The sequence below is a fragment of the Rhodoferax sp. P2_H8_2 genome (assembly GCF_056403235.1).
Window position 1 is genome coordinate 229648 of record NZ_JBFUFW010000005.1, and the last position, 56108, is coordinate 285755.

General features: G+C 58.4%; 55 protein-coding genes and 4 tRNA genes (1 of these 59 running past the window's edge). 44 read left to right on the plus strand and 15 right to left on the minus strand.

Translation table 11 applies throughout. The features are described from left to right. Positions 1-224: 224 nt before the first annotated feature. Positions 225-1106 (minus strand): squalene synthase HpnC, encoded by an 882-nt coding sequence (gene hpnC, locus AC1DV6_RS11480; protein ID WP_477977601.1) that lies wholly within the window; start codon positions 1104-1106, stop codon positions 225-227. A gap of 177 nt (positions 1107-1283) precedes the next feature. Between hpnC and AC1DV6_RS11485 the strand changes: the two genes are divergently transcribed. The 17 genes from AC1DV6_RS11485 to AC1DV6_RS11565 all read left to right on the plus strand — a co-directional run bounded on the left by AC1DV6_RS11485 (position 1284) and on the right by AC1DV6_RS11565 (position 19345). Then, positions 1284-2447 (plus strand): efflux RND transporter periplasmic adaptor subunit, encoded by a 1164-nt coding sequence (locus tag AC1DV6_RS11485; protein WP_477977602.1) that lies wholly within the window; start codon positions 1284-1286, stop codon positions 2445-2447. Between the two features lie 7 nt (positions 2448-2454). After that, positions 2455-5586 (plus strand): efflux RND transporter permease subunit, encoded by a 3132-nt coding sequence (locus AC1DV6_RS11490; RefSeq protein WP_477977603.1) that lies wholly within the window; start codon positions 2455-2457, stop codon positions 5584-5586. A 115-nt stretch (positions 5587-5701) separates the two neighbouring features. Continuing rightward, a tRNA-Leu gene (locus AC1DV6_RS11495) sits at positions 5702-5788 on the plus strand. A gap of 18 nt (positions 5789-5806) precedes the next feature. Then, a complete protein-coding gene (gene tig / locus AC1DV6_RS11500; protein ID WP_477977604.1) occupies positions 5807-7117 on the plus strand; it encodes a trigger factor in 1311 nt (436 codons plus the stop codon). A 124-nt stretch (positions 7118-7241) separates the two neighbouring features. After that, complete coding sequence (gene clpP / locus AC1DV6_RS11505) at positions 7242-7871, plus strand: ATP-dependent Clp endopeptidase proteolytic subunit ClpP (protein WP_477977605.1); 630 nt, start codon at positions 7242-7244, stop codon at positions 7869-7871. Between the two features lie 112 nt (positions 7872-7983). Continuing rightward, positions 7984-9249, plus strand: a complete 1266-nt coding sequence (gene clpX / locus AC1DV6_RS11510) for an ATP-dependent Clp protease ATP-binding subunit ClpX (protein WP_477977606.1) — start codon at positions 7984-7986, stop codon at positions 9247-9249. 143 nt (positions 9250-9392) lie between these two features. Next, positions 9393-11834 carry an endopeptidase La gene (gene lon, locus AC1DV6_RS11515; RefSeq protein WP_477977607.1) on the plus strand — a complete coding sequence of 814 codons (2442 nt, stop codon included), beginning with the start codon at positions 9393-9395 and terminating at the stop codon, positions 11832-11834. Positions 11835-11906: 72 nt separating this feature from the next. Next, positions 11907-11982: transfer RNA gene (locus AC1DV6_RS11520), tRNA-Gly, on the plus strand. A 68-nt stretch (positions 11983-12050) separates the two neighbouring features. Next, positions 12051-12124: transfer RNA gene (locus AC1DV6_RS11525), tRNA-Cys, on the plus strand. 167 nt (positions 12125-12291) lie between these two features. Beyond that, entirely contained in the window at positions 12292-13329 is a 1038-nt protein-coding gene (locus AC1DV6_RS11530; protein ID WP_477977608.1) for a sulfate ABC transporter substrate-binding protein, read from the plus strand. Positions 13330-13395: 66 nt separating this feature from the next. Further along, positions 13396-13986 carry an NADPH-dependent FMN reductase gene (gene ssuE, locus AC1DV6_RS11535; RefSeq protein ID WP_477977609.1) on the plus strand — a complete coding sequence of 197 codons (591 nt, stop codon included), beginning with the start codon at positions 13396-13398 and terminating at the stop codon, positions 13984-13986. Between the two features lie 112 nt (positions 13987-14098). Beyond that, positions 14099-15070, plus strand: coding sequence for a sulfonate ABC transporter substrate-binding protein (locus AC1DV6_RS11540; RefSeq protein WP_477977610.1), 972 nt, complete (start codon positions 14099-14101; stop codon positions 15068-15070). Positions 15071-15085: 15 nt separating this feature from the next. Further along, complete coding sequence (locus AC1DV6_RS11545) at positions 15086-16117, plus strand: sulfonate ABC transporter substrate-binding protein (RefSeq protein WP_477977611.1); 1032 nt, start codon at positions 15086-15088, stop codon at positions 16115-16117. Positions 16118-16143: 26 nt separating this feature from the next. Then, entirely contained in the window at positions 16144-17307 is a 1164-nt protein-coding gene (ssuD, locus tag AC1DV6_RS11550) for an FMNH2-dependent alkanesulfonate monooxygenase (protein ID WP_477977612.1), read from the plus strand. 31 nt (positions 17308-17338) lie between these two features. Continuing rightward, positions 17339-18232, plus strand: a complete 894-nt coding sequence (gene ssuC, locus AC1DV6_RS11555) for an aliphatic sulfonate ABC transporter permease SsuC (protein WP_477977613.1) — start codon at positions 17339-17341, stop codon at positions 18230-18232. Positions 18233-18287: 55 nt separating this feature from the next. After that, a complete protein-coding gene (locus AC1DV6_RS11560; RefSeq protein ID WP_477977688.1) occupies positions 18288-19100 on the plus strand; it encodes an ATP-binding cassette domain-containing protein in 813 nt (270 codons plus the stop codon). Between the two features lie 29 nt (positions 19101-19129). Continuing rightward, positions 19130-19345 carry a TOBE domain-containing protein gene (locus AC1DV6_RS11565; RefSeq protein ID WP_209393323.1) on the plus strand — a complete coding sequence of 72 codons (216 nt, stop codon included), beginning with the start codon at positions 19130-19132 and terminating at the stop codon, positions 19343-19345. Between the two features lie 167 nt (positions 19346-19512). On the opposite strand, the gene AC1DV6_RS11570 is transcribed toward AC1DV6_RS11565, so the two are convergent. The 4 genes from AC1DV6_RS11570 to AC1DV6_RS11585 form a co-directional block, all read right to left on the minus strand. Then, positions 19513-20097: an outer membrane protein gene (locus tag AC1DV6_RS11570; RefSeq protein ID WP_477977614.1), complete on the minus strand. Its 585-nt coding sequence runs from the start codon at positions 20095-20097 to the stop codon at positions 19513-19515. Positions 20098-20223: 126 nt separating this feature from the next. Then, positions 20224-20442, minus strand: a complete 219-nt coding sequence (locus AC1DV6_RS11575; RefSeq protein ID WP_477977615.1) for a DUF2835 family protein — start codon at positions 20440-20442, stop codon at positions 20224-20226. Between the two features lie 8 nt (positions 20443-20450). After that, a complete protein-coding gene (locus AC1DV6_RS11580; RefSeq protein WP_477977616.1) occupies positions 20451-21260 on the minus strand; it encodes an NYN domain-containing protein in 810 nt (269 codons plus the stop codon). Positions 21261-21424: 164 nt separating this feature from the next. Next, positions 21425-22309 (minus strand): MBL fold metallo-hydrolase, encoded by an 885-nt coding sequence (locus AC1DV6_RS11585; protein ID WP_477977617.1) that lies wholly within the window; start codon positions 22307-22309, stop codon positions 21425-21427. A 112-nt stretch (positions 22310-22421) separates the two neighbouring features. Between AC1DV6_RS11585 and AC1DV6_RS11590 the strand changes: the two genes are divergently transcribed. The 13 genes from AC1DV6_RS11590 to AC1DV6_RS11650 all read left to right on the plus strand — a co-directional run bounded on the left by AC1DV6_RS11590 (position 22422) and on the right by AC1DV6_RS11650 (position 33865). After that, positions 22422-22757 carry an ArsR/SmtB family transcription factor gene (locus AC1DV6_RS11590; RefSeq protein WP_477977618.1) on the plus strand — a complete coding sequence of 112 codons (336 nt, stop codon included), beginning with the start codon at positions 22422-22424 and terminating at the stop codon, positions 22755-22757. A gap of 15 nt (positions 22758-22772) precedes the next feature. After that, a complete protein-coding gene (locus AC1DV6_RS11595) occupies positions 22773-23204 on the plus strand; it encodes a YeeE/YedE family protein (RefSeq protein WP_477977619.1) in 432 nt (143 codons plus the stop codon). 38 nt (positions 23205-23242) lie between these two features. Beyond that, on the plus strand, positions 23243-23680 hold the full coding sequence (locus AC1DV6_RS11600; protein WP_477977620.1) for a DUF6691 family protein: 438 nt from the start codon (positions 23243-23245) through the stop codon (positions 23678-23680). 3 nt (positions 23681-23683) lie between these two features. Beyond that, positions 23684-25381 carry a SulP family inorganic anion transporter gene (locus AC1DV6_RS11605; protein ID WP_477977621.1) on the plus strand — a complete coding sequence of 566 codons (1698 nt, stop codon included), beginning with the start codon at positions 23684-23686 and terminating at the stop codon, positions 25379-25381. A 133-nt stretch (positions 25382-25514) separates the two neighbouring features. Beyond that, positions 25515-26084: a YceI family protein gene (locus AC1DV6_RS11610; RefSeq protein WP_477977622.1), complete on the plus strand. Its 570-nt coding sequence runs from the start codon at positions 25515-25517 to the stop codon at positions 26082-26084. Positions 26085-26307: 223 nt separating this feature from the next. Continuing rightward, positions 26308-26739, plus strand: coding sequence for a DUF6152 family protein (locus AC1DV6_RS11615; protein ID WP_477977623.1), 432 nt, complete (start codon positions 26308-26310; stop codon positions 26737-26739). A gap of 44 nt (positions 26740-26783) precedes the next feature. Then, complete coding sequence (locus tag AC1DV6_RS11620) at positions 26784-27593, plus strand: hypothetical protein (RefSeq protein ID WP_477977624.1); 810 nt, start codon at positions 26784-26786, stop codon at positions 27591-27593. A 46-nt stretch (positions 27594-27639) separates the two neighbouring features. Continuing rightward, positions 27640-28653, plus strand: a complete 1014-nt coding sequence (locus AC1DV6_RS11625) for a hypothetical protein (RefSeq protein WP_477977625.1) — start codon at positions 27640-27642, stop codon at positions 28651-28653. Positions 28654-28970: 317 nt separating this feature from the next. Beyond that, complete coding sequence (locus tag AC1DV6_RS11630; RefSeq protein WP_477977626.1) at positions 28971-31760, plus strand: TonB-dependent receptor; 2790 nt, start codon at positions 28971-28973, stop codon at positions 31758-31760. Positions 31761-31794: 34 nt separating this feature from the next. Next, positions 31795-32259 carry a rhodanese-like domain-containing protein gene (locus tag AC1DV6_RS11635; protein ID WP_477977627.1) on the plus strand — a complete coding sequence of 155 codons (465 nt, stop codon included), beginning with the start codon at positions 31795-31797 and terminating at the stop codon, positions 32257-32259. Between the two features lie 15 nt (positions 32260-32274). Continuing rightward, positions 32275-32769, plus strand: coding sequence for a DUF6644 family protein (locus tag AC1DV6_RS11640; protein WP_477977628.1), 495 nt, complete (start codon positions 32275-32277; stop codon positions 32767-32769). A gap of 9 nt (positions 32770-32778) precedes the next feature. After that, the gene (locus AC1DV6_RS11645; RefSeq protein ID WP_477977629.1) at positions 32779-33240 is read left to right on the plus strand and encodes a DUF6644 family protein; all 462 of its coding nucleotides are present in this window, start codon (positions 32779-32781) and stop codon (positions 33238-33240) included. A 19-nt stretch (positions 33241-33259) separates the two neighbouring features. Further along, complete coding sequence (locus tag AC1DV6_RS11650) at positions 33260-33865, plus strand: hypothetical protein (protein WP_477977630.1); 606 nt, start codon at positions 33260-33262, stop codon at positions 33863-33865. A gap of 37 nt (positions 33866-33902) precedes the next feature. Here the strand turns inward: AC1DV6_RS11650 and AC1DV6_RS11655 are convergent, their stop codons facing one another. Then, positions 33903-34793 carry a dienelactone hydrolase family protein gene (locus tag AC1DV6_RS11655; RefSeq protein WP_477977631.1) on the minus strand — a complete coding sequence of 297 codons (891 nt, stop codon included), beginning with the start codon at positions 34791-34793 and terminating at the stop codon, positions 33903-33905. A gap of 288 nt (positions 34794-35081) precedes the next feature. On the opposite strand from AC1DV6_RS11655, the gene AC1DV6_RS11660 reads away from it, so the two are divergent. Genes AC1DV6_RS11660 through AC1DV6_RS11670 form a run of 3 tightly spaced genes read left to right on the plus strand, consistent with a single transcriptional unit; the run spans position 35082 to position 37088 of the window. Further along, on the plus strand, positions 35082-35855 hold the full coding sequence (locus tag AC1DV6_RS11660; RefSeq protein WP_477977632.1) for an energy transducer TonB: 774 nt from the start codon (positions 35082-35084) through the stop codon (positions 35853-35855). 42 nt (positions 35856-35897) lie between these two features. Next, positions 35898-36653, plus strand: a complete 756-nt coding sequence (locus tag AC1DV6_RS11665; protein ID WP_477977633.1) for a MotA/TolQ/ExbB proton channel family protein — start codon at positions 35898-35900, stop codon at positions 36651-36653. Between the two features lie 30 nt (positions 36654-36683). Beyond that, positions 36684-37088: an ExbD/TolR family protein gene (locus AC1DV6_RS11670; protein ID WP_477977634.1), complete on the plus strand. Its 405-nt coding sequence runs from the start codon at positions 36684-36686 to the stop codon at positions 37086-37088. Positions 37089-37123: 35 nt separating this feature from the next. On the opposite strand, the gene AC1DV6_RS11675 is transcribed toward AC1DV6_RS11670, so the two are convergent. Beyond that, positions 37124-38257 (minus strand): sigma-54 interaction domain-containing protein, encoded by a 1134-nt coding sequence (locus tag AC1DV6_RS11675; protein ID WP_477977635.1) that lies wholly within the window; start codon positions 38255-38257, stop codon positions 37124-37126. A gap of 282 nt (positions 38258-38539) precedes the next feature. On the opposite strand from AC1DV6_RS11675, the gene AC1DV6_RS11680 reads away from it, so the two are divergent. Next, positions 38540-39091: an RBBP9/YdeN family alpha/beta hydrolase gene (locus tag AC1DV6_RS11680; RefSeq protein WP_477977636.1), complete on the plus strand. Its 552-nt coding sequence runs from the start codon at positions 38540-38542 to the stop codon at positions 39089-39091. Between the two features lie 2 nt (positions 39092-39093). On the opposite strand, the gene AC1DV6_RS11685 is transcribed toward AC1DV6_RS11680, so the two are convergent. Continuing rightward, entirely contained in the window at positions 39094-39630 is a 537-nt protein-coding gene (locus AC1DV6_RS11685; RefSeq protein ID WP_477977637.1) for an Rrf2 family transcriptional regulator, read from the minus strand. A 136-nt stretch (positions 39631-39766) separates the two neighbouring features. Between AC1DV6_RS11685 and nhaR the strand changes: the two genes are divergently transcribed. The 8 genes from nhaR (at position 39767) to AC1DV6_RS11725 (ending at position 46827) form a co-directional block, all read left to right on the plus strand. Then, the gene (nhaR, locus tag AC1DV6_RS11690; RefSeq protein ID WP_477977638.1) at positions 39767-40660 is read left to right on the plus strand and encodes a transcriptional activator NhaR; all 894 of its coding nucleotides are present in this window, start codon (positions 39767-39769) and stop codon (positions 40658-40660) included. A 121-nt stretch (positions 40661-40781) separates the two neighbouring features. Then, complete coding sequence (locus AC1DV6_RS11695; protein WP_477977639.1) at positions 40782-41783, plus strand: sulfate ABC transporter substrate-binding protein; 1002 nt, start codon at positions 40782-40784, stop codon at positions 41781-41783. Further along, the gene (cysT, locus tag AC1DV6_RS11700; RefSeq protein ID WP_477977640.1) at positions 41784-42659 is read left to right on the plus strand and encodes a sulfate ABC transporter permease subunit CysT; all 876 of its coding nucleotides are present in this window, start codon (positions 41784-41786) and stop codon (positions 42657-42659) included. It abuts the gene before it with no gap. Then, on the plus strand, positions 42656-43543 hold the full coding sequence (cysW, locus tag AC1DV6_RS11705) for a sulfate ABC transporter permease subunit CysW (RefSeq protein ID WP_477977641.1): 888 nt from the start codon (positions 42656-42658) through the stop codon (positions 43541-43543). Before cysT ends, cysW begins: the two co-directional genes overlap by 4 nt. Before the next feature lie 21 nt (positions 43544-43564). Continuing rightward, complete coding sequence (locus tag AC1DV6_RS11710) at positions 43565-44680, plus strand: sulfate/molybdate ABC transporter ATP-binding protein (RefSeq protein WP_477977642.1); 1116 nt, start codon at positions 43565-43567, stop codon at positions 44678-44680. A gap of 162 nt (positions 44681-44842) precedes the next feature. Next, a tRNA-Leu gene (locus AC1DV6_RS11715) sits at positions 44843-44935 on the plus strand. A gap of 13 nt (positions 44936-44948) precedes the next feature. Next, positions 44949-45578 carry a DUF6806 family protein gene (locus tag AC1DV6_RS11720; RefSeq protein WP_477977643.1) on the plus strand — a complete coding sequence of 210 codons (630 nt, stop codon included), beginning with the start codon at positions 44949-44951 and terminating at the stop codon, positions 45576-45578. Between the two features lie 10 nt (positions 45579-45588). Continuing rightward, positions 45589-46827, plus strand: coding sequence for an HD-GYP domain-containing protein (locus AC1DV6_RS11725; protein WP_477977689.1), 1239 nt, complete (start codon positions 45589-45591; stop codon positions 46825-46827). A gap of 87 nt (positions 46828-46914) precedes the next feature. Here the strand turns inward: AC1DV6_RS11725 and AC1DV6_RS11730 are convergent, their stop codons facing one another. The 4 genes from AC1DV6_RS11730 to AC1DV6_RS11745 all read right to left on the minus strand — a co-directional run bounded on the left by AC1DV6_RS11730 (position 46915) and on the right by AC1DV6_RS11745 (position 51693). Next, positions 46915-48189, minus strand: coding sequence for an acyl-CoA dehydrogenase family protein (locus AC1DV6_RS11730; RefSeq protein ID WP_477977644.1), 1275 nt, complete (start codon positions 48187-48189; stop codon positions 46915-46917). Between the two features lie 43 nt (positions 48190-48232). Continuing rightward, positions 48233-49318: a phosphotransferase family protein gene (locus tag AC1DV6_RS11735; RefSeq protein WP_477977645.1), complete on the minus strand. Its 1086-nt coding sequence runs from the start codon at positions 49316-49318 to the stop codon at positions 48233-48235. 15 nt (positions 49319-49333) lie between these two features. Next, positions 49334-50053, minus strand: coding sequence for a Crp/Fnr family transcriptional regulator (locus AC1DV6_RS11740; protein WP_477977646.1), 720 nt, complete (start codon positions 50051-50053; stop codon positions 49334-49336). A gap of 119 nt (positions 50054-50172) precedes the next feature. Then, positions 50173-51693 carry a 3-hydroxyacyl-CoA dehydrogenase gene (locus AC1DV6_RS11745; protein ID WP_477977647.1) on the minus strand — a complete coding sequence of 507 codons (1521 nt, stop codon included), beginning with the start codon at positions 51691-51693 and terminating at the stop codon, positions 50173-50175. A gap of 140 nt (positions 51694-51833) precedes the next feature. On the opposite strand from AC1DV6_RS11745, the gene AC1DV6_RS11750 reads away from it, so the two are divergent. Beyond that, the gene (locus AC1DV6_RS11750) at positions 51834-53867 is read left to right on the plus strand and encodes a type IV pilus assembly protein FimV (RefSeq protein ID WP_477977648.1); all 2034 of its coding nucleotides are present in this window, start codon (positions 51834-51836) and stop codon (positions 53865-53867) included. Between the two features lie 12 nt (positions 53868-53879). Here the strand turns inward: AC1DV6_RS11750 and AC1DV6_RS11755 are convergent, their stop codons facing one another. The 3 genes from AC1DV6_RS11755 to lexA are packed head-to-tail and all read right to left on the minus strand — an operon-like array spanning position 53880 to position 55949. Next, complete coding sequence (locus AC1DV6_RS11755; RefSeq protein ID WP_477977649.1) at positions 53880-54887, minus strand: D-2-hydroxyacid dehydrogenase family protein; 1008 nt, start codon at positions 54885-54887, stop codon at positions 53880-53882. A gap of 47 nt (positions 54888-54934) precedes the next feature. Further along, positions 54935-55252: a hypothetical protein gene (locus tag AC1DV6_RS11760; protein ID WP_477977650.1), complete on the minus strand. Its 318-nt coding sequence runs from the start codon at positions 55250-55252 to the stop codon at positions 54935-54937. 22 nt (positions 55253-55274) lie between these two features. Next, complete coding sequence (gene lexA / locus AC1DV6_RS11765; protein WP_477977651.1) at positions 55275-55949, minus strand: transcriptional repressor LexA; 675 nt, start codon at positions 55947-55949, stop codon at positions 55275-55277. Positions 55950-56058: 109 nt separating this feature from the next. Here lexA and AC1DV6_RS11770 point away from each other — a divergent pair, with 109 nt between their 5' ends. Beyond that, a protein-coding gene (locus AC1DV6_RS11770; RefSeq protein ID WP_477977652.1) for an asparaginase crosses the window boundary here: on the plus strand, positions 56059-56108 show its 5' portion. 931 nt of this gene lie beyond the right edge of the window; only the first 50 of its 981 coding nucleotides appear in the window; the start codon lies at positions 56059-56061; the stop codon falls past the right edge of the window.

Sequence of the window (56108 nt, forward strand, 5' to 3'; positions counted from 1 at the left end):
CCGCTCCTCCTTGACCTCCCGAAAAAGAGTACCCAACCCACCTGATCTGAAACGATGTTGGTGCGCCAGTGACCCTGAGTCCATTTCTCGGCCAACAGATTTTCAAGCGGATGGTGTGGGGTGAGCCCCATTGCGAAATCAAGGAGGAGGGCCCTCACGGCCCGGGGGACATTCGCTTTGGGGCTTACCCCATGCCGTCCGCTGGCGTAAGAAATGTCTTTCGGCTACATCCACAAAGCCCGCCACCCCATCACCAAAACATCCCACCAATGCAACTTAGGCCGCGCCCGCAAAGTAGCAAAGTTCATGGCCTCAATCTTGTCCAGGATACGCAGCCCGCCTTGAACCACCAACCGCAATTCCCATCCCGCACGCCCCGGTAACCGATGCACCAACGGAGCACCTTTTAGCATCGCAGAGCGCGCAGAATGTGCGTAGGCAGCTATCAATTTTGTAGCGGACGGGGTTTGGCTCCGGGCCAGAATGTCGGACTGGGGCACGCCAAACTTTGCACGGTCAGCGTCCGTCACGTAGTAGCGGCCATTGGGAATATCGCGGCTCAGGTCTTGCCAGAAGTTGATCAACTGCAGGGCGGTGCAGATCGCGTCGCTCTCTATTAGCGCCTCTGCGTCGGTGATGCCATAGAGGTGTAATAACAGCCGTCCGACCGGGTTGGCGGAGCGGCGGCAATAGTCCAGCAACTGGGTCTCATTGGCATAGGTCGCGCCATCGCGGGTCATTTCCACATCTTGGACAAAGGCGTCCAGTAAGTCCCGCAACAGCTGCTGCGGCAACTGGTGGGACGCGATGGCATGGCGCAGCGGGCCGAAGACCCGTGGCCAGCCGGAAGCTGACTCGACAGTGTCATCGTTGGCGGCGTACAGTGCATCCAACGCTTGCCGGTAGGCGTGCAGTTGCGCCAGTCGGTCTTCAGCAGACAGGTCGCCTTCGTCGGCAATATCGTCCGCCGTGCGGGCAAAGTGGTAGATCGCGGTGATGGGCGCGCGCAGCCGGGGCGGGCACAGCCAGGAGGCGACGGGGAAGTTTTCGTAATGGGTGATGGGTGCCGCAGCGTTGACGGATGCGATGGAGGGGGATTGCTGCATGGCCGGATTTTGCCTTGCGATAAGGGAGAAACAGCATTCGGTGGATGCCATGTTGCCGCCAAGGACATGCCCTGTCAGTTGACAGCGATCCGTATTTACCCTAAATTACTAACCCATCGGTCATTAAAGTGTTTGTTTAGGCATTTGCCGCAGTCTTCAACCCTCTCTGGACGCACCATGCATCGCAGTCTCACCCCCCCAAGCTCCTTATTGAGCGTCACGCTCCTCGCTGCCACCCTGGTGCTCGCCGCCTGCTCCAAACCCGCTCCCCCTGAAGAGCCGATCCGTGCCGTGCGCGTGGTCACGGTGGGGGCGGACCATATTCAGTCCAACGCCGAATACGCGGGCGAGGTGCGTGCCCGGGTTGAATCCAGGCTGGGCTTCCGGGTGGCGGGCAAGATGATTCGCCGCCAGGCCGAGCTGGGACAGCGCGTGAAAGCCGGCGATGTGCTGGCGCAGCTGGATCCGCAGGATTACAAGTTGTCAGCCGAAGCTGCCAAAGCGGGTTTGGGCGCCGCGTTGACCAACCGCGATCTGGCCGCCGCCGACTACAAACGCTACAAAGACTTGTTTGAGAAGAATTTCATCAGCGGTGCCGAACTGGAGCGCCGCGATGCGGCGCTGAAGTCGGCCCAGGCCCAACTCGACCAGGCCCAGGCCCAATCTTCCGGCCAAGGCAACCAGGCTGCGTACACCACGCTGGTGGCGGACGTGTCCGGTGTTGTGACCTCGGTGGATGCCGAGCCGGGCCAGGTGGTGGCCGCCGGTACGCCGGTCGTGCGTATTGCGCAGGACGGCCCGCGTGATGTGGTGTTTTCGGTGCCTGAAGACAAGATTGTGCTGATCAAGGCGGGCTCTGCCGTAGAGGTGAAGGCCTGGGGCTCGACCACTCCATTGAAGGGCGTAGTGCGCGAAGTCGCTGCCAGTACAGACCCGGTGACCCGCACATTCGCGGTCAAGGTGTCGATGGAGGCCAAGGATGCTTTGGCGCTGGGAACCACCGTGACTGTGAACCCCAAGGGATTGGATCGCAGCGCGATGCAAGTCATCAAGCTGCCGACCAGCGCGTTTTTCCAGGACGGCGGCAAGGCCGCGGTCTGGGTGCTTGATACCGCCGCGATGACGGTGCGTTCGCAGCCGGTGCAGATTGCGACTGCGGACGGCAATGACGTCGTCGTGGTGGCGGGCCTAACGCCCGGCATGCAGGTCGTGTCCGCCGGTGTGCACGTGTTGTCGCCGGGTCAGAAGGTCACGCTTTATAAGGAGAATGTGCCTGCAGCGCCCGCAGGACAGGCGCAAGCGGCTATGAATTCTGTAGCACCCGCTTCGGCACCTAAGTGAGCGCACCATGACACAACAACAACCCAAAGAGGGCTTCAACCTGTCCAAGTGGGCGCTGGACCACCGGCCGCTCACGGTGTATTTGATGATTGTGCTGATGCTGCTGGGCGTCGCCGCCTACTTCCAGCTCGGTCAGGATGAGGACCCGCCATTCACGTTCCGCGCAATGGTCGTGCGAACCTACTGGCCTGGCGCCACGGCGCAGCAGGTGGCCGAACAAGTTACTGACAAGCTGGAAAAAACGCTGCAGGAAGTACCGTACTCGGACAAGATCCGCAGCTACTCCAAGCCTGGCGAGTCGCAGATCATTTTGGAAATCAAGGACTCCAGCCCGGCCGCTGAAGTGCCCAACGTCTGGTACCAGGTGCGCAAGAAGGTCAACGACATGCGCTACACCTTGCCGCAGGGCGTGCAAGGGCCGTTCTTCAATGATGAGTTTGGCGACGTCTATGGCGTGATCTACGCGCTGGAGGCTGATGGATTCTCCTATGCCGAACTGAAGGAATTCGCCGACGACGTGCGCCAGCAGTTGCTGCGTGTCAAGGACGTGTCCAAGGTCGAACTGTTTGGTGCGCAGGACGAAAAACTGTTTATCGAAATCTCGCAGCGCCGCCTGTCGCAGCTGGGTCTGGACATGACCCAGGTGCTGGGCCAACTGGCGCAGCAAAACGCAGTGGAAAGCGCCGGCACGGTGCAGGCTCCGCTGGACGTACTACAAGTGCGCGTCGCCGGCCAGTTCAAGCGCGTGGATGAATTGCGCAACATGCCAATCCGCGGCAGTTCCGGCAACCAGCTCAAGCTGGGGGACATTGCTGATATCAAACAGGCCTATATCGATCCGCCTTCCATCAAGGTGCGCCACCAGGGCAAGGAAGTGATTGCCGTCGGCGTATCGATGGCCAAGGGTGGCGACATCATCCGCTTGGGCAAATCGCTGAAAGTGGCGTTTGCCAATATCGAGAAGAAGTTGCCTGTCGGTATCAAGATCAGCCAGGTGCAAGACCAGCCCAAGTCTGTGTCCAGTTCGGTGGGTGAGTTTGTCCGTACGCTGATCGAAGCGGTGCTGATCGTGTTGGCCGTGAGCTTTATCGCGCTGGGCCTGCACAAGCGCGAAGGCCAACATCCGTTGTGGAAGCGCTATTACGTCGATATCCGCCCCGGCCTGGTCGTGGGCATCACGATTCCGCTGGTACTAGCGGTCACCTTTTTGGCGATGAATTACTTTGGCATTGGCCTGCACAAGATATCGCTGGGCTCGCTGATCATCGCGCTGGGTCTGCTGGTGGACGACGCGATCATTGCGGTCGAAATGATGGTGCGAAAGATGGAAGAGGGCTACGACAAGGTCCGTGCTGCCACCTTTGCCTATGAAGTCACGGCCATGCCCATGTTGACGGGCACGCTGATTACCGCTGCTGGCTTCCTGCCTATCGGTATTGCTAAATCCATGACCGGCGAATACACCTTTGCGATCTTCGCGGTGACGGTGATCGCGCTGGTGCTGAGCTGGATTGTTTCTGTGTACTTTGTGCCGTACCTCGGTACGTTGTTGCTCAAGGTCAAGCCGCATGCAGCCGGTGACGGTCCGCACGAGCATTTCGATACACCGTTTTACAAGGCCTTTCGCCGTACTTTGAATTGGTGCATTGAACACCGCTGGCTGACGATTGGCGCGACTATCCTGATTTTTGCGCTAGGCATTGTTGGCATGGGCAAGGTGCAACAGCAGTTCTTCCCGGACTCCAGTCGCCCTGAAATCATGGTGGACATCTGGTTCCCGGAAGGCACGTCCTTCAAGGCCAATGAAGAAGTCACCAAGCGGGTCGAAGCGCGCTTCCTGCAAGAAGAGGGTGTCGCCACGGTCAGTACTTGGGTCGGTTCCGGCGTGCCACGTTTTTATTTGCCGCTGGATCAGGTGTTCCCGCAGTCCAACGTGTCGCAGTTCATTCTGGTGTCCAAAGACCTGAAGGTACGCGAGACCTTGCGTGTACGCCTGCCAGCCATGTTGGCGCAGGAGTTCCCGGAAGTGCGCGGCCGTGTCAAGCTGTTGCCTAATGGACCACCGGTTCCGTTCCCGGTGCAGTTCCGCGTCGTCGGCCCTGATCCGGTTGCTTTGCGCGGCTATGCTGATCAGGTCAAGGCCGCAATGCGCGCCAGCCCGAATGCGCGGGGCGTCAACGACAACTGGAATGAATCGATCAAGGTGCTGCGTCTGGAGGTTGACCAAGCTAAAGCGCGCGCGCTCGGTGTGACCAGCCAATCCATCGCGCAAGCGTCTCGCACGATGCTGAGCGGCACCACCGTCGGCCAGTACCAGGAAGGCGACAAGCTGATTGACATCGTGCTGCGCCAACCGCTGGATGAGCGCAATGCGATCACCGACATCGGCAATGCCTATTTGCCTACTGCCTCGGGCAAATCGATTCCGCTGACGCAGATTGCCAAACCCGTCTTCACTTGGGAGCCGGGCGTGATGTGGCGCGAGAACCGCGATTACGCGATCACGGTGCAGTGCGACATCGTCGAAGGCCTGCAGGGCGCGACCGTGACCAAGGAGCTGCAGCCCGCGCTGGCGGACATCAGTGCCAAGTGGCCAGCGGGCTATCGCATCGAAGTCGCCGGTGCTGTGGAAAAGAGCGCCCAGGGCTCGGATTCCATCGTGGCGGGCGTGCCCATCATGCTGTTCATCACCTTCACGCTGTTGATGTTGCAACTGCATAGCTTCAGCCGCTCGGTGCTGGTCTTCCTGACGGGCCCCTTGGGGATTGCCGGCGTTGCTGGCGCTTTGCTGCTGTTCAACCGTCCATTTGGTTTCGTCGCGCTACTGGGCGTGATCGCCCTGATGGGAATGATTCAGCGCAATTCCGTGATCTTGATTGATCAGATTGAGCAGGACAGGGCGGCAGGCGTTCCAGCTTGGGAGGCCATTGTCGAATCTGCAGTACGCCGTTTGCGCCCCATTGTGCTGACAGCAGCCGCTGCGGTGTTGGCGATGATTCCGCTGTCGCGCTCGGTGTTCTGGGGCCCCATGGCTGTGGCCATCATGGGCGGGCTGGTCGTTGCCACTGTGCTGACGCTGTTGGCGCTGCCCGCGATGTACGCCGCATGGTTCCGCGTGAAGCGCGAAACACCGGCTTAAAAAAGGGGGCGCCTCCGCAGCAGGTTAAAATACGCGGTTGACCGATTTCATATGGGGTGGTCAGGGTGCTGCAGGCAGGGTCTGCAGTCGCTTTGGACCCCCCCATTTTGTTTTTGCGCGGGTGGCGAAATTGGTAGACGCACCAGGTTTAGGTCCTGACGCCAGCAATGGTGTGGGGGTTCGAGTCCCCCCCCGCGCACCACGTATATAGGAGATTGTTATGGCCATTAATGTTGTAAATCTGGACAAGCTTGAGCGCAAGATGACTTTGTCGCTGCCTGTGGACCCTATCCGTGCCGAGATCGATGCACGCCTGCGCAAGCTGGCCCGCACCGTCAAGATGGACGGTTTCCGTCCCGGCAAAGTACCGATGAACGTGGTCGCCCAGCGCTACGGTTACTCGGTGCACCAGGAAGTCATGAATGACAAGGTCGGTGAGGCTTTCGCCATCGCCGCCAACGAAGCCAAGCTGCGCGTGGCCGGCTCGCCTCGCATTACCGAGCGCGATGCTGCACCCGAAGGCCAGATGTCCTTCGACGCTGTATTTGAAGTGTTCCCGGAAGTCGTCATTGGCGATCTGGCAACTGCCGAAGTCGAAAAACTGACCGCCGACGTAACGGACGCAGCGATCGACAAGACGGTTGAGATCCTGCGCAAACAGCGCCGTACGTTCGCCCTGCGCCCGCATGACGCGCCAGCGCAAGACACCGACCGCGTGACGGTGGACTTCGAAGGCAAGATCGACGGCGAAGTGTTCGCTGGCGGCAAGGCCGAAGACTTCCAGTTCATCATTGGCGATGGCCAGATGCTGAAAGAATTTGAAGACGCAACCCGCGGCATGAAGCACGGCGAAAGCAAGACTTTCCCGCTGGCATTCCCTGCGGATTACCATGGCCAGGACGTCGCCGGCAAGACGGCGGACTTCATGGTCACGCTGAAGAAGGTCGAAGCCGCCAACCTGCCTGAAGTCGATGGCGCTCTGGCCAAGATTCTGGGTATTGCCGACGGCACAGTGGAAGCCCTGCGCGCTGACATCCGCAAAAACCTGGAGCGCGAAGTGAAGTACCGCTTGCTGGCCCGCAACAAGCAAGCCGTGATGGACGCGCTCTTGAGCAAGGCAGAGCTGGATTTGCCCAAGTCCAGCGTGCAAGCCGAAATGGACCGTATGGTCCAAGCGGCCCGTGCGGATCTGAAGCAGCGCGGTATCAAGGACGCTGACAAGGCGCCGATTCCTGATGACATCTTCCGCCCCCAAGCCGAGCGTCGCGTGCGCTTGGGTCTGGTCGTGTCCGAGCTGGTGCGCGCCAACACGCTGCACGCCAAGCCCGAGCAGATCAAGGTCCACGTGGACGAACTGGCTTCCAGCTACGAAAAGCCTGCTGACGTGGTGCGCTGGTATTACGGCGACAACCGCCGCATGGCCGAAGTAGAAGCCATCGTCATCGAAAACAACGTGACCGACTTTGTGCTGTCCAAGGCCAAGATTTCCGAGAAGGCCGTGGCCTTCGACGACCTGATGGCACAAAACTGATCCGCAAGATCCGTTTGACCTGAAAAATGGGGCCGATGCGGGACTTGCAGTCCCGTGTTTGGGCCCCATTTGCTTTTTGGCTTTGAAATTTCGTTACAGTCAGAAGACTTTATTTGGAGATGCTATGAACGTGAAGTACGGCGCGGCCCACACGATGGAACCGCAAGGCCTGGGCATGGTCCCGATGGTGATTGAACAGTCCGGCCGGGGCGAGCGCTCCTACGACATTTATTCACGTTTGCTTAAAGAACGCGTGATTTTCCTGGTCGGCCCGGTCAATGACCAGACCGCCAACCTGGTGGTCGCCCAGATGCTGTTCCTGGAAAGCGAAAACCCGGACAAAGACATTTCCTTCTACATCAACTCGCCCGGTGGTTCTGTCAGCGCTGGCATGTCGATTTTCGACACGATGAACTTCATCAAGCCTGCCGTGTCCACGCTGTGTATCGGCATGGCGGCCAGCATGGGCGCTTTTCTGTTGGCAGCGGGTGAAAAGGGCAAGCGTTTTTCGCTGCCCAACTCGAAGATCATGATTCACCAGCCGTCCGGTGGCAGCCAGGGCCAGGCGACAGAGATCGAAATTGCAGCACGTGAAATCCTCAAAACCCGTGAGCAATTGAACAAGATACTGGCAGAGCGCACCGGGCAGTCGCTGGAACGTATCGCGAAAGATACAGAACGCGACTATTACATGACGGCCGAAGAAACCAAGGAATACGGCCTGATTGACCAGGTTATCACCAAGCGCCCCTGAGGGCATTGACGAAACCGTCAAATTAGACGGTCCGGGCGGTGCCTTTCTGCTGGAAGGGCACCGTTTTTTATTGGTTATCATTGTGCAACTACAGCGTTAAGGCAATCTCCCCATGGCCGAGAAAAAAGGCACTTCCAGCGAAAAAACCTTGTACTGCTCTTTCTGCGGCAAGAGCCAGCACGAGGTCAAGAAACTCATCGCTGGGCCTTCGGTGTTCGTCTGCGACGAATGCATTGACCTGTGCAACGAAATCATCCGTGACGAACTGCCCGCCACCACAGTGGCAAAAGACGGCCGTGGCGACCTACCAACCCCCGCAGAAATCAAAGCCAATCTGGACAACTATGTGATTGGGCAAGAACCTGCCAAGCGCACGCTGGCGGTCGCGGTCTACAACCACTACAAACGCCTGCGCCACAAGGAAAAGGCCAAGAAAGACGAAGTCGAGCTGGCCAAGAGCAATATTCTGCTGATTGGCCCCACCGGCTCCGGCAAGACGCTGCTGGCGCAAACGCTGGCGCGCATGCTCGATGTTCCGTTCGTGATGGCGGATGCCACCACGCTGACGGAAGCGGGTTATGTGGGTGAAGACGTTGAGAATATCGTCTTGAAGCTGCTGCAAAGCTGCAACTACGAAGTCGAACGCGCCCAACGCGGCATCGTCTATATCGACGAAATCGACAAGATTTCCCGCAAATCGGATAACCCCTCTATCACCCGCGATGTGTCGGGCGAGGGCGTGCAGCAGGCTTTGCTCAAATTGATCGAAGGCACGATGGCCAGCGTTCCACCGCAAGGCGGCCGCAAGCACCCGAATCAGGATTTCGTGCAGATCGACACGACCAACATTTTGTTTATCTGTGGCGGCGCGTTCTCCGGTCTGGAAAAGGTCATTGAGAACCGTACGGAGTCATCCGGTATTGGCTTTGGCGCAGCGGTCAAGAGCAAGCAACAGCGCGCGTTGACCGAAGTGTTCAAGGAAGTTGAGCCGGAAGATCTGATCAAGTTCGGTTTGATTCCCGAGCTGGTTGGTCGTATGCCGGTGGTTGCGACCCTGGCCGAGCTGACCGAAGACGCCCTGGTACAGATCCTGACCGAGCCCAAGAACGCCTTGGTCAAGCAATACGCCAAGCTGTTGCAAATGGAAGGCGCGGAGCTGGAAATTCGTCCTAACGCGCTCAAGGCTATTGCCAGGCGCGCGCTGGCACGCAAGACCGGTGCACGCGGACTGCGTTCCATTCTGGAGCAATCGCTGATCGACACCATGTACGAGTTGCCCAATGTGGCGAACGTAGAGAAGGTGGTGGTGGACGAATCCACCATCGAAGAAAACAAGCCTCCGCTGCTCGTGTACCGCGAAGCAGCGAAGAAGGCCTGAGACCGGGCCGCGCAAATGCCTGATATGCAAGGTTTTTGCGCTGGTTTCCCGGGAATGTCGCCAAGACTCCGCATTGACAATGGCAGTGCGCTTGAAAATCCGGTTTCCCGGACCATATTCAACAGGTAATACAAAGGTTCCCCATGTCTGGCCACACACCCCTGCCTGCTACCCCCCTTGATCTGCCCCTGTTGCCTTTGCGCGATGTGGTGGTGTTCCCACATATGGTGATTCCGCTGTTTGTCGGTCGCCCCAAGAGCATCAAGGCGCTGGAAGCCGCGATGGAAGCCGAGCGCCGCATCATGCTGGTCGCACAAAAAGCTGCCGCCAAGGACGATCCGCTGGTGTCCGATATGTTTGATGTCGGCTGCGTATCCACCATCCTGCAAATGCTGAAATTGCCCGATGGCACCGTCAAGGTGTTGGTCGAAGGCCATCAGCGCGCGTCGGTCAACAAGATCGAAGAAGGCGAAGCTTTCTTCACTGCCAACGTCACGCCGATTGAGATCGCGGACGCTGAAGTTGAGAAGGCACGCACTAAGGGCAGCGAGATCGAAGCGCTGCGCCGCGCCGTGATGCAGCAGTTTGACCAGTACGTCAAACTCAACAAGAAGATTCCACCGGAAATCCTGACCTCGATTTCCAGCATCGATGACCCTGGCCGTCTGGCTGACACCATCGCTGCGCATTTGCCGCTGAAGCTTGATGCCAAGCAGGCGGTGCTGAGCCTGTCGGGCGTGAAAGATCGTCTGGAAAACCTGTTCGAACAGATCGAACGCGAAGTGGACATCCTCAACGTCGACAAGAAGATCCGTGGCCGCGTGAAGCGCCAGATGGAAAAGAACCAGCGCGACTTCTACCTGAACGAACAGGTCAAGGCCATCCAGAAAGAACTCGGCGAAGGTGAAGAGGGCGCGGACATTGAAGAGATCGAGAAAAAGATCAAGTCCGCCAAGATGCCGAAAGAGGCTTTGAAGAAGGCCGAAGGCGAGCTGAAGAAACTCAAGCTGATGTCTCCGATGTCTGCCGAAGCGACTGTCGTGCGCAACTACATCGACGTGCTGACAGGTTTGCCTTGGGCGACCAAGACCAAGATCAAACACGACCTGGCGAATGCCGAGGCGGTGCTGAACGAAGACCATTACGGCCTGGATAAGGTTAAGGACCGCATCCTGGAATATCTCGCAGTGCAACAGCGCGTGGACAAGGTGAAGGCGCCTATCCTTTGCTTGGTAGGCCCTCCTGGCGTGGGCAAGACGTCTCTGGGCCAATCGATTGCCAAAGCGACCGGGCGCAAGTACGTGCGCATGGCATTGGGCGGTATGCGCGATGAAGCCGAGATCCGCGGCCACCGCCGTACCTACATCGGTGCGATGCCAGGCAAGGTACTGCAAAGCTTGTCCAAGGTCGGCACACGCAACCCGCTGTTCCTGCTGGACGAGATCGACAAGCTGGGCACCGACTTCCGCGGCGACCCGAGCAGCGCGCTCTTGGAGGTGCTGGATCCCGAGCAGAACCACAAGTTTGGTGACCACTACGTTGAGGTCGATTACGACCTGAGCGATGTGATGTTTGTGGCGACGTCCAACTCGATGAACATTCCGCCAGCGCTGCTGGACCGGATGGAAGTGATTCGTTTGTCGGGTTACACCGAAGACGAAAAGACGAACATTGCGATCACCTATCTGCTGCCCAAGCAGATGAAGAACAACGGCGTCAAAGACACCGAAATGGCGATGTCGGAAGACGCTGTGCGCGACATAGTGCGTTACTACACGCGTGAAGCCGGTGTGCGTTCGCTGGAACGCGAGCTGTCCAAGATTTGCCGCAAAGTGGTCAAGGGCCTGTTGCTGAAGAAGATGACCGGCAAAGTGCTGGTAACCGTCGACAACCTGAACGACTTCCTTGGCGTGCGCAAGTACACCTATGGCCGTGCGGAGCAGCAGAACCAGGTCGGCCAAGTGGTCGGTCTGGCGTGGACCGAAGTGGGCGGCGATTTGCTAACCATTGAAGCCGCGTTGACACCTGGCAAAGGCGTGATCACGCGTACTGGTTCGCTGGGTGATGTGATGAAGGAATCGGTTGAAGCCGCACGTACCGTGGTGCGCAGCCGCTCACGCCGCCTGGGTATCAAGGATGAAGTGTTTGAGAAGAAGGACATCCACATCCACGTGCCAGATGGTGCGACACCCAAGGATGGTCCGAGCGCTGGAGCGGCGATGGCGACAGCCTTTGTGTCTGCATTGACCGGCATTCCAGTACGGGGTGATGTGGCCATGACGGGCGAAATCACATTGCGTGGCGAGATCACTGAAATCGGTGGCCTGAAAGAAAAGCTGCTGGCTGCATTGCGCGGTGGCATCAAGACTGTGCTGATTCCTGAAGCCAACGCGAAGGATCTGCAGGACATTCCCGAGAATGTGAAGAACGGTCTGGAGATTGTTCCGGTTCGCTGGATCGACAAGGTGCTGGAGTTCGCGCTGGAGTCACAACCTGTGCCATTGCCAGAGGAAGATGTCGCTGCTACGGCCGCAGTTGCTGCGGCCGTGCCTGCAGTGGTTTCGCCGGAGCCAGTGAAGCATTGAGAAAATTATGCGAACTTTTTTCGTGACTTTCAAAATCACAAAAAAAGTACGCTATAATTCGAGGCTTGAAACGCGGGAATAGCTCAGTTGGTAGAGCGATACCTTGCCAAGGTATAGGTCGAGAGTTCGAACCTCTTTTCCCGCTCCAAAATCCAAAAAGGGAAGCAAGTTGCTTCCCTTTTTCATTGGATGCGTTTCACAGCGGTAGTTCACATTGGCGCGATAGCAAAGCGGTTATGCCCCGGATTGCAAATCCGGTTAGTCCGGTTCGACTCCGGATCGCGCCTCCATCATTTCTCGCCCTATTGCTTCCGGTATATCCAGCGAACGCACAGTGCAGCATCTCTTGTTAGATGTTTTGGCTATATAAAACTGAAAATTCAATAGTTCCAGTTTTAACGCTCTCTCTCCAGAATCCAACCCATCGCAATGTTGCGTTGTCATTCTGGAGTTGAACATGGCATCTGGCCAATCCGTTAGCTTTTCCCCCCGTCGTACGGTTCTGCAAGCCGCATTTGGTGCCTTGATCGCCGTGGCAGCGCTGGGTGCATCCGCACAACAGGCCGTCAGTCTGCTTAACGTGTCCTACGACCCAACGCGCGAGTTGTACGTGGATTACAACGCAGCGTTTGTGAAGTACTGGAAGGCCAAGACCGGTCAGGACGTCTCCATCAAACAAAGCCATGGCGGTTCTGGCAAGCAAGCGCGCTCCATCATTGACGGACTGGATGCGGACGTGGCAACACTGGCGCTGGCGGGCGACACCAATGCGGTGGTGAAGAACGGTGGTTGGATCAATGCGGACTGGCAAAAACGTCTCCCGCACAATTCCACGCCCTATGCATCGACCATCGTGTTGGTGGTGCGTGAAGGCAACCCCAAGAAGATCAAAGATTGGGACGATCTGATCCGCGCCGACGTCAAGGTCATCACACCCAACCCCAAGACGTCTGGCGGTGCCCGCTGGAACTACCTTGCGGCTTGGGAATTTGCCAAGCGCAAATACGGCGGTGATGCCAAGGCGAAAGAATTCGTCGCCAAGCTGTACGCCAATGTGCCGATTCTGGACACCGGTGCCCGTGGCTCCACGATCACCTTTGCGCAGCGCGCGCAGGGTGACGTGCTGATCGCATGGGAAAACGAAGCCTTCCTGCTGGAAAAAGAATTCGGCGCCAAGTTCGATGTGATCGCGCCCCAGCTCTCCATCCTGGCGGAACCCGCTGTGGCCATCGTGGACAAGAACGTGGACAAGAAGGGCACCCGTGCTGTAGCCCAAGCCTATCTGGAGTACCTGTACTCCGAAGAAGGCCAGGACATCATCGGCAAGAACTTCTACCGCCCAGTGATTTCCGAGAAGGCCAAAGCGAAATACGCCAAACAGTTTGCAAAGCTCAACCTGTTCACTATTGACGAGGCCTTTGGCGGTTGGGAGAAGGCTGACAAGGAGCACTTTGCCGATGGCGGCAGCTTCGACCAGATTTACGTCAAGAAGTAAATTGGCCTCCAACGCCCATTAGACAAGCGTAAGCAGCTCCTGAATAAATAGCAACTGAGAACCACCATGTCTGTACTTCTGATTGCCGGCAGCCCCTCCGAGCGCTCGCGCACCGCGGGTTTGCTCGAGGCCGTGGGCCAGCGCCTGGAAACCCGGGGAGCCCTGGTGGACCGGTTGCGCGTGCGTGACTTGTCACCACAGGCGCTTCTGCTGGCAGACTTTGGTCATCCCTCGATCAGCCGAGCGATTGGCCAGGTGGCGCAGGCAGAAGTGATCGTTGTTGCCACGCCGGTTTACAAGGCGGCCTACAGCGGCGTGCTGAAGGTGTTTCTCGATGTGTTGCCGCAAGATGCGTTCAAGGGCAAGACCGTGTTGCCACTGGCAACCGGTGGCAGTGCCCACCACATGCTGGCGCTGGACTACTCGCTGCGCCCGGTGCTTCAAGCGCTGGGTGCGCGGCACATCCTTGCCGGCATCTACGCCACCGATGCGCAGGTCACGCTGTCGCCCGAGGGCAGCTACCAGGTGGACGGAAACATTGGAGCGCGTCTGGACGAAGCAGTAGACGGCATCGTCACCGAAACTTTGCAACCTGCGCTGGCCCATGCAGGACGCTTCGCGCCGGTGCAATTCTCGCAAGTGCGATGTAGCGTGTAACTGCACCCCGCCTGTGCCAAGCCGCGCGGGCTCTCTCTTTCTCTTTTTGATGTGGACTTCAGTCGTCCAGAGCCCCGCTTTGCCTTTTTGAACCATTGAGGAACTTTTAAACATGAATCGCTCTTCTTTTCAGACCACCCGACGTGCGCTTCTCGCGCCTCTGGCCGCGCTGTTTACCGCCGCTTTGATCGCCCCTATGGCGCAAGCGCAAACCACTGGCGAACTGCGCATTGGTTACCAAAAATCCGCCAGCCTGTTTGTTCTGCAAAAAGCCCAAGGCACGCTGGAGAAGCGCCTGGCGCCGCTGGGCTTTGGCGTGAAATGGGTGGAGTTTCCCGCGGGCCCGCAATTGCTGGAAGGCCTGAACGTGGGTGCGGTGGACGTGGGCTATGTCGGGGAAGCGCCGCCGATTTTTGCGCAGGCCGCCGGCGCCAAATTCCAGTACATCGGCTTTGATCCGGCCGCGCCGCAAGCAGAAGCCATCCTGATCCCCAAAGACTCGGGCATCAAAACCGTTGCCGATCTCAAGGGCAAAAAAGTCGCCTTGAACAAGGGCAGCAATTTGCACTACTTGCTGGTTCGCCTGTTGGAGAAAAATGGCCTGAAGCTCACGGACATTCAGGTGATCTATCTGCCACCTGCAGATGCCCGCGCCGCGTTTGAGAGCAAGAACGTGGATGCCTGGGTGATCTGGGATCCGTTCCAGGCTGCTGCCGAGAAAGCCACCGGTGCCAAGGTGCTGGCCGATGGCACTGGCGTGGTCAATAACTACCAGTTCTACCTGGGTGAGCGTGGCTTCGTCGCCAAGAACCCCAAGGTGCTGCAGGCCTGGTTCGAAGACTCCGTAGAGCGCGGCACCTGGCTCAAGAAAAACTTGCGCCAGGCTGCGGAGGTGATTGCGCCGTTGCAAGGCCTGCCGATTGACGTCGTGGAGCTGGCATTGCGCCGCTACGAATTTAATGTGAAGCCCATTACCGCTGAAGTGGCAGCTGGCCAGCAAAAGATTGCCGACACCTTCTTTGAATTAAAGCTGATCCCCAAGGCCATTTCCATCAATGAAGCCGTGGATCTCAAGACACGTTGAGCCTGGAGGCACACGATGACACAAGCATCCACTAAACATACCGATGAGCGCCGCAGCCTGCTGCGCGTCATGGCCATGACTGCCGGTGTCTGGGGTCTGTCCGGACCCATCACCAGCCATGCGCAAACCGCAGCAAATGCCTCTGCAAAGCAACCCGAGTTGCTGCGCCTGGGCTACCAGAAGTCTGCCGCGAATCTGGTGATCCTGAAGCAGCAGGGCGCGTTGGAAAAGCGCTTTCCGAATACCAAGGTGAGCTGGATCGAGTTTCCCGCAGGGCCGCAACTACTCGAAGCGCTGTCGGTCGGCAGCCTGGAGTTTGGATTTACTGGCGATGCGCCACCGGTGTTCGCACAGGCGGCTGACAAAGATCTGGTCTACGTAGGCGCCGAGCCGGCCAAACCGGACAGCTCTGCGGTTCTGGTGTTGCGCGATTCGCCATTGAAAACGCTGAAAGATCTGAAGGGCCAGAAAGTGGCTTTGCAGAAAGGCTCCAGCGCGCACTACCTGTTGATTCGCGCAGTGGAGAAGGCGGGTTTGCAATGGTCTGACATTCAGCCAATCTACCTGACGCCGGCCGACGCACGTGCCGCCTTTGAACGCAAGAGCGTGGACGCCTGGGCGATCTGGGATCCGTTCTTCGCAGCAACCGAGCTGGCGATACAGCCGCGCATTCTGGCAACCGGCCGCGGCTTGTCCAACAACAACTCTTTCTATTTGGCTTCGAAGCCCTTTGTCACGCAATACCCCGGCGCCATCGCCGTGCTGTTTGAAGAGCTGACGCGTGCGGACCGTTTTGTGCAGGAGAACCGCCCTGAGGCGATCAAGCTGATCGCCAACTTCAGCGGACTGGATGCGGGCATCGTCAGCCTGTTTCTCGGCCGCAGGCCACGTTCACCCGTAGGACCGCTGAGCACCACGGCGCTAGCCGACCAACAGGCCACGGCAGACGCGTTTCACCGGCTGGGCCTGATCCCCAAACCCATACGTATCGCCGACATCGTTTGGACAGCACCCAACACCCGCGTTGCACTGAACAGCCGCAGCTAAGACCTCACCTCATCTCTGGAGCTCCCGTGAAAATCTTCTGGTTTATTCCTACGCATGGCGACAGCCGCTACCTCGGCACCGTCGAAGGCGCGCGCACGCTGAACCACGACTACCTCAAACAAGTGGCACAGGCGGCAGACAGCCTGGGCTATGAAGGTGTGTTGTTGCCCACCGGGCGCTCCTGCGAAGACCCGTGGGTGATTGCATCCAGTTTGTTGTCTGTGACCACACGGCTGAAGTTTCTGGTCGCTGTGCGGCCCGGCCTGCATCAGCCCGCGCTGGCTGCGCGCATGGCTGCGAGCTTTGACCGCATGTCGGGTGGGCGCCTGTTGATCAACCTGGTGACCGGTGGCGACCAGACGGAGTTGGAAGGCGACGGCGTGTTTCTGGACCACGCGCAGCGTTACGAGCAATCGGCAGAGTTCATCCGCATCTGGCGCGAGATCATTACGCGCAGCCACGATGGACAAGCCTACGATTTCGAAGGCAAGCACTTGAGCGTCAAGGGCGGCAAGCTGCTGTATCCGTCGATCCAGAAGCCGCACCCACCGGTGTACTTCGGTGGCTCCAGCGCGGCAGCGCATGACCTGGCCGCCGAGCAGGTCGAGACCTATCTCACCTGGGGCGAGCCGCCCGCTTCCGTTGCGAAGAAAGTGGCTGATGTACGTGCGCGTGCCGCCAAGCATGGCCGCACCGTGAAGTTTGGCATTCGCCTGCACGTGATCGTGCGTGAGACGGACGAGAAAGCCTGGGCCGCGGCGGAAGACCTGATCAGCCGACTGAACGACGACACGGTGATTCGCGCACAAAGCGCGTTCGCCAAGATGGACTCTGAAGGCCAGCGCCGCATGGCGGCACTGCATGGCAACGGCAGCAAGCGGGACAGGGCATCGCTGGAGATCAGCCCCAACCTGTGGGCCGGTGTGGGCCTGGTGCGTGGTGGCGCAGGCACCGCGTTGGTGGGCGATCCGCAAACGGTAGCCGCACGTATTCAGGAATACGCGGACCTCGGGCTGGACACCTTTGTGCTGTCCGGTTATCCGCATCTGGAAGAAGCCTATCGCTTTGCCGAGTTGGTGTTTCCGCTGTTGCCATTGGCGACGCAGGAGAAGCTGTCGGGCGGCACGCCATTCGGGCCCTTTGGCGAAGTCGTAGCCAACACCTACGTGCCCAAAGCTTCGGCGAGTTAAAGCACACGTTGAAAGAAAGTGAAGGAAGCGCATGACTGACACAGCCCGCGATGGAACTACCCTGATCGTTTCCGATTCGCTGGAAACGCCGGGCTATGGCTTCCTGCCCATCTTTCCGCTGTTCACCGTATCGGGTGCGCAATTCAAAAGTTTCTTGCGCGCTGTGTGGCAACGCGTGTTGCCATGGCTGGTTCCGGCGGGTCTGTTGGCATTCTGGCAATTGGCATCCAGCTTCGGCTGGCTGTCCACCCGCGTGCTGCCAGCGCCGGTCGATGTAGCCACCGCGGGGTGGACATTGGCGGTGTCGGGTGAGTTGTGGACCCATGTGCGCGTTAGCGCGGGCAGGGCGCTGACCGGTCTGGCCGTGGGCGGTGGCCTAGGCCTCGCGCTGGGCCTGCTGACAGGCTCGGTGCGCTGGGCGGAGACGCTGCTGGACTCCACCATCCAGATGGTGCGCAACATCCCCGCGCTGGCGATGATTCCGCTGGTGATCCTGTGGTTTGGCATTGACGAATCGGCCAAGCTGTTTCTGATTGCGGTGTCGGTGTTCTTCCCGATTTACCTCAACACTTTCCACGGCATTCGCAATGTGGACCCGGGCCTGATCGAGATGGGTCGCACGTATGGCCTGTCGCGCTGGCAGTTGTACCGCCAGATCATTTTGCCCGGCGCGCTGTCCAGCATCCTGGTGGGTCTGCGCTTTTCGCTGGGCTTGATGTGGGTGATCCTGATCGTGGCAGAGACCATCTCTGCGCAAGCCGGCATTGGCTATCTGACGATGAACGCCCGCGAGTTTTTGCAGACCGACATTGTGTTGGTGGGCATCCTGCTCTACGCCGCATTGGGCAAGCTGGCCGACCTGTTTGCGCGTGGGCTGGAGCACTACTGGCTGCGCTGGCACCCTGGCTACCAGACGGTGCGCTAAAGGATCACTATGTTTTTGATAGCTGCTTACGCACGTTCTATGCGCTCTGGAGGCCATTTTGACTAATAAATCCACTTCTTCAACGCAGGGTGTTAGCCTGCTAGCGCGTGGTCTGACCAAGCGCTACGGTGCGCGCACCGTGTTGCACAACACGCAACTGCACATCGAGCCAGGCGAGTTCGTCGCCATCGTTGGCCGCAGTGGTTGCGGCAAGAGCACGCTGTTGCGGCTGGTAGCGGGGCTGGAAACCGCCACGGCGGGCGCGCTGCAAATCGACGGTCAGGCATTGAACGGACTGCGGGCTGACACCCGCATCATGTTTCAAGAGGCGCGCCTGCTGCCATGGAAACGTGTGGTCGACAACGTGGCGCTGGGCTTGAGCGAAAGCGCGCGTCCTGCTGCTGCCAAGGTGCTTGGCCAAGTGGGTTTGGGTGAGCGGCTCGATGAATGGCCTGCGCGCCTGTCGGGCGGCCAGCGCCAGCGCGTGGCCTTGGCGCGCGCGCTGGTGCACAACCCGCACTTGCTGCTGCTGGACGAGCCGCTGGGTGCGCTGGACGCACTCACGCGCATCGAGATGCACGGGCTGATTGAAGACCTGTGGCTGCACAAAGGCTTCACCGCACTGTTGGTAACCCACGATGTGCAGGAAGCGGTGGCGCTAGCCGATCGCGTGGTGCTGATTGAGGACGGCGTGATTGCGCTGGACGAACGCATAACGCTGCCGCGCCCGCGCGCGCGAGGTGATGCTGCTTTTGCCGTGTTGGAGAAACGTATTCTGGACCGCGTACTGCAGCGCCCTGGCACTGAAGAACCAGCCAACGACACCCACTGGCCCATAGCCGGTCAAGCCCTGCGCTGGGCCATCTAATTTTTTCAACGGACTTTCAAGGAGACCCCATGTCCATTCAAGCTATCAACGTACGCAACCAGTTCAAGGGCAAGGTCAAGGAGATCATCCGCGGTGACGTAGTCTCTGAGATCGATGTAGAGACACCGTGGGGCATCGTCACTTCGGTGATCACTACGCGTTCGGTCGATCAACTGGAGTTGAAGATTGGCAGCGATGTCGTGGCACTGGTCAAGTCGACAGAAGTGTCCATCGCCAAGCTGTAAGCGATACCGCGTAGCGCAGCATGAATTCCCTTAAGGGATACTCTGCTTTTGATAGCTGGCTACGCACATTCCACGAGGCCCGCAGTCATATTTGATGCACAAATTCAGGAGCCCCCACCGAAGCGGACTCAGGTGGGGGCGATTGGCTGACTTACACGGCAGCTACATCAAAACTTGTAGCCAATACCCAGTGAGAAGACATTTTCTTTCAGGCTTGATGTGGTGCCCGTTGTGAAGGTCACGTCCTTGAACTGGTTCAGGTCGTAACCGGCTTGCCAGTACATGTTTTTGTCCAGCATCTGGCGCACGCCAACGCCATAGCCAACGCCCTGCAGATCAGCGGAGCTGCTGCCATCGTTGGACGCTGCGGATCCGTAGATGGAGGACAGCTTGCCGTAGAGCTGGAAGTTGTTAGCGAGCGCGTAGGTGGGGATCACATCAATCGAATACCGATCCTTGATATTGGCTGATGTGCCATTGGCGTAGGTTCCGGCCTCGTGGTTGCTGGAGCTGTAGGAGCCGCCCAGTCCAATCGCGAAATTGGGCGCCAGTGCCCAGTCGTAACGGCCCTGCAGGCCCAGTGTCGTGGCCTTTCCTGTATCAGACGTTCCATCTGTCGCACTGGAAGACCCCGCAGAGAATTCGGCGTTGGCACCGATGCTGAAACCAGAGAGATCCGCTGGGCCCGCTGCATAAGCAGAAGAGACAGCAAAAGCACCCAGTGCGATAGTCGTCAGAAGCAATTTTTTCATGGAGAAGATCCGAGTTAAGGGACCTCCATGGTCACAACAGCGCGTAAAGCTGTGCTTTCGGTGCGGCAAAAGCGCGGTAAAAAAGAGCGTCTGCGCTGTAAGCAGATGTGAAGAGCGGCGTGCGCGTTATCTGCGTTGTAGCTGAGCCCTAGTGCCGCCGTCGCCGCAGGTCAGTACAAAGTTGCCACGGATACCGCCACCGGTCACAAAGGGTGTCAGCAGCGTTGCGGGGAACTGCACCCTGCGCCCATCCGTACACCGGACCAGGATATTGCGCACTTCGCCGCGGTAGTAGGGGAGGTATTCGAGGGAAGAGATATCGATGGCAAATTCGAAGCGCTGCATAGACTGGATCAGGCCACATCACTTTTGGCTGTCGCGGCAGGCGTTGCATCCTTGGGCTTGAGGCTGACCCAATGGCCGCCATCCAGCTTGTTCAGTGCAAGACTGGTGTAGGTCTGCACCATATCAAGCAACCCTGAGTGGCCGTAGGTCTTGGGCGAAAAGGCAGGATCAGTCCGCTTGAGGTACTGCCCCAGCTCTCCCAGTCCAACGCGCCCTTCTGGCGTGTCACCTGCCAGTAGCGCAACAGCTTCGGTGACGAACTTGGGCCTGCGTTTACTTGCGGCCTTGGCAGCCTCTGCTTTGGTTGCTTCCTGGGTAACGATGTCCGCCTTGGGGGCTGGCTTGTCATTGGCTTCCAGGGTCGATTCGGACAAATTGGGTTTGACCCATTCAAAGAACTGGTCACTGGCGTTGCGCAACGCATCTGGGGTTTTGGACTCGCCGACAATGTGAACCGTTGCGCCACGTTCCCGCAACTTGCGACACAGGTAGGCGAAGTCCGAATCACTGGTGACCAAGCAATAGGTATCAGCCCGTTGATCAAACAGCGCCTCTATCGCATCAAGCGCCAAAGCAATGTCAGATGTGTTCTTACCGGGAGCGTACTGGTACTGCAGGCAAGGTGTGAACGCAAGACGCACCAGGGCCTCCTGCCATTTGTTGGCCAACGTGCTGTGATTGCCATACCCCCGACGCAGCACTACCCGGCCAAACTGGGCCACCACGCGCAGGGCATATTCAAGGATTTCTGGTGTTGTGTTGTCGCAATCCACCAAAACCGCTACGCGGGATTCAGCCTGTGGAAGTTGATTTTTCATGTCTCCCCCGTTGATTGAACCAATCATAGAGCAGGGGCACTTCCCAGTCACCCCAGGTGACCGACAGTGCCACGTCATGGAATGAGCTGTTTGGTGTCAGTGCGTAGATGCTCCTGATTTAATAGCTGCTTGCGCACATTCCACGGGCGCTAGAGGCCAATTTCTTATAGAACGTTGAGTGGGATCTTCAAATACGTTTTGCCGTTAGCTTCGGGCGGCGGCATCTCGCCCGCGCGGATATTGATCTGCACCGAAGGCAGGATCAGGGTGGGCATGGCGAGGCCCGCATCGCGCTTGCTGCGCATGGCGACGAAGGCTTCTTCTGTCACGCCGTCGCGGATGTGGATGTTGCTGGCGCGCTGGTCGGCCACGCTGCTTTCCCACGCCGGTTCACGCGCATCGGGCGGGTAGTCGTGGCACATGTAGAGGCGGGTGTGGGCTGGCAGGTCCAGCAGCTTGCGCACGCTGGTGTACAGCGTGTGCGCGTTGCCTCCTGGGAAGTCGCAGCGCGCGGTGCCGACGTCGGGCATGAACAGCGTGTCACCCACAAACACAGCATCGCCGACCTGGTAAGCCATGCAGGCGGGAGTATGGCCGGGCACGGACAGTGCCTGCGCAGTCAGGTCGCCGATAGCAAACGTCTCGTCTGGCTGGAATAGGTGATCAAACTGGCTGCCGTCGGGGTGGAACGCGGGCTCCAAATTGAAGATGCCCTTGAACACGTTCTGCACATCGGTGATGGCCGCGCCAATCGCAATCTTGCCACCCAGATGTTTGCGCAAATAGTGCGCCGCGGACAGATGGTCGGCATGTGCGTGGGTTTCCAGGATCCACTGCACGGTCAGCACCTTCTCTTTGATAAAAACCATCAGTACGTCGGCTGACGTCGTGCTGGTGCGGCCAGACTTGGGGTCGTAGTCCAGCACCGAGTCCACGATGGCGCAGTGGCCTCCGCCGTGGTCATACACAACATAGCTCACGGTCCAGGTGGCGGAGTCGAAGAAGGCTTTGATCTGGGTAACGGACGAGGTATCGGGGGCGGCTGTCATGGAAAACTCCTTGTAAAGGTCGCTATTTCAATTTCATTTATAATAGTTTATTGACGGATATATTGTTTGTCAATAAACTATTGGAATTGCAACCGAACTGGAGTCCCGTTCCATGCCTGCCGCCAACTTGCCTATGCCCTCTCTCGACCCGTCCTTGCTTCGCAAGTCTGCAGACGCCGCTTGCAGATTGATGAAGACACTGTCAAACCCCGACCGTTTATTGCTTTTGTGCGAGTTGAGCCAGGGCGAGAAAAACGTCGGAGAGCTCGAAGTGCTAGTGGGCATCGCCCAACCGACGCTGTCGCAGCAACTCGGTGTGCTGCGGGACGAAGGGTTGGTCAGCACCCGGCGCGAGGGCAAGAACATTTACTACTGCATTGACAGTAGCCAGGCCATGGCCGTCATGCAAGTTCTGTATGCGCAGTTCTGCGGCAAACAAAAACGGTAGAGCAGGAGCACAACGATGAACATTGACTGGAACAACTTCACGCCCTGGGCGTCTCTTTCGGGTGGCATTCTGCTGGGCCTGGCCTCGGCCATTTTCATTTTGGTGAACGGCCGCATCCTGGGCATCAGCGGCATTGTGGGAGGCCTGTTGCGCCCCAAGGCGGGTGACATCGGCTGGCGCGTTGCGTTCGTGCTGGGTATGTTGGCTGCACCTGTTCTTTATGTGTTGGTGGCTGGCCCTGTGACAGCCACGGTTGACGCGGGCTGGGGCACTGTGGTGCTGGCAGGTCTGTTGGTGGGTGTTGGTACGCGTTATGGCTCGGGATGTACCAGTGGCCACGGCGTGTGCGGTCTGTCGCGCCTATCGCCACGTTCGTTGGCGGCAACGCTGGCCTTCATGGCCGCAGGTTTTGCCATTGTTTTCCTGGTTCGTCACGTTCTCGCTTGAACGCTGGCAGAAAACCTATTCACTTGAGGAGTATTGCCATGCAGCACCGTATCTCAGAATTTCTGGTGGGCCTGTTATTTGGCTTGGGCCTGATCTTGGCCGGGATGGCGGACCCCAGCAAAGTACTGGGTTTTCTGGATCTGGCGGGTCGTTGGGATCCTTCGCTTGCCTTGGTGATGGGCGGCGCCATTCTGGTTGGCTTGGGCGCGTTTGCAATAGCCAAGAAACGCACCACAACTTTCTTCGGTGGTGCCATGCATCTGCCCACTTCGACTGACATCGACAAGCGGCTAATCGTTGGTAGCTTGCTGTTTGGTGCGGGCTGGGGGCTGGCGGGTTTTTGCCCCGGCCCTGCGATCGTGTCGCTGGGGGCGGGTCAGCCCAAAGCGTTGGTGTTTGTGCTGGCTATGGTGGCGGGCATGGCCGTGTTTGAGCGGCTACAGAACCGTTCACGTCCCACGGCGATTGAGGACTAAGCCATGTGTCAGTGGTTGCCCGCTTGGTTACGCCATTACCAGCGCGCCTGGTTTGGCAGCGATGTGTCGGCCGGCCTGATCGTGGCAGTGCTGGTGATTCCGCAAAGCCTGGCGTACACCTTGTTGGCCGGCCTGCCGCCCCAGATGGGGCTGTACGCCAGCATCCTGCCCGTGGTTGCTTACGCACTGGTGGGCTCCAGCATGACGTTGGCGGTAGGTCCGGTCGCCATTGCCGCACTGATGACTGCCAGCGCATTGCAGCCACTGGCGATAGCGGGCACGACCGAGTACGTGCAGATGGCCATGCACCTGGCGCTGATCTCGGGGCTGATGTTTTTGGCCTTTGGCGCACTGCGCCTGGGCTTTCTGGCTTACTTTTTGAGCCACCCGGTGGTCAGCGGTTTTGTATCCGGATCGGCCGTAGTGATTGCGTTGGGCCAACTCAAATACGTTCTGGGTGTCGCGGCCCCCAGCAGTTCCAGCTGGGCCACACTGCAAGGTCTTTTGAACGCTGTCCCCCATACCAATACCACCAGCCTGGGCCTGGGCTTGGGCAGCATGGTGTTTTTGCTCTGGAGCAAACGTTACCTCGCCAATACCCTTCGCCGTATGGGTGTCGCCATCCAGGCCGCCGACCTTTTGGCGCGCATGGCTCCGATTGTCGCGGTTGTGCTGAGCACCAGCCTTGTGGCGTGGGGTGGCTGGGACCTTGCCAGAAATGTGTCTGTAGTAGGTGCCGTCCCGGCCGGTTTGCCGGCCTTGGGTATGACGCTGCCGGGGCTGACCGAACTGGGTCAACTTTGGCTACCAGCGTTGCTGATTTCTCTGGTGGGATTTGTAGGCAGTGTGTCAGTGGCCCAGTCGTTTGCGATGCAACGTCAGCAACGCATTGCGCCGGACCGGGAGCTGTGGGGTCTGGGTGCAGCCAATGTGGCTGCTGCGCTGTCCGGGGCGTATCCGGTGCATGGCGGGCTGTCGCGCTCCGTCATCAACTTTGCCGCAGGTGCGCAGACACCGCTGGCCTCGCTTATTACCGCGGCTTCCATGGCGGTCATCATTTATTTCTTCACTGGGCTTTTCTATTACTTGCCGCTGGCCGTTCTGGCAGCCAGCATCATGGTCGCAGTGGCATCGCTAGTGGATGTGGCTGCGCTCAAAGCCAGCTGGGCCTATGACCGGGCCGATGCGTTGTCACTCCTGGCCACGGCGCTCGGCGTGATGGTGCTGGGGGTAGAAGCGGGCATTGTGCTGGGCGTCGCCATGTCGCTGGCGGCATTGGTTTGGCGCAGTAGCCATCCGCACATCGCTGTCGTTGGTCGCGTGCCCGGTACAGAGCACTTTCGTAATGTCGCGCGCCACGCAGTAGAGACTGTGCCCGGCTTGCTGGCGATACGGGTGGATGAGAGTCTGTTCTTTGCCAACGCGACCGTGTTGGAAGAGCGCATCGAAGAGCTATTGGCTGCGGATACAACTGTTCGCCGCCTGCTCTTGGTGTGTTCCGCGGTGAATCAGATTGACGCGACTGCTCTCGGCGTACTGACAGAGATGGAGCAAAGTCTTGGCAAGCGCGGTATCAGCCTGGAACTGGCGGAGGTGAAAGGTCCGGTGATGGACCGACTGCAACACACGGCTTTGGGGTCGCGTTTGAAGGGGCGGGTGTTCCAGAGCGTTCACGATGCGTTTATGCGCGCAACGCCATAAGCAAATAGCGAAGTGCATGAATCAGGTTGCCGCTAGCGGTTCGTGGCTTGGCATGCGGCTTGCAACTTGTCACATGTACCCATGCATTGGCGTCTTGGGTATTTTTATACGCTATTCAAAATAGGAACCAATAATGCATCGCAAATGGATACTCGCCAGCTTGTTGACCACCACAGGTCTGGCCCAGGCACAAAGCCTGAACTTCAATGTGGATCCTGCCCACACCTTCTCCTATTTCGAAATTCGACACAACGGCACCAGTACGATCCGCGGTCGCTTTGACAAGAAGGAGGGCACGGTAGCGCTGGACCGCACGGCCAAAACGGGCAAGGCTGACATCACGATTGATGTGAGCTCGCTGTCGACCGGTGTGGCCCCGCTGGATGCGCATCTGAAAACCAAGGATTTCTTCAATGCAGCTGAGTTTCCGACGATACGGTTCGTGGGTGACGCATTCAGCTTTGATGCTGGCAAGGTGACCGCCGTTGCAGGCACGCTGACGCTGCTGGGCAAGACGCTGCCGGCGACACTGAAGGCCACGTACTTCAATTGCTACGAGAACGCTCGCCTGAAACGCGAAGTGTGTGGCGGTGATTTTGAAACCACGATTCTGCGCAGTGCCTATGGCATGACCAATGCGTTGCCGCGCATTCCGGATGAGGTCACTATCAAGATCCAGATCGAGGCGATCCGCGCCGACTGAGACTACGCACTGTTGCCTGGCCAACAACCAGGCACCAGTGTGCTGTTGGACCTGGTGCAGCAAGACGCCACCTGGCTGCAGGGTCTTGCATTCATATTTTCAGAAAAGCCTTATGAAATCATGGACATAGGACTTATTTAGCGATCCTCCGTGCATCGCGCACAAGGTGGCACATCGTTTGCAAAGTAAGGATGAATTCCTTTTTACTTTGATGGAGAAAACGATGAGCAGTCTTTTTGGTAAGCGTGTATTTCGAACCGCAGTGGCATTCGCCGCGGTCGTGGGAAGTGTGTTGGCAGTGAGTCCACTCGCGCAGGCCCACCATGCGTTCGCAGCAGAGTTTGACGCGGCCCAGCCCATCGAAGTGCAGGGCACCCTGACCAAGGCCAAATGGGTTAACCCGCACAGCTGGATTTATCTGGATGTGAAGGTCGCAGACGGCACCACCGTCAACTACGGTTTCGAGTTTGGCGCACCCACTGCACTGGCCGGCAAGGGTCTCACCAAAGCCACGCTCAAGGTGGGTGACCAGATTCGTATCAAGGGCTACAAGTCCAAGAACGGTGGCCCGTTTGGCTACTCCGTGTACCTCACGCTCGCTGACGGTACGACATTCCAGACCGGTGGTGCACAGGACGCACCCGGCGCGCCCTAGTAGGCCGCCTCAGCAAACCTCACTATCTATTTCGGAGAATTTGTTTGAACACATTGAATTTCCAACGCCACGCGAATTCGCGGTGGTATCGATTCACTCGCCAGCTCGGTGCTGGCCTTTTGGTTCTGGGCGCATTGGCTACTTCGGCGGTATTTGCAGCCGACACGACCAAGCTGCCCAGACTCAACGGCAAGCCGGATTTCTCCGGCATCTGGCAAACCACCAGCGATGCCGACTATGGCTTGGAGCCGCACGGCAACCGTGACGATGCACCACCCAGCGTGGGCGTCGTCGAAGGCGGTGTCATTCCGTACTTGCCGCAGGCACTGGAGCAGCGCAAGAAGAACTTCGAGAAGCGGGACAACGATGACCCGCGTCTGAAGGGATTCACGCTGGGCACCCCACGGGGCATCTACTACCGCGCGCCATTTCAGATTTTGCAGCGTGCGAAAGATTTGACGCTGGTGTTCCAGTACGGCAATTCGGTGCGGACGATTTTTACCAATGGCACGACACACCCCAAGGGTGACCCGCAGGAATTCTGGCTCGGGGATTCACGGGCGCGCTGGGAGGGAGATACCTTGGTTGTCGATGTGGTGGACTTCGTCGAAGACACCTGGCTCGATCGTGCCGGTAACTACCACAGCGATGCACTGCACGTGGTGGAGCGCTGGAAGTATCTGGATGCCAACACCATTGAATACAAGGCCACGCTGGACGACGCCAAGGTATTCAGCCGACCCTGGACGATCAGCGTGCTGCTGCACCGCCACCGTGAGAAGAACTTCCAGCTGATTGAGGACTACCGCTTTACGACGACGTATGACGCGCTATATCCACCGCGCAAGCCATGACCAGCCGTCATCCCGAGTAGCTCAACCCATTCAGACAAAGGTATTTATGAAACACACAAACAAGCAACGCGGATGGCAGCGGTCGGCGCTGGTAGGAACGGCGCTCGCACTGGGCGCGGCACTGGCGCATGCGCAAACCGGCGCTGCCGCACCCACTCCACGGCCTGTCGCTTCCGCACCTGCAGGTGGGGGCATTGCCAATGAGAAATCCTTTCCGCAAATCGCACAAGGCAAATGGGCCGGCAAGCGTCTGGCAGATGGCCAACCCGATGTGCAGGGCTTCTGGTCCAACACAATTGCCAACCACAACAACTTCACCGATCCCCAGGGGGGCGTTGTCAATGACCCCAACCCACGCGCGCGGCCCAAGAATGCGCGCAACGAGCGTGCACCCAGCCGCGTGAGCGATCCCGTGGACGGGCAGATTCCGTTTCAGCCATGGGCGCAAGAGAAGGTGAAGGAGTTTCAGGAGTACTTCAACAACCCCATCAAGCCCCAATACATCGAGCCTTTGGCGCGCTGTGCACCGGCGGGCATTCCGAAGTCGCTGTACTGGCATGGCTACGAGATCCGCCAGTACCCGAACTATGTGCTGTTCCTGTTCGATTCTGGCTGGCGCATCATCCATCTCGATGGCAAGCCGAACTTGCCTGAGGCCATCAAGCTATGGAATGCGGATTCACGGGGCCGTTGGGAGGGCAACACCTTGGTGGTGAATGTCAGCAACAACAATTCCAAGGCGTCGTTTGGTCGCTCCGGAGAATTTGCCAGCGAGAACGTGAAGATTGAAGAGCGCTACATTTTTTCGCCCGACAACAAGCGCTACAACTATGTGGCTACCTTCACCGATCCGGATGTCTACACCCGCTCTTGGACTGCGACCATTCCCGCGCGCCGCTGGAGCCTGGATGGCAAGCCTGGAAGCTCCTGGCACTTCAAAGGCAAACCCGCCAACTACGAAGGCAAGGCGCCAGCGGGTGGCCCGGATACCGATCACTACGAGCGCATTTGCGTGGAGAACAACAACGGCTTTGGCGTCGCTGCCAAACCGGCGAGGTGAGATAGAAAACTAGAACAACACAAACGGGGAATGAGGACTTGGGGCTCTTGAAGGGGCCCCTTTTTTATGCCCGTTGATTGCTGCGTATGTGCATTGCAATGTTGCGTGGTGGGCACTGCGGTGCTGGTGTGCTGTTGCGAAAGCATCAGCGGATGGTCTTCGATTTTCATACATTGCGCTTTCAGCAATGAAGTCATAGCTGAAACCGGTCATTTCAGGTGTTTTCTCCTCTGAAAATCATCGAAATTGCATATGCATATATATGGCATGGACGTTGCTGATTTAGATCATTTTTCATCCATAAGAAAGCAGCAACCATGACGAAGAGTACGTTGGCGATATCTGCCACGACGACAAGATCCAGTGCCAGTGTTTTAGATCCACGTACGCGCTATCTGAAGAAGTTCCTTCCACATGCGGTCGCCCTTGCGGTTTGGGGCGCAGTAGGTCTAAGCCCTGTGCAGGCGGCAGACAAATCCACGGCCGAATTGGAGGCCGAAGTTGCCAAGTGGAAATCTGCGTACGAAAAATTGCTGCAGCAGACCGGCGGGACCTTGGCAGCCACTCCCACGCCGACCGCGGCGAAAACACTATCTGAAAAACCTGCGGAGGAATCGCGGCTGGGTGCAGTCGTAGTCAATGCCGAACGCATTGCCAGCCCGCTGGAGGCTTTGAAAGATGTGCCCAAGTCGGTCTCCGTGGTGGATGGTGACGAGCTGGAGCGTTTGGGCGCGAAGGACTTCACCGAAATCCTCAAGCGCGTGGGCAACGTGCAATGGAACTATGGAAACCCCAAGACTGGAAGTTTGTCCATTCGCGGTATCAGTGCCGGCTCTTCCGAGAGTATTGACCCCAGTCTGGGTGTGACGGTCGACAACGTGCCCTATGCCTACGTGGCGTTGGCCAGCGGTTCGGACTATGTGGATATCGAGTCGGTCGAAGTCAATCGCGGGCCGCAGGGTTTTGATGGTGGCCGCGCAACGACGATGGGCACGGTCAATTTCAAAACACGCCGCCCCACATTTTTTCCGGAAGCCAGTGCCTCGGTTACCTTGGGGCAACGCAATGCATTGCTGACCCAAGGCGCCATCGGTGGCCCTGTGGTTCCCGGACTGCTGGCCTGGCGCGGAACCTTCTATCGCAACCAGCAGGAAGGCGCCTATCTGAATGCCTACAAGGACATGGAAGACCGTTCCTCTTACGGCAACACTGACCGCACCTACGCACGTCTGCAGTTCCTGCTGACGCCTACGCCTGATTTCGAGGCGTTGATCAGCGTGGACTCCAAGCCCAAGGGCATCGAGTTTGTGAATGGTCTGTCGTATCGCAATGCCTACCCCACACCGTACTACGCCAACGGCGCCAATTACAACGACGTCAGCAGCAACGGTGTTGCAACCAAACTGGGCCGCAGCTACTTTCAGCAGGCGGGCAGCTATACCTATGCCGACTACCTGAATACGCCGATCAACGAAGACCAGAACAAGGGAATTCTGAACGGCAACAAGGGCTTCTCTGCCAATTTGACATGGACGCGCGACACGCAGGTGATCACGTCCACCACGGCCTGGCGCAACAACTTCTTTCAGGCCACCAATGACGAAGGCACGCCGTTTGATATCAGCAAAAACGGCGGACTGTTTGTGCATTACGACCAACTTAGCCAGGAGTTCAAGCTGGCCTCCAAACCCGGTGGTACGGTGGATTACGTCACTGGTTTCTACTACGGCCACACGGCATCGGATGCTGCCAGCCGCGCACGCTATGGCAGCGACGCAGGTGCCTGGTTTGCGACCCAAGCGCAGTACCTGATTCTGGACCCGCTGGCGACCTCCGCTTTGACGGCGCCAGGCCGCGCATTGCTGAAAGACTCGATCGACAGGCTGCGCAAGCAAACCCTGACGCTGACCGACAACATCTCGACCGCCATCTACGGCAAGGTGGACTGGCAGCTGGATAAGGCCATCAACCTGCCGCTGACTCTGGGCGCGGGGGTGCGGCTGACCAAAGAAGACCGCCGCACCAGCGTTGCGAACCAGGTGACGGAGGAGGGCTTTGGTGCGGATCTGAATCCTGGCACCGCCAATGGTTTCAACTCCAACGCAACGGGTGCCTTGACCACCAATACCGCAGCCCAACAAGCGATTGCAGACCGGGTCGCGCTGCGCTATTTCGGCGTGGCATACAGCGCGTTGACAGCGGCACAACGCCTGCAAGTCGCCACCGCCAAAGCCCTTCGCGCAGCGCAGCGCGGTACCGACGGGCCATTGGTGGACGCAACACCCTTCCAGGACACTATCCCCACCGGCGTGCTGAGCCTGACTTACCGCAAGGATGAGAACCTGTCCTTCTATGGTTCCTACCAGCGTGGCGGCAAGCCTGGCATTGCCCAACTGGGGACGGTGGCAGAAGCGACCAGCGTGCGCGCCGAAACGACTAATGCCTTTGAGTTGGGCCTGCGCTCCAGCAACAAAGACAAGACGCTGGTGGTCAACGCGGACGTGTATCTGCAGTATCTCAACGACTTCCAGACCGCCATCAACGTCGAGGACACCTCCAAGCCACTGACCAATCCGCCGACTTACACCTCCGTGACAGGCAATCTGCCGCAAGTCACGATCAAGGGCCTGGAGCTGGACGCCAACTACACCGGCTTGCGCAACATCAGCCTGCGCTTCTCAGGCGCCTACAACGAGGCGCGCTACAGCAAGAGCGTGTTTCTGGCGGGCCCGGAAGAAAACGGCAACGTGACGCCCAACGTGTTTGACGCTAACGGCTACACGTTACCCAATGCGCCCAAATGGTCCTACAACCTGAGTGGCCAGTTCACGCTGCCACTGAACCAGACCCACAAGACCCACGCGGATTTCAACTGGAACTGGAAAGACGGCTTCAACAGCACCGTAGGACAGTCCATGTACTCCTGGGTGCCTGCTTACGGCACATTGGATTTGGGCCTGGGTTACGGCAAAACCGACAGCTCGTTCGACATCACGCTCTTGCTCAAGAACGCGCTGGATAGCAGCAGCAAGACTTCGCCCACTGCCACCAGCTATGTGCCTACCAATCCACGCTGGATTGGCGTGAAGGTCAGCGCCAAGCTTTAACCCATCGCATCTTTTTCACTACCAAGGAACTTCCATGAACATCATTCGACTCAGCATCCTCGCACTGACTTTGACAGGCGCTGCACACGTGGCCTGGGCACAAGCAGCGGCACCCACTGCTGCAGCCACCGCCAAATCTCCGAAGCTCACCCGCATCGACGTCGACGCGTTGCTGTCCAAGCCCGATCAGGTCGTCATTCTGGATGTGCGCCGCCCGGACGAACTTACTTCCATCGGCGGCTTTCCGGTGTATCTGAGTATCCAAAGCAAGGAACTGGAAAAGAATCTTGCCTACGTTCCCCGCGATCGCGCTATCGTGACCGTGTCCAATCACGCGGCGCGCGCGCTGAAGGCGGCTGATTTTCTGGCTTCCAAGGGTTTCAAGGTAGCAGGCGCCATCGGCGCGCAGGACTATGAGGCGCAGGGCGGCACGTTGAGCAAGATTGCACCACCACCACCCAAGGTCGCCAGCGCTGCACCTGCGGCCCAGGCCCAATAGCACGGGAGCGTGCAGATGCCTACCATCATCACGCTGGCGCAGGCCATTGAGGACAGCGCCATCGGTGTAGCGATTGCCGAGTCCACCATCGCATTTCCGTTGCTGGAAGGTTTGCATCTGCTGGGTCTGGCCTTGTCGTTTGGCCTGCTGGCAATTGCAGATTTACGCTTGCTGGGTCTGGTGCTGCACAAGGTCCCTGCAGCCGACGTTCTGAACCAATTGCGGCGCTGGGTGTTTGTGGGCTTTGCAATCACTTTCATCACCGGTGGACTGTTGTTTTGGTCGGAGGCCGGCCGCATCATTACCAACACGGCCTTCATTGCAAAGTCCGTGCTGATGCTGCTCGCGCTGATCAATGCCGCAGTATTCGAAACCCGGATTGCGCCGCGCGCTATTGAGTGGGGCGAGGCGGTGCGGGTTCCCGACCAGGCGCGCCTTGCGGCGTTTGCATCACTCAGTCTGTGGCTGCTGGTCGTACTGACCGGTCGCCTGATTCCTTACCTCGCCTGAAAGACGACCATGAATTTTCTCGCTGCGCTGCAGGCCGGGCCTATCGGTCAAATCATGACGCACCACGGCGTGCTGGTGGGCGCCATTTTCCAGTTCGTCCACATCCTCGGATTGGTATCTCTGCTGACTGCGGTGTTGATCGTGGCCTTCCGGTTGTTGGGTTGGGGCTTGACGCAACAAAGTGTTCAGGAAGTGACCCAGTTCGCGCGCCCCTTCTTTTGGGTGGGCCTGATTGCAGCAGGTACTAGCGGCTTTGTGATGTTTGCATCGAATGCGAACACGTATGCAAGTCATCCGGCCCTCCAACTCAAGTTCGCATTGTTACTGGCTGCACTGGCTGTGCAGTTGGGTTGGGTGCGCTATCTGGTGCGGCAACCCCAGCCTAACGGTTGGGCGCGCAGCGGCGCCGTTGCGTCCCTGGCGCTGTGGTTCAGCGTGGGCCTGGCCGGACGTGCGATTGGCTTTATTTGATTTATCTCTGGATTCAACAATGACTACGAAATACCCTTACTTATCCCTTCTGGTGATTGCTTCTCTTGGGCTGACGCTCAGTGCCTGCCAGCCTGCAGGTTCGACGACGCAGGCTTCGGCTTCACCCGTTGTGCCGGCTACAGCCATACAAGACGCCATGCAGGCATTGGTGGATCCGTCTGCAGATGCCGTGTGGGACTCTGTGTCCACCACGGTGACGAAGAAGGGGGAGGAGGTCAAACAACCGCGCACCGACGAAGAGTGGAACGAGTTGCGCCTGCACTCGTTGCGCATCATTGCAGGTGCTGGTCTTTTGCAAACCGACGGCATTTCAGTGGTGCGCGATGGCGTGAAGATTGAAGACACGCACGAGACTTACCTGAACGAAGCCGGCATTGCGGCGGCTATCGCCAAAGACCCGGCCCAGTTCAAGGCTGCGGCCAAGACGCTTCAGGTTGCTGCCCAGGAGGTGCTGGTGGCTGTCAACAAGCGTGACGTACCTGCCTTGATCCAGCTGGGGGCCAAACTGGATGCTGCTTGCGAGCACTGCCATTCAACCTACTGGTACCCCAATCAGGTGGTGCCTGGCTGGCCCGCTTCACCGAGCAGCAAGCCAAAAATTTAGAGAAGGAGGGGCAGCGCCTGTCCCTCCTTCTCGTTGTTCAGGCCGCCAACTGGGTCTTGAAAAACGCCACCGTACGTTGCCAGGCCAGTTTGGCGGTTTCTGCGTCATAGCGCGGTGTGGTGTCGTTGTTAAAGCCGTGCTGCACCCCGGGGTAGATGAAGACCTCATAGCGTGTGCCAGCGGCTTTCAGCGCAGCTTCGTAGGCGGGCCATCCGGTATTGAGTCGCTCATCGATACCCGCGTAATGGATCAGGAGCGGCGCCTTGATTTTGGGTACTTCTGTGGGTGCCGGCTGCTGTCCATAGAACGGTACAGCGGCAGCCAGCTCCGGCACTTGGGTTGCGAGGTAGTTGGCAATGCCACCGCCGTAGCAAAACCCGACCACACCGACCCGGCCATTGCCTTGGGGGAGCGCCAAGAGCGCGCGCGTGGCAGCTACAAAATCTGCACGTGTCTTGGTTGCGTCCAGTTGGGGAAACAGCGCGCGGGCCTTGTCTTCGTCACCAGGGTAGCCACCCAATGGGGCCAGCGCATCCGGCGCGAAGGCGAGGAATCCGTCCAGTGCCAGGCGTCTTGCGATGTCCTCGATGTGCGGATTGAGGCCGCGGTTTTCGTGCACAACCAACACCACCGGGAGCTTGCCCCTGGCGTTGGCAGGCTGCGCCAGATAACCACTGACCTGCCCATTGCCATCGGGCGATGCGAAGCTCTGCTTGCGGGTCTGGATGCGTGGGTCGTTCGGAGCAACTACTTGGGCCTCTGCAAATTGTGGGCTCAACGCGGTGAGAAGTCCTACCGCGGCGGCAGTAGAGCCTGCAAAACGGGTGGCAGCTTCCAGAAACCCGCGTCGACTGAGATCGCCATGGACGTAGCGGTCGAACAGTTGCAGTACTTCGGGCTGGAAATCGTGGGCTGTAAGTCGTGTCATCAAAGGCTCCTGAGTATCGTTGGAAGGGTACTGGCGAGTAGGGCGCAGTGCCATCCTAGTGCGCAAATTGCAGGCCAGCTTTTTAGCGCCTGAAGTCCCTTGAAACCAGGTTCTCTGGGCTCTGTTTGTTGGTGCGCTGTTGGTTGGGCAACAGCCCGAGCGCCGCATCTGTTGCTCAACGGTCAGCAGGACGCCGAATTCATCGGAAATGGGACGATTACGCGTGGTTTTGCATGGCACGCCGTTTGCAAACAGAGATGTTCATTCTGTTGAAGAAGGGCCCACACCATGACCACTGCAACTGCCACATCCCATGCATTTCCAGGCGGCGCACTTCGCGCACCTGTGCCCACACCCCGCACTGCTTTGCGCCTGCTACCGGCCAAGGTGCTTGCTGTGCCCTTGGCCCAACTTGCACCTTTGAAAAGCACGCCGCAAACGTCACGCCAGCGTGAAACGTTCGCCTTGTTGCTCTTGGTCGCTGCGCTGCATGGCGCGCTGGCTTGGGGCGTGCTGAACCGCGCACCGCAGGAGCCAGTAGTCAAAGCGGCACAAGAGATAGAGCTGATTCGTCCACCTGAAATTTTGCCCGAGCCACCCAAGCCGGTGGTGCAACCCAAAACAGCCACACCCCCGCCCGCACTGCGCACCCCGGTGGCAGAAGCGCCTCAGCCCAATACGCTGACGGTTCCGGAGAACTTGACCGCCACACCAGGCACTGGTCCGGTGGTTGCTGCCCCACCCGCGCCACCGGCTCCTCCCGCCCGCGTGGAGGAACCCATCACCGAAGCCAATGGTGCCGCGGCCTATCTGAACAATCCGCCGCCGACCTATCCCAAAGCCGCGCAGCGTCTGGGTCTGCAGGGGCGTGTGATTCTGCGCGTGCATGTGCTGGCCAATGGCCGCGTGGGCAACGCAGAAGTGAAGGACAGCAGTGGCAAAGCCATTCTGGATGACGCAGCACTGACGGCAGTGCGTGGCTGGGTGTTTACCCCCGCGAAGCGCGGTGCCACGCCCATCGATGGCTGGACGCAAGTGCCCATCGAATTCAAGTTGTCCTGATTCCTCCACGCATTCGATTTCATTTACTTCAAGGAAAAATTCATGGCAATCTCCACCGAACTTATCGTCCCGGCCACACTCTGGACATTGGTCGGCTTCTCGGTCGCAACCTGGACGCTGATCCTGATCAAGGCCGTCCAGCACATCCGGCACGCGGGCCAAAACCGCCGCTTTACCAAAGCCTTCTGGGCGGCTGCCAACTTGCAGGCCGCAGCAGATTTGTCAGCCAGCCACCAGGGGCCAGCCGCGCGCTTGAGTGCAGCAGGTTTGCAAGTGTTGCGTGACGATGCGACCGATGTTGCCGGTGATCTGGAGCACACCGGTGACAGGCAAGACCTGCTGGAGCGCGCCTTGCGCCAGCAAATTCACAAGGAACGCGGGGCTTTGGAAAGCGGTCTGGCGGTGCTGGCCAGTATTGGCAATACCGCGCCATTCGTGGGTCTTTTTGGCACGGTGTGGGGCATCATGCACGCGCTAACCGATATCGGCAAAGCAGGCTCTGCCAGCCTGGAAGTGGTGGCCGGGCCCATTGGTGAAGCGCTTGTGGCGACGGGTGTAGGGATTGCGGTCGCAGTGCCTGCCGTGTTGGCCTACAACTTCTTTTTGCGCCGCCTGAAAGTGGTCAACCATGATCTGGATGACTTGGGCGCTGATCTGATTTCGCTGTCGCGCAAGAGTGGCTTTCGCATTCCGCGTGGCAAGCCGGTTGTTGCCGTAGCCACCGAGCGTCCAGCAACAGTGGGTGCAGTTGTCAGTGCACCTCGCGAAAGTTTGCCTCTGGGTACGCAGCCTGCCTGAGCAGCGAATTAACTCGCGGAAGGAATACACATGTCATTTTCAACAAGCAGCAGCGACGACGTCGTCTCCGAGATCAACATCACGCCTCTGGTGGATGTGATGCTGGTTTTGGTGGTCGCACTGATCGTCACCGCACCACTGCTGAACAACGCCATCAAGGTGAATTTGCCGAAGACAGTGGCAACCCAGGCGCCGGAGCCGCGCAAGCCGATTTCGGTCAGCGTGGATGCACAAGGCCAAGCCTACCTCGATCGTGAAGCACTGGCGTTGCCCGAGCTGGGTAAGCGTTTGCAGGCCTTGCATGACAGCTACCCAGATACGGCGGTTCACCTGAGTTCAGACGAAGCGGTGAACTACGGCAGCGTCGCCAAGGTGATGGCATTGGTCGAGCGCTCCGGAATCACCAAGGTCGCGGTGCTGACCAGCGCGCAGTAGGTTTGCGACACCTCCGCCCTGAGAGCGGAGGGTTGTTAGACGGTTTGTGCTTCGCGGCTGGAATGCGATGTTTCGGGAGTCCAGGTGTCTGCAATGGCTCGGCCACCTTCCAGCAGGCCAAAGCGTTTGAGCTGGGTGCGCAAGACATTGCGCGAGATGCCCAACAAATCGGCAGTGTGCACCTGGTTACGGTGGCAGTAGGCGTAAGCAGTGTGGATCAGTACACGTTCGATGCGCGCATACAAGTCTGTACCGCCTTCTTCATAGAGCCCACCGAGCACATCGGCCAGACGATCTACGGCGTTGCCCGTTGGTGACGCGGGCAGGGCGATTGGCGTTGGGGATGTGGCGGGCGCATCGTGTACATGCACACCGCGCAGCCGCAAGTCGCTGGCATTAACGGTGCCGGAGCTGTTCACGATCAGCGCGTAATGGATGACGTTCTCCAGCTCGCGGATATTGCCAGGCCAGCTGTATTGCAACAGCGCGGCGCGTGCATCGTCACCCAACCGAACACCCCGCAACTCCAGCCTGCGGCTGTAGACACCCATGAAATGCTCGGCCAAAGCGATGATGTCACCAGGTCGTTGCGCTAACGGCGCCAATGGCAGTACCGCCACGTTGAGCCGGTAATACAGATCGGAGCGGAAGTGGCCCGCTGCCACGGCTTGCTCCAGCTTCACGTTGGTAGCAGCCACTAGCCGCACATCGACATCAATCGGGCGACGTGACCCCAGGCGCACCACCTGGCGCTCCTGCAAGACGCGCAACAGCTTGACCTGCATGGACAGTGGCAAATCACCCACTTCATCGAGGAAGAGCGTGCCGTGGTTGGCCGCTTCAAACCAGCCCGCGCGCGCACCGGTAGCACCGGTGTAGGCGCCTGATTCATGACCAAACAATTCCGCTTCCACCAGGTTCTCGCTGAAGGCGCCGCAGTTCACCGCGACAAAAGGCCCAGTGCGTCCGCTTTGGGTGTGCACATGCCGGGCAATCAGTTCCTTGCCGGTGCCGGTTTCGCCAATGATCAGAACCGTCGCATCGGTCGCCGCGATCCTGTCCGCCTGCGCCAGCAGAGCCTGGGATGCAGGGTCATGGAACACCAGAGCCTTGGCGCGGATGGACAGAATTTGATTTTGAGAATCGGGTAGCGTGAGGACGCGCGTCATGGTGGAGCTTCGTAAAACGTGAGCCCTGAATGTATTGTTGCGGTGCAGTAAAGGGAACGAAGTTTTTCTGCTTTGCTTATGCGCAAGACATCGCATGTGAATGACTGGTGCCAAGTGAATGCTATCGTTTGTATAGCTTGCTACGCACGTCTTGAGCGCGTGAGAGGCCATTTTGTTTATGCACTTAATGCCATAAACAAATGGAAACTTAGTCGTTGGAGTTTGCAACGGTGCTACGCACAATCCGCCTTCGTTCAACAGTTGGCGTTTTTACGCATACCCATGGCCACTCTTGTCATCATTCCCGGCTGGCGCGATTCAGGTCCCGGCCACTGGCAAAGCCTTTGGGCCGACCAGCTGCCGGGTGCGGTGCGCGTGAACCAGGATGACTGGATATCACCGACGCGCGCCGCATGGGTCGGCGCGATTACGCGCACGATTCTTGAACAGGATGGCCCCGTGGTGATTGCGGCGCACAGTTTGGGTTGTATTGCGACGACCCATTTGCCGCCGGAAGCGGCCGAGCGCATTCAGGGGGCCCTGCTAGCCGCACCGGCAGACCCGGAGCGCCGTGGTGTGTTGGCCGACTTTGCACCAGTGCCTTACCAGCGCTTGCCATACTCCAGTATCGTCGTCGCCAGCAACAATGATCCTTATTGCCCGGTTCGTACGGCGGGTGCTTATGCGCGGGCCTGGGGCAGCGAATTTGTGCGCCTGCAAAACGCAGGGCACATCAATGTGGAGTCAGGCTACGGCAACTGGCCGTTGGGCCTGGCTCTCGTGCAGTCACTGCTGGCGCAACCGGTTAGCTCGGCTGCACCAGTCATTGCCTGATTTCAGCTCCGCGCAGGCCAGGCTTGCGCGAGTGCAAACACCGAGTTCGGCGCGTTGGGGCGCAGTGGCTGCAACGATACCGACTTGAACACGCCTTTGCGCGCAGGTTTCTTCACTTCTGGCTGGTAGCCCTTGGCGCGCTGTTCTGCCGCCAGGCTGTCCAGCGTGATCGTGCGCAGATAGTTCTCAATCGTCGAGTGCAGCGAATCCCACAGGTCCTGTGTCATGTCGCGGGTGTTGGGCGCGCGCTCCAGGATGGCCGCGGCGCTAGGCACTTCTTCAGCGTCTTCGATCGCGCGGATGATGTCGGCAACGGTGATGGAGCCACCTTGCTGCCCCAGCGTATAGCCGCCACCTGGCCCGCGCGTGCTCGACACCAACTGGTGTTGTCGCAGTTTGCTGAAGACCTGCTCCAGATACGACAGCGAAATACGGTGTCGCAGGGCAATGTCGGCCAAAGGGACGGGACCCGAATCGGCGCGCAAGGTCAGTTCGATCATGGCGGTGATGGCAAATCTGCCACGGGTACTCAATCGCATCGCAATTACTCCTAAAGCGCACAGGTGTTTGTGCATTGGGGACTTTAGGCACAACGATACTTCGTGTAAACTCGTATTTTTTATAAAATTACTTCGTATAAATCGAAGTGATAGAAATTTGCCTGAGGAAATACCAATGAATTTCAAGCATTTGTACTATTTCTGGGTGACCGCCAAGGCTGGAGGTGTGATGCGCGCAGGCGAGCAGCTGCACACCACGCCGCAAACCCTGTCGGGGCAGATCAATTTGCTGGAAGAGCGGTTAGGCCGCCAGTTGTTCCAAAAGAACGGGCGCAATCTGGAGCTGACCGAGGACGGTCGGTTGGCGCTGGGTTACGCGGATCAGATCTTTGCGCTGGGTGCCGAGTTGGAGACCGCGGTGCGCCAGGCCCACGGTGGCAAGCGAATTCTGGATTTCAAGGTAGGAGTGGCAGACTCGGTGACCAAATCCATCGCCTACCGACTGCTGGAGCCCGCACTGGATGTGGCCGAGCCGGTACGTTTGATTTGCCACGAAGGCAAGTTCCCCGACCTGCTGGCGCAGTTGGCGCTGAACCGGGTTGATTTGGTGATCGCAGATGAGCCCATGTCCAAGCGAATCAGCGTCAAAGCGTTCAACCATGCGCTGGGGCATACCAGCATGAGCTTCTTTTGTGTCCCCAAATTGCGCAAGAAGCTCAAGGGTGAGTTTCCCCAATGCCTGAACGATGCGCCTATGCTGATTCAGGGCTCGCAGGCCTCTATCCGCCAGCAACTGGAGGGCTGGTTGACCCGGCACCAGATTCACCCCCGGGTGATTGGCGAGTTTGATGACGGTGCGTTGATGACAGCGTTTGGTCGCGAAGGGCGCGGCGTTTTCATGGCGCCTACGGTGATGGAAGCGGAAACCGTCGCCCAGTTTGGCGTGGAAGTGATTGGGCGCAGCGATGAGTTGGTGGAGGAGTTTTATGCGGTGTCGGTGGAGCGGCGCATTACCCACCCTTGTGTGGTCGCAATTACCGATGCGGCGCGAGGGCAGCTTTTCAGTTGAAAACTTGGTTTAGATGCGAACCGGCATATACAAACAATAAACAATTCGTTGTGGTTTGAACGCCACTTGTCCAAAATCCATACCTTTACAGACTTCTGTATCACTCGCGCGGAAAATCACCATGAATTTCAAACAGAAAACATCGCTGGCGCTTGCTGCACTTGCGCTGACAGCTAGCAATTTGGTAGCAGCCCAGACGACATTGCTGAATGCCTCCTATGACGTGGCGCGCGAGTTCTACAAGGACATTAACGTCGCTTTTGCCGCCAATTACAAGAAAACCACCGGCAAGGACATCAAAATCGACCAGGCCCATGGCGGCTCCAGCGCCCAGGCGCGGGCAGTCAATGACGGTCTGGAAGCGGATGTGGTGACCATGAATACCACCACCGATGTCGATTTTTTAGCCAGCACCGGCGCGGTTGCCAAGGACTGGACCAAGAAATTCCCCAACAACGCTGCTCCGACCAGCTCCACGATGCTGTTTCTGGTGCGCAACGGCAATCCCAAGGGCATCAAGGACTGGGATGACCTCATCAAGCCCGGAGTGCAGGTGATTGTGGTGAACCCCAAGACTGGCGGCAATGGCCGTTTGGCCTATCTGGCGGCATGGGGTCAGGTGCGCAAGAAGGGTGGCACTGACGCGCAAGCCGCAGAATTCGTTGCCAAGTTGTACAAGAATGTCCCAGTGCTTGCCAAGGGCGGGCGTGATGCGACGACCATCTTTTTGCAACGCAATATTGGCGATGTGCTGATCACGTTTGAATCGGAAGTGGTGTCGGTGGACCGCGAATTTGGTGCCAACAAGGTGGACGCGATTCACCCCAGCGTCTCTATCGTCGCGGAGAACCCTGTGGCAGTGGTCGAGCGCACAGTGGCCAAGAAAGGCACAGCCGATGCAGCCAAGGCCTACCTGAACTTCCTGTACTCCGACGAAGGCCAGGAAATTGCTGCGCAGCATGCGATTCGCCCGATCAATCCGGTCATTCTGAAAAAGTACGCCAACGTGTTCAAGCCGATCAGCCTGTTCCGTGCAGAAGACTACTTTGGCTCGTTTGCTGAAGCGCAAAAAGTGCACTTCAACGACGGCGGCCAGTTCGACAAGCTCTACACCGTCAAGTAAATGACCGCTGCAGTTTTGGCGCCCGGGCTGGCAGCACAGCCCGGCAAGCGCGCCGCGCGCCGCGTATTACCCGGCTTCAACATCACGCTGGGTTTTACGCTGTTTTATCTCAGCGTGATTGTGCTGATTCCGCTGTCGGCGCTGTTCTTCAAGACCTTTACGCTGAGCTGGGACCAGTTTGTCGTGGCCGTCACCAGTCCGCGCGTGATGGCCTCCTACCGGTTGACGTTTGGCGCTTCGTTTCTGGCTGCACTGGTGAACGCATTCTTCGGTTTGCTGTTGGCCTGGGTGCTGGTGCGCTATGAATTCCCTGGCAAGAAGATCGTTGATGCGCTGGTGGATCTGCCATTCGCACTACCGACCGCTGTCGCCGGTATTTCGCTGACCGCCTTGCTGGCCAGCAATGGCTGGGTGGGCAGTATTCTGGAACCCTATGGCATTCAGCTGGCGTTCAACCCGAATGGCGTCGTGATTGCGCTGATCTTCATTGGCTTGCCTTTTGTTGTGCGCACGGTGCAGCCGGTGCTGGAAGATGCTGAGAAAGAATTGGAAGAAGCGGCAACCTGCCTAGGCGCCAGCCGCTGGCAGACTTTCCGCTACGTTATTTTTCCAACCATCGCGCCCGCGTTGCTGACCGGTTTTGCGATGGCCTTCGCCCGTGCTATTGGTGAGTACGGCTCGGTGATCTTCATTGCTGGCAACATGCCCATGGTGTCGGAGATCACACCGCTGATCATCATTGGCAAGCTGGAGCAATACGACTATGCAGGAGCCACAGCCGTTGCCGTGGTGATGCTGGGCATTTCCTTCATCATGTTGATGGTTATCAACGGCCTGCAGGCTTGGCAACGCCGACGTTCCGGAGGCAAGACATGAGCGCCGGTCAAGTCGCTCGCCGCGCTAGTTCGGGCACGACCGAACCTGCATGGGTCAAGTGGTTGCTGATTGGGTTGGCCTTGGGCTTTGTTTTTCTGTTTCTGGTGTTGCCGCTAGCTGCTGTGTTTACCGAGGCATTGCGCAAAGGCGTTGACGCCTATTTTGAAGCCTTCAAAGAACCTGATGCCTGGAGCGCGATTCGTCTGACGCTGATTACTGCGGCGATCACCGTGCCGCTCAATCTGGTGTTTGGTGTCGCTGCCGCTTGGGCGATTGCCAAATATGAGTTTCGCGGCAAGGCGTTCCTGACCACGCTGGTCGATCTGCCGTTCTCGGTGTCGCCGGTGGTTGCGGGCTTGATTTATGTGCTGATGTTTGGTGCCCACGGCTGGTTTGGCCCCTGGTTACAGGCGCATGACATCAAGATCGTATTTGCAGTGCCAGGCATTGTGTTGGCCACGATCTTTGTGACTTTCCCGTTCATCGCCCGTGAACTGATTCCGCTGATGCAGGCACAAGGTACTGATGAGGAGCAGGCTGCGATGGTGCTCGGCGCCAATGGCTGGCAAACCTTCTGGCACGTTACTTTGCCCAATATCAAATGGGGTTTGATTTACGGCGTCATCTTGTGTAATGCCCGCGCAATGGGCGAGTTTGGTGCGGTGTCCGTGGTGTCCGGCCATATTCGTGGTCAGACCAACACCATGCCGCTGCACGTGGAAATTTTGTACAACGAATACCAATCGGTTGCGGCATTTGCTGTGGCCTCACTGCTGGCGCTACTGGCTTTGGTGACGCTGGTCATCAAGTCGTTTGTGGAATGGCAGTTTGAGCGCGACCAGAAGGCTGCAGCTAGTTTGCCGCCTGAGCGTCCGTTGGCTTGAGAGATAGATGGAAAGAATCGTATGAGTATTGCAATCCGCAACGTCAGCAAAGACTTTGGCAACTTCCACGCGCTGCGCGATGTGAGCCTGGATATTGAGTCCGGCGAACTCGTTGCGCTGCTGGGTCCATCCGGCTGCGGCAAGACCACGCTTTTGCGCATCATCGCTGGGCTGGAAACTGCCGACCGGGGCCATATCCTGTTCAGCGGCGAAGACACCACCGACGTGCATGTGCGCGAGCGCAATGTGGGCTTTGTGTTCCAGCACTACGCGCTGTTCCGCCACATGACAGTGTTTGACAACGTGGCCTTCGGTCTGCGGATGAAGCCGCGCACAACGCGTCCATCCGAAGCAGTGATCAAGCAAAAGGTGATGGATCTGCTGGGTTTGGTGCAATTGGACTGGCTGGCGGATCGCTACCCAGCCCAGCTCTCTGGCGGCCAGCGCCAGCGCATTGCGCTGGCCCGCGCGCTGGCGGTGGAGCCCAAGGTGCTGCTGCTGGACGAACCGTTTGGCGCATTGGATGCCAAGGTGCGTAAGGAGTTGCGCCGCTGGCTGCGCCGCCTGCATGATGATTTGCATGTCACCAGTATCTTTGTGACGCACGACCAGGAAGAAGCGCTGGAAGTAGCAGACCGCGTGGTGCTGATGAATGCAGGCAATGTGGAGCAGATTGGCTCGCCGCAAGAGGTTTGGGATCATCCCGCGAGCCCGTTTGTGTATGGTTTCCTGGGCGATGTGAACCTGTTCCAGGGGCGTGCCCATGAAGGCGAAATGCATATTGGAGAAGATCAGCACGGCGTGCGTCTGGCCAGCCCGGAACACAGCCAGGCGCAGGATGCCAAGGCCTTTGCGTATGTGCGCCCGCACGATCTGGAGGTCCGGCGCTACAAGTCCGGTGAAGAGGGCAATGTTCAGGGGTACCAGCAACCGCGCGGTATTGCTGCAAAACTGGTACGCGCCATTGTGGTCGGGCCGATTGCCCGGCTTGAGCTGGTGCCACTGGATGGGTCTGCGGCCCAGCAAGACGGCGTGATCGAGGCCCACATCACGGCCCATGAGTTTTCGCAGGCCGCCTACAAGGAAGGTGAGACCCTGGTACTAACACCGCGCAAGGGGCGCGTGTTCGTCGCCTGAGCTTGCTTTCAGGGGGCTGACGCCCACCTATAATCCACTGGCGCTTTGGCAGACTTCTCCATGGAATGTTCCTGCAAAAGCGCTACAGTGGACCAATGTGCAGTCTGCTGTCATACCGTAGTCGTTTGGCGGGGCAATTTTGTTCCACAATAGAACAACTGTGCCCGAGTGGTGAAATAGGTAGACACATCGGACTTAAAATCCGCCGCTTCGTGAATAACGGGCGTACCGGTTCGATTCCGGTCTCGGGCACCATTACACTTTAGCCATGCCACGTTACAACGCGCCCTTTGAGATCCACGTTCATGGCCAGGTGCCGTTGCGCGCCGACGTGAAATTCGAGCAACTGCAGGAGGCACTCAAGCCGCTGTGGAAATACGCTGGCGCCAAGTCCCTGACGGACGGTGCAAACAGCAGTTACGAAGATGAGCCAGGCATCAAGTTCGATGCCCAGGACCACCTTCTGCAGATGTGCTGGACCGTGCCGGGCGATGACGACTTCAGACATACGCTGGACGAAGTCTGCATGAGCCTCAACGAACTGGCTGCCGGTGGCGCAGCGATTGAGATTACTTTCTACGACGCTGAATTCGACGAGGAAGATGGCCCAAGCGGCGGTGAGTCGCGCGACGATTTCATGATGTTGTTTGTCGGCCCCACGCCGGCGGCGATCATGCAAGTACAGCGCGATTTGCTGGTGCAGGACGTCGTCAATTTGATGGAGCGTCACTTCGATGGTGCAGAGCTTGGCGGCGTGGTGGCCGAAATTGACAAGCTGTTTACCCAGCGTTTTGATGCGCTTGTCAGTTCGCTAGAGATTGGCAAGCCACCGCGTGGCACCGGAGGTCACGGTGGTGGCGGGCATGGTGGCGGACGCAAGCCGCGCCATCTGCATTGAATCCGCGGACATGCTGAAAAAAATCCACGTCGATCAGTTGACGCTGGGCATGCATCTCAAAGAGTTTTGCGGCTCCTGGATGGAGCATCCTTTTTGGCGCACCGGTTTTGTACTCACTGACTCCAAGGACCTCGTGACCATTCGCGCCAGCGCGATCAAGGAAGTCTGGATCGATTGCGACAAGGGCAAGGATGTTGCAGAAGGGGAGAAGGCCGTTTCCGAGGCGGAGTCCGAGGCCCAGGTTGAGGCTGAGTTGCAACAGGTGATGGAAACCACGCGTGAAGTGGCTCCGTCGACTACTGCGGACGAGCTGGAGCGCGCTGCCAAGATTTGCTTCCAGTCCAAGCGCGCCATGATCTCCATGTTTGAAGAAGCGCGTATGGGCAAGGCGGTGGATACCGGCGGCGCCCGCAAGCTGGTCGAAGAGATCAACGACTCCGTGGTACGCAACCCGGGCGCGTTGATCAGTTTGGCTCGGCTCAAAAGCGCTGACGATTACACCTATATGCACTCAGTGGCCGTTTGCGCGATGATGGTGGCGCTGTCCAAGCAATTGGGACTGACAGAGGAGCAAACGCGCTCCGCTGGTCTTGCTGGCCTGATGCACGATCTCGGAAAGGCCATGATGCCCATGGAGGTCCTGAACAAGCCGGGCAAGCTGACAGATGCAGAGTTCGCCATCATCAAGTCGCACCCGGAAGAGGGCTACAAGCTATTGCTCACGGGCGATGATGTGGATCCCATGGTGTTGGATGTCTGTCTGCATCACCATGAAAAGACCGACGGCTCTGGCTATCCCAAGGGCCTGAAGGCCGATGAAATCAGCCTGTTTGCCAAGATGGGTGCGGTGTGCGATGTGTACGACGCCATTACCTCCAACCGGCCTTACAAGGTGGGTTGGGACCCTGCGGAATCGCTGCGCAAGATGGCGGAATGGGCCAATGGCCACTTTGATGGAAAAGTGTTCCAGGCCTTCGTCAAGAGCTTGGGTATTTATCCAATCGGTTCGCTGGTGATGCTGAGTTCCGGGCGTCTGGGCGTGGTGGTGGAGCAAACCACCAAATCCCTGACCACGCCTTGTGTCAAAGTGTTCTTCTCTACCAAATCCAATATGCGCATCACCCCTGTGGTTGTGGATTTATCCAGGGTAACCAACGGCGAAAAAATAGCCAGCCGGGAAGACCCGGCCAAATGGAATTTTGCAGATTTGAATGAGCTGTGGTCGGGGCAGACTGATATCAATAAGTGAGCCGGACGCCCGTCGGGAGTGCGTAAGTAGCTATTAATTCAATAGCAAATAGCGCTGCCACCCAAGCCAGGTGGCAGCGGATTTTTCTCAAGAGCCACGTGTAATCGGCATTTCCACTTCTTTTGGATTGACCGCGTACTTGCCCAGTTCCAGCTTGGCAATGGCATTGCGGTGCACTTCATCCGGACCATCGGCAAAGCGCAATGTGCGCGCGCTGGTGTAGCTGTAGGCCAGCGGGAAGTCGTCGGACATACCACCCCCGCCGTGCACTTGCATCGCCCAGTCGATCACCTGGCATGCCATGCTCGGCGCCACTACTTTGATCATTGCAATCTCGTTCTTGGCGAACTTGTTGCCGCCCATGTCCATCATCCAGGCTGCCTTGAGTGTCAACAGGCGTGCCATGTCGATCTTGCAGCGCGCTTCGGCGATGCGCTCTTGCGTGACGGTTTGCGCGGCGACTGTTTTGCCAAAAGCTATGCGGCTGGAAGCGCGTTTGCACATCAGCTCCAGCGCACGCTCAGCCAGGCCGATCAGGCGCATGCAATGGTGGATGCGACCGGGGCCAAGGCGACCTTGCGCGATCTCGAAGCCGCGGCCTTCACCCAGCAGGATGTTATCCACCGGCACGCGCACGTTCTCGAACAGCATCTCCATGTGTCCATGTGGCGCATCGTCGTAGCCAAATACGGTGAGCGGGCGCACGACGGTGACGCCCTTGGTGTCGGCGGGCACCAGTACCATGCTTTGCTGGGAGTGGCGAGGCGCTTCCGGGTCGGTCTTGCCCATGGTGATATAGATGGCGCAGCGTGGGTCGCCCGCACCGGAGATCCACCACTTGCGGCCGTTGATCACGTACTCGTCGCCCTGGCGCTCGATGCGGGTGGCGATGTTGGTGGCATCGCTGGAGGCTACATCGGGTTCGGTCATCGCAAACGCGGAGCGGATCTTGCCTTCGAGCAGGGGCTTCAACCAACGCGCCTTGTTCTCTTCAGAGCCGTAGCGGGCGATGGTCTCCATGTTGCCTGTGTCGGGGGCCGAACAGTTGAACACCTCGCTGGACCACATGACGCGGCCCATGATTTCGGCCAATGGCGCGTACTCCTGGTTGGTCAGGCCTGCACCGTGGTAGCCAGAAGCTTCAGCGCTGTCCACTGGCAGGAACAGGTTCCACAAACCGGCGGCTTGCGCCTTGGGCTTGAGGTTTTCAATCGTTTGCAACGGTGTCCAGCGTTTGCCCGCAGCCGTGTTAGCTGTGATCTCGTCGTGGTACGCCTTCTCCGCCGGGTAGATGTGCTCGTCCATGAACTTTTGCAGGCGTGCCTGAAGCTCTTTGGTCTTGGGGGAATAGTCAAAGTCCATGGGGTCTCCGTTGGTGTTTTAGGTGTTGCGTGTTGAGTTGGGCTTAGGCTTGCTGCGCAAATTTCCAGGCCATCTGTGCGAGGGGCCTTGCGCCCGATGCCGAGCTGACGGCCTGTGCGCTGGACGCGGTTCCGGCTTCCACGCGCTTGGCAATGCCTTGCAGGATGGCCGCAATGCGGAACATGTTGTAGGCCATGTAGAAATTCCAGTCCGCTTTAAGTTGCTCAGGCCGGGCGAGGCCCGTGCGGTCGCAGTATTTGCGGATGTATTCGTCCTCGGAGGGAATGCCCAAGGCCGCAAAGTCCAGCCCGCCAATGCCACGGAACGAACCGGGCGGGATATGCCAGGCCATGCAGTGGTAGCTAAAGTCGGCCAGCGGGTGACCCAGCGTTGACAGCTCCCAGTCCAGAATCGCAATGACCTTGGGGCTCTCGGCATCAAACATCAGGTTGTCGAGGCGGTAGTCACCGTGGACTACGCTCACCATGCTGTCATCCCGGGCCATCGCGGGGATGTTCTGCGGCAGCCATTCCATCAGTTTGTCCATCTCAGGGATGGGCTGCGTGATGGATGCAACGTACTGTTTGCTCCATCGTCCAATCTGGCGCTCGAAATAATTGCCCGGCTTGCCATAGCCCGCGAGGCCGCGCTCGGCGAACTTGACGGTATGCAGCGCCGAGATCACGCGGTTCATTTCGTCGTAGATGGCTCCGCGTTCGGAAGGTGTCATGCCAGGTAAAGCCTGATCCCACAACACGCGGCCCTGCATGAACTCCATCACGTAGAAAGCACGGCCAATAATGGATTCGTCTTCGCACAGACAGTACATCTGCGGCACCGGAACGCCAGTTCCATGCAGGCCACCCATCACCGCAAATTCGCGCTCTACCGCATGGGCAGAAGGCAGCAGCTTGGCGACCGGCCCCGGCTTGGCGCGCATTACGTAACTCTTGCTGGGCGTGATCAGTTTGTAGGTGGGGTTGGACTGGCCACCCTTGAACATCTCCACGCTCAATGGGCCTTCAAAGCCCTGAAGGTTCTGCTTCAACCAGGTGGTCAGTGCGGTGGTGTCGAATGCATGCTTGTCGGAGACCGCGCGGGTTCCAACAAAGTGGTCAAAGTCGCTCATGGGAATAGGGCTCGCTCAATTGTCGGATTCAATGATGCGCATCAGTGCAACGCGGTCGCGGATGACCAAACCACCTGGCTCAATGCGGATGACATCCTCACGCTCCATGGACTTGAGCTCCTGGTTCACACGCTGGCGCGATGCGCCCAGCAACTGGGCCAGCTCTTCTTGTGCCAGATGCAAGCCAATGCGCACCTCGCTGCCGTCGCTCAAAGAAGGCACTCCGTAGCTGCGCACCAGATGCAGCAATTGCTTGGCCAATCGGGCGCGCAAGGGCAGGGTGTTGAGGTCTTCCACCAAACCGTAGAGCTGACGAATGCGGCGCGCATGCAGGCGTAACAGCGCTTCGTACAACTCGACGTGCGACGCAAGAATCTTCTTGAAGTCGGCCTTGGCTACGCACAGGATGGTGCTGTCGCCGTGCGCGTAGGCATCGTGCGTGCGCCGATCGCCGTCGAAGATCGACACATCGCCAAACCAGATGCCTGGTTCCACATAGGTCAGTGTGATCTGCTTGCCCGAGATCGACGTAGAGCTCACGCGTACCGCGCCCTTGGCGCAGGCGATCCACTCCTCTGGCGGTTCGCCGCGCGCAGTGATCAGGTCGCCATCCTTGTAGCGTTTGACGTAGGCACATCGCAGAATGTCGTGTTTGAGGGAGGGTGAGAGTGAAGAAAACCAGCGGCCCGCATTGATTGCGGCGCGTTCTTCGATGTTAAGAATGGGTTCGTCCATGGCCTGTCTTTTGGGTGACTTGGTGCGTTGCGATTAACCCTTGCATTGTCACTCCGGCGACCCACCCCCGCGCAAGTGTTTGTCACTTGCGCGTCTAGGGACGTTCTGCCCCCAACTGTTTAGTCTTCTTCGTGCAGCAGACTCAAACCAATCGCGCCGCGCCTGCGCAGCCAAGGGCTGGGGCGGTAGCGCTGGTCGCCGTAGACGGTTTGCATGTTGAACAACACTTCCAGCACATTGGTGGGACCATACAGGTTTCCCATTGCCAATGGCCCCAACGGATATCCCAAGCCCAGCGTGACTGCGGTTTCGAGATCCATCGGTGTGCAAATGCCTTGTTGGCACATGTCACTGGCGATGTTGACGATGTTGGCCACTACACGTTGGGTCACAAAGCCGCCGCTGTCACGGATCACGCTGACCGCCTTGCCGTCTCGTGCGAACAGCGCATGGGCTGCATTGCGCATGTCGGCGCGGGTGGCGGGGTTGGTGGCCAGAACGCGCCGTTTGGTCGTGGCGTCATCAATCAGCATGTCGATGCCAACAGTGCGGGCGGGGTCTAGTCGTTCGACTACGGCCACGGTGGTGACGTCAAAGCCCAGCGGTGCCACCAGTGTCAGTGCGATGGGGGAAGGAGACTGTCCGGTTTCGATTTTTGCGCCCAGGTTCTTCAGCAGCATCAACAATTCAACGCGGCGCGCAGCCCGTGGCGACAACCAAACGGGGGGCATCTCATCCACCACGGGCACAGGTGGCTCTGCGGTGGTCTGCGCTGCGCCGTCGACATATCGGTAAAAACCATGCCCCACTTTGCGTCCGGTAAGCCCGCCCGCCAAACGCTGCGCGGTAATGACGCTGGGGCGGTAACGTGCTTCTTCGTAGTACTGGTGGTAGATCGACTCCATCACCGGGTGCGATACATCGAGTCCGGTCAGGTCCATCAATTCAAACGGACCAATCTTGAAGCCTGCGTGTTCACGCAGGATGCGGTCTACCGTAGCAAAGTCGGCGACTCCTTCTGACACCAGACGCAGGGCCTCGGTGCCGTAACCGCGCCCCGCGTGGTTGACGATGAAGCCCGGTGTGTCCTGTGCCTGTACCGGCTTGTGCCCCATGTCCTTTGCGTATTGGTGCAAGGCCGCAGTGGTGTCGGTACTGGTGTGCAACCCGGCAATCACTTCCACCACCTTCATGACGGGCACGGGATTGAAAAAATGAAACCCGGCAAACCGCTCGGGGTGTCGCATGCCGGCTGCCAGGGCCGTGATCGACAGGGAAGACGTGTTGCTGGCGAGTACCGCGCCAGAGGGCAAGATATCTTCCAGCGCAGCAAACAAGCTGCGCTTGGCCTGCAGGTCTTCCACCACAGCCTCGATGACCAGTTCGCATGGAGCCAATTCTTGCAAAGTGCTAACGTAGCGAACGCGTGCGACATAGGTTTGCAACATGTCGGCGCTGATGCGCTCTTTATCGAGCTGGCGCTGCCATTGCTGTTGCAATTGCGTTTGCGCGGTCTGCAAGGCCAGGGGATTTGCGTCGTACACGGTAACCAGGCTACCGGCTTGGGCGGCAATTTGTGCGATGCCCCGGCCCATGGCCCCGGCGCCCACTATGCCAATGGATGTGAAGTGTGCTGTCATGGTGCAATTATCGCGGCGGGAGTTGCGCCGAGCTTCCCCGGTTTTTCCCGAAATGACCAATCAGACTCTGATTGGACGGTAATCAGGCGCAAAGACCGCAAAATGGTGTGCGAAAATGAACGCAACACATGAATCCCCGCTTGACGATCAAACTTTGGACGCTGGGCGTCGTTGCGCTTTGCGCAGCCTCCGGAAGTGACGCCCTGACATTGGGCCGAGCACGCAGTACGGCGCTTCTCGGTCAACCACTGGAGGTGTCTGTCTCCGTGCAATCCGCGCCAGACGAAGCGCTTTCGGCAGAGTGCTTCGAGGCGGAGGTGTACTACGGTGACAACCGCCAAGACGCATCGCGGGTCCGAGTCAATGTCTCGGAAACTTCGACAGGGCAGCTGCTATCGGTCAAAGTGACTTCCTATGCCGCCGTCGACGAGCCTGTTGTCACCGTCTATCTGCGTGGGGGCTGTGGTCAGAAGACGACCCGCAAATACGTGCTTCTGGCCGATATGGCCAGCGAGCCTGTGGCGGTTGTGCAGGCGCCCATGGCGTCGCCAACTGTGCGGGCAACCAATCCCGCGCCTGTGGCCACACTGGCGACGGCTGCCAGCCCGGTGCAGCCCGCTTCTGTTCCCCAAAGCACTGACACCTCAACAGCAGCGAAGAAGCCCCGTGCGCAAACCAGGGTATCGGCCAACGCCATGCGCTCGTCAGACAGTTTGTCGGCCCACGCGCCTGGTGCAGTCAAGAAGCCGCGCCTGAAACTGGCGGCTATTGATTTGACAGAGCGGGACCCGGTTTTGCGGTTGAGCAATGAGTTGCTCAACACCCCGCAGGAAGATTTGCAAAAGCGGGCGGAGGCCATCGCTACCTGGCGCGCACTCAACGCGACGGCGCAAGACGTTTTGAACGAGCAGACGCGTATGCACGCGGTGGACGTGGACCTGAAGTCCCTGCGCGAGCAAACGGCCAAGAACCAGGCGCAGCTACTCGAATTGGGTGGGCGGCTTGAAAAGGCCGAGGCGCAGCGTTATGCCAACCCTTTGGTTTATGGACTGCTTCTGTTATTGCTGGCACTGGTGACCGGTCTTGCTTGGGCATGGAAGCGGCTGCGGGATGCGAATGTAGACCCTTATCCGTGGTGGAGCGGCGGCTCGGACAGCGTGCACGGTGCGCACGAAGACTCCGGTTTGCACCTCCCCGTTCACGATACCGTAGACAGTCCACACTCCAGGATAGAAGCGCAGCCGACGTATTCGGAAAAAACAGTGGCCTACACAGCACAGGCACCACAGCAGCGTGTCAGTTCAGTTGACATCGACATTGACGTGGATCTAGAAATGGGTCCGTCAGTGTTTGCGCCGGTGGCCCGTAACGATCTCCCACCATTGCCGCCGCAACCCGGCATGGTGGCAACCGATAAGCCCAAAGCCGAGCCGGGGGCACGCGATTTTGCGCACAGTGTGGCAGGCACCTTGCGGGCAATCAACAGCCAAGAGCTGCTGGATGTGCGTCAGCAAGCGGATTTCTTCATGACTCTGGGGCAATACGAAGACGCCATTCATTTGCTGGAAGCCGATATCAAGGACAGCGGAGAATCCAACCCGCTTGTCTACCTCGATTTGCTGAAAATCCTGCACACGCTCAGTCGTAAGGAAGCGTTTGAACGGTATCGCAAGGAATTCAACATCCTTTTTACCGGAGAGGTTCCCGAGTACGTCACGTTCAGCCAGTCTGGTAGCCGGCTGGATCAGTACCCCGACGTGTGCAGAGAGATCACCGAGGCGTGGCACACTACCGCCGCTTTGGAGGTCATTGAGCGCTATCTGGTCAAGTCAAAGGACGCCAACCAGCAGCTGCACTTTGACCTGGAGGCCTATCGTGATCTGCTGATGCTGCATGGTGTGGCTGGCCGCGTAGAAGGGCTGTCTGATTCGCTGCTGGCGCCATTCAGTGCGTCCAAGGCGGTGTCGACCGCCACCGCTAACCATGCTGATGGCATCACCTACGATCCGCCTGCGACCCACGAAGTCGGTGCAGACACTGTGCCTCTGCCAGCCATAAGCAGTTCGGTACATGGTGATGTTGATCTGAATCTGGACAGTGCAAGCCAGAATTTGATTGATTTTGAAGTGTCCGGCTTCTCCAATACCGGCAGCCCAAATACGCGAAAAATATAGCGCCGACAGGCACTAACGCCGTACCTGCAGGGCACCCGGGTTGACGATGTTGGTGGGTGTGCCACGGATGAAGTTGACCACATTGTCAAACGCATGTCCGAAATACATTTCGTAGCTGTCCTTCTCCACATAGCCAATGTGGGGCGTACAAATACAGTTTTCCAAGCGCAAAAGTGCGTGGCCCTGCAGGATGGGCTCTGTCTCGAATACGTCAATCGCGGCCATCCCGGGCCGCCCGCGGTTCAGTGCACCAATCATGGCGTCGGTTTCAATCAGCTCGGAGCGTGATGTGTTCACCAGCAGGGCAGTGGGCTTCATTAAACTGAGATCAGCTTGCTTGACGATTCCTGAAGTGCTTTCGTTCAGCCGAAGGTGTAGTGACAAGACGTCGCATTCACTGAAAAATTCTTCACGGCTGGCCGCGGCTTCGTAGCCATCCTGCTGCGCCTTCTCGCGCGATGCCTCACTGCCCCAGATGAGGACCCGCATGCCAAAGGCGCGGCCATAGCCCGCAACCAGCTGCCCGATCTTTCCATAACCCCAGATACCGATGGTCTTGCCTTGGAGCACATTGCCCAGTCCAAAATTGGCGGGCATGGAGCCGGCCTTTAAGCCTGCTTGCTGCCAGACGCCATGCTTGAGATTCCCGATGTAATGGGGCAAACGGCGCATACCCGCAAGAACCAAGGCCCAAGTCAACTCAGCCGGTGCTACCGGTGAGCCTATGCCTTCGGCAACAGCAATGCCACGCTCGGTACAGGCATTTACATCAATGTGGCTGCCTGCGCGACCCGTCTGGGAAATGAGTTTGAGTTTAGGCAGCTTTTCAATCAGCTGCCGGGTGATGTGGGTGCGTTCCCGGATCAGAACAACAATGTCTGCATCCTTCAAACGTATCGATAACTGGCCCAATCCCTTGACGGTATTGGTGTAAACCTTGGCTTGGTAGGCCTCCAGCCTGGAGGCACACTCCAGTTTGCGTACAGCATCCTGGTAGTCATCAAGAATCACAATATTCATGCGTGCCATTGTGCCCTGTCAGGCAGACGTGGCCCGCTGAATATGTGTCAGGACATTGCAGCTTCGCAGGCGGCGAGGCGATCCAACTCGGCGCAGACATCGGCCATGCGGCCGGAGATGACCATCCTGCCTACACAGGTGCGTTGCTGACCGGGTTCCATCACGCGCAATACACGCAAGGGCTTGATGGAGGCGTCGCTGGCAGGAGATGTGCGCTTTGGGAGTGCAAACGGAGCAGGATTTACGCGTATGCGCTGAATCGGCAGGCACACCGCCCCGTGGCTAGCTGAAGAATCCAGCAGCGCGCGCGTCATCACCTGGAAACCAGCGGACACACGGCGCAGGGCATAGAGGGCAAGATTCATGGCGTTCATGGCAGGGGGTCTTTCACATCAGCATCGTGTTGCGAATCAGGCCTACAGCGAGGCCTTCGATCTCGAAGGGCTCGCCGGGCTCGACCACGATGGTTTGGTAATCCGGGTTTTCGGGGTGCAGTTCAATCAGGTGCTTGTTGCGCCGAAAGCGTTTGACGGTGACTTCCTCACCTAACCGGGCTACAACAATCTGGCCATTTTTCGCGTCTTTGGTGGCCTGCACCGCCAGCAGATCGCCATCCATGATGCCAGCGTCGCGCATGGACATGCCGCGCACCTTCAGCAGGTAGTCCGGCTTGCGCTGGAACAAGCTGTTTTCGACATAGTAGGTCTGGTCCACATGTTCCTGCGCGAGAATGGGCGAACCTGCAGCAACGCGCCCAATCAGCGGCAGAGCCAGTTGGGCCAAGCCAGGCAAAGGCAGGGAAAATTGTTTGATGCGAGATTCATGGATGGAGCGCAAGGTGTCACTGCGCAGCCGGATGCCCCGAGAGGTGCCGCTGACCAGCTCGATCACGCCCTTACGTGCCAAGGCCTGCAAATGCTCTTCAGCGGCATTGGCGGACTTGAAACCGAGCTCATTGGCGATTTCGGCGCGTGTAGGAGGCGCTCCGGTGCGCGCAATGGCACTCTGGATCAGGTCCAGAATCTGTTGTTGCCTGGCGGTCAGTTTGGGGCTCTCTAGCATGGTGACTCCTTAGGTTGGGTCGGCTCTGGCAGATTGGAAACACTGTTATCACATCCAGTAACTGTATTTTTAACCAGTTAAATTATTTTTGCAAGTGGGTAGCTCAAAAATGTCATTGAAAGTCGTTTTTTTGGGGATGGGAGGCACGATTGCCGGCAC

What these genes read in the sequence shown, in the direction of transcription:
- AC1DV6_RS11580 (WP_477977616.1), bottom strand. Translation starts at nt 21,260, where the DNA reads ATGAAAAATCAACTTCCACAGGCTGAATCCCGCGTAGCGGTTTTGGTG.
- AC1DV6_RS11660 (WP_477977632.1), top strand. Translation starts at nt 35,082, where the DNA reads ATGACCACTGCAACTGCCACATCCCATGCATTTCCAGGCGGCGCACTT.
- tig (WP_477977604.1), top strand. Translation starts at nt 5,807, where the DNA reads ATGGCCATTAATGTTGTAAATCTGGACAAGCTTGAGCGCAAGATGACT.
- AC1DV6_RS11585 (WP_477977617.1), bottom strand. Translation starts at nt 22,309, where the DNA reads ATGACAGCCGCCCCCGATACCTCGTCCGTTACCCAGATCAAAGCCTTC.
- AC1DV6_RS11575 (WP_477977615.1), bottom strand. Translation starts at nt 20,442, where the DNA reads ATGCAGCGCTTCGAATTTGCCATCGATATCTCTTCCCTCGAATACCTC.
- AC1DV6_RS11590 (WP_477977618.1), top strand. Translation starts at nt 22,422, where the DNA reads ATGCCTGCCGCCAACTTGCCTATGCCCTCTCTCGACCCGTCCTTGCTT.
- AC1DV6_RS11650 (WP_477977630.1), top strand. Translation starts at nt 33,260, where the DNA reads ATGACTACGAAATACCCTTACTTATCCCTTCTGGTGATTGCTTCTCTT.
- AC1DV6_RS11485 (WP_477977602.1), top strand. Translation starts at nt 1,284, where the DNA reads ATGCATCGCAGTCTCACCCCCCCAAGCTCCTTATTGAGCGTCACGCTC.
- AC1DV6_RS11695 (WP_477977639.1), top strand. Translation starts at nt 40,782, where the DNA reads ATGAATTTCAAACAGAAAACATCGCTGGCGCTTGCTGCACTTGCGCTG.
- clpP (WP_477977605.1), top strand. Translation starts at nt 7,242, where the DNA reads ATGAACGTGAAGTACGGCGCGGCCCACACGATGGAACCGCAAGGCCTG.
- AC1DV6_RS11630 (WP_477977626.1), top strand. Translation starts at nt 28,971, where the DNA reads ATGACGAAGAGTACGTTGGCGATATCTGCCACGACGACAAGATCCAGT.
- lon (WP_477977607.1), top strand. Translation starts at nt 9,393, where the DNA reads ATGTCTGGCCACACACCCCTGCCTGCTACCCCCCTTGATCTGCCCCTG.
- AC1DV6_RS11595 (WP_477977619.1), top strand. Translation starts at nt 22,773, where the DNA reads ATGAACATTGACTGGAACAACTTCACGCCCTGGGCGTCTCTTTCGGGT.
- nhaR (WP_477977638.1), top strand. Translation starts at nt 39,767, where the DNA reads ATGAATTTCAAGCATTTGTACTATTTCTGGGTGACCGCCAAGGCTGGA.
- AC1DV6_RS11610 (WP_477977622.1), top strand. Translation starts at nt 25,515, where the DNA reads ATGCATCGCAAATGGATACTCGCCAGCTTGTTGACCACCACAGGTCTG.
- AC1DV6_RS11570 (WP_477977614.1), bottom strand. Translation starts at nt 20,097, where the DNA reads ATGAAAAAATTGCTTCTGACGACTATCGCACTGGGTGCTTTTGCTGTC.
- AC1DV6_RS11710 (WP_477977642.1), top strand. Translation starts at nt 43,565, where the DNA reads ATGAGTATTGCAATCCGCAACGTCAGCAAAGACTTTGGCAACTTCCAC.
- AC1DV6_RS11640 (WP_477977628.1), top strand. Translation starts at nt 32,275, where the DNA reads ATGCCTACCATCATCACGCTGGCGCAGGCCATTGAGGACAGCGCCATC.
- AC1DV6_RS11730 (WP_477977644.1), bottom strand. Translation starts at nt 48,189, where the DNA reads ATGGACTTTGACTATTCCCCCAAGACCAAAGAGCTTCAGGCACGCCTG.
- ssuE (WP_477977609.1), top strand. Translation starts at nt 13,396, where the DNA reads ATGTCTGTACTTCTGATTGCCGGCAGCCCCTCCGAGCGCTCGCGCACC.
- cysT (WP_477977640.1), top strand. Translation starts at nt 41,784, where the DNA reads ATGACCGCTGCAGTTTTGGCGCCCGGGCTGGCAGCACAGCCCGGCAAG.
- AC1DV6_RS11625 (WP_477977625.1), top strand. Translation starts at nt 27,640, where the DNA reads ATGAAACACACAAACAAGCAACGCGGATGGCAGCGGTCGGCGCTGGTA.
- AC1DV6_RS11530 (WP_477977608.1), top strand. Translation starts at nt 12,292, where the DNA reads ATGGCATCTGGCCAATCCGTTAGCTTTTCCCCCCGTCGTACGGTTCTG.
- AC1DV6_RS11675 (WP_477977635.1), bottom strand. Translation starts at nt 38,257, where the DNA reads ATGACGCGCGTCCTCACGCTACCCGATTCTCAAAATCAAATTCTGTCC.
- AC1DV6_RS11680 (WP_477977636.1), top strand. Translation starts at nt 38,540, where the DNA reads ATGGCCACTCTTGTCATCATTCCCGGCTGGCGCGATTCAGGTCCCGGC.
- AC1DV6_RS11645 (WP_477977629.1), top strand. Translation starts at nt 32,779, where the DNA reads ATGAATTTTCTCGCTGCGCTGCAGGCCGGGCCTATCGGTCAAATCATG.
- AC1DV6_RS11490 (WP_477977603.1), top strand. Translation starts at nt 2,455, where the DNA reads ATGACACAACAACAACCCAAAGAGGGCTTCAACCTGTCCAAGTGGGCG.
- AC1DV6_RS11600 (WP_477977620.1), top strand. Translation starts at nt 23,243, where the DNA reads ATGCAGCACCGTATCTCAGAATTTCTGGTGGGCCTGTTATTTGGCTTG.
- AC1DV6_RS11670 (WP_477977634.1), top strand. Translation starts at nt 36,684, where the DNA reads ATGTCATTTTCAACAAGCAGCAGCGACGACGTCGTCTCCGAGATCAAC.
- lexA (WP_477977651.1), bottom strand. Translation starts at nt 55,949, where the DNA reads ATGCTAGAGAGCCCCAAACTGACCGCCAGGCAACAACAGATTCTGGAC.
- AC1DV6_RS11755 (WP_477977649.1), bottom strand. Translation starts at nt 54,887, where the DNA reads ATGAATATTGTGATTCTTGATGACTACCAGGATGCTGTACGCAAACTG.
- AC1DV6_RS11665 (WP_477977633.1), top strand. Translation starts at nt 35,898, where the DNA reads ATGGCAATCTCCACCGAACTTATCGTCCCGGCCACACTCTGGACATTG.
- clpX (WP_477977606.1), top strand. Translation starts at nt 7,984, where the DNA reads ATGGCCGAGAAAAAAGGCACTTCCAGCGAAAAAACCTTGTACTGCTCT.
- AC1DV6_RS11540 (WP_477977610.1), top strand. Translation starts at nt 14,099, where the DNA reads ATGAATCGCTCTTCTTTTCAGACCACCCGACGTGCGCTTCTCGCGCCT.
- AC1DV6_RS11720 (WP_477977643.1), top strand. Translation starts at nt 44,949, where the DNA reads ATGCCACGTTACAACGCGCCCTTTGAGATCCACGTTCATGGCCAGGTG.
- AC1DV6_RS11760 (WP_477977650.1), bottom strand. Translation starts at nt 55,252, where the DNA reads ATGAATCTTGCCCTCTATGCCCTGCGCCGTGTGTCCGCTGGTTTCCAG.
- AC1DV6_RS11545 (WP_477977611.1), top strand. Translation starts at nt 15,086, where the DNA reads ATGACACAAGCATCCACTAAACATACCGATGAGCGCCGCAGCCTGCTG.
- AC1DV6_RS11725 (WP_477977689.1), top strand. Translation starts at nt 45,589, where the DNA reads ATGCTGAAAAAAATCCACGTCGATCAGTTGACGCTGGGCATGCATCTC.
- ssuC (WP_477977613.1), top strand. Translation starts at nt 17,339, where the DNA reads ATGACTGACACAGCCCGCGATGGAACTACCCTGATCGTTTCCGATTCG.
- cysW (WP_477977641.1), top strand. Translation starts at nt 42,656, where the DNA reads ATGAGCGCCGGTCAAGTCGCTCGCCGCGCTAGTTCGGGCACGACCGAA.
- AC1DV6_RS11605 (WP_477977621.1), top strand. Translation starts at nt 23,684, where the DNA reads ATGTGTCAGTGGTTGCCCGCTTGGTTACGCCATTACCAGCGCGCCTGG.
- AC1DV6_RS11745 (WP_477977647.1), bottom strand. Translation starts at nt 51,693, where the DNA reads ATGACAGCACACTTCACATCCATTGGCATAGTGGGCGCCGGGGCCATG.
- AC1DV6_RS11565 (WP_209393323.1), top strand. Translation starts at nt 19,130, where the DNA reads ATGTCCATTCAAGCTATCAACGTACGCAACCAGTTCAAGGGCAAGGTC.
- AC1DV6_RS11635 (WP_477977627.1), top strand. Translation starts at nt 31,795, where the DNA reads ATGAACATCATTCGACTCAGCATCCTCGCACTGACTTTGACAGGCGCT.
- hpnC (WP_477977601.1), bottom strand. Translation starts at nt 1,106, where the DNA reads ATGCAGCAATCCCCCTCCATCGCATCCGTCAACGCTGCGGCACCCATC.
- AC1DV6_RS11735 (WP_477977645.1), bottom strand. Translation starts at nt 49,318, where the DNA reads ATGAGCGACTTTGACCACTTTGTTGGAACCCGCGCGGTCTCCGACAAG.
- AC1DV6_RS11615 (WP_477977623.1), top strand. Translation starts at nt 26,308, where the DNA reads ATGAGCAGTCTTTTTGGTAAGCGTGTATTTCGAACCGCAGTGGCATTC.
- AC1DV6_RS11685 (WP_477977637.1), bottom strand. Translation starts at nt 39,630, where the DNA reads ATGCGATTGAGTACCCGTGGCAGATTTGCCATCACCGCCATGATCGAA.
- AC1DV6_RS11740 (WP_477977646.1), bottom strand. Translation starts at nt 50,053, where the DNA reads ATGGACGAACCCATTCTTAACATCGAAGAACGCGCCGCAATCAATGCG.
- AC1DV6_RS11655 (WP_477977631.1), bottom strand. Translation starts at nt 34,793, where the DNA reads ATGACACGACTTACAGCCCACGATTTCCAGCCCGAAGTACTGCAACTG.